Origin of the sequence: Pseudomonas sp. CVAP#3 (genome assembly GCF_018986375.1) — a bacterium.
Lineage (GTDB): Bacteria > Pseudomonadota > Gammaproteobacteria > Pseudomonadales > Pseudomonadaceae > Aquipseudomonas > Aquipseudomonas helvetica.
Genome location: NZ_JAHMSC010000015.1, coordinates 1 through 55,323 on the forward strand (window position 1 = coordinate 1; position 55,323 = coordinate 55,323).

Genomic DNA, 55,323 nt, shown 5'->3' on the forward strand with positions numbered 1-55,323 from the left:
CCGGAAAGGAATCGGGAGCACAGCATCGGGGATCAGATGGTGACTTTGAATGTGGGGTTTATGGAGCGCTTACACTAGATCAGGGCTGGAGTTTTAGAGACGGCTCCAGTCCAGTGGGTCTAAAAGGGGACGGATTTATTTTATATGCGTGAGCAAGGTGATAGTCCTGTCAGGCTCATCGAAAATAAATCCGTCCCCTTTTCGTGTATAAATGGTGGAGCAGTAGCTGCAGCCGTCGGCTGCTATTTTAATTGCGCCACCTTTCCAAGTAGACTTGACATGCCGATCCCGGAAAATTCCGGAGTTATGATGATTTATATACCCAAGCTTGAGCAGGTTGGGACGCAGTGGAGGCCACAAAAAGTGAGCGAGGAATTAGGATTTTTATCTGAGAAAGTGGCGAGATATGATCTTGTTTTTGTCAAGATTGTTGATGCGCCGCGCCCGCAAGTATTACGGGCGAAAATTGAAAAAATATATACGACAGGGAAAGGGATTGATAGCACCTTCCTTGGTTCAGAGGTTGAGTTCGTTCGATCTGGTGGGACATGGGGAGATATGGCTTTGATTGTGGGGGATCAGGCTATTTTATTTGTTAAATCAATTTCTGGGGAGTTGTATGAAAATGCTTGGCGCGGTCATATGGTCGTGGAGGAGATCGAAGGAACTTCATATGCTATATTTCAATATAAGGAGTTGTGGCTAAGGGAGGATATTCCATCTTCGATTAGGGCGTGTTCACGGCAAGACCCCAAACGCCCGTATGCGACGGCGATCCGCTTCGATGTCATGGAAGCTTATTTATCGAGTCTAATTGAAAAGGTGAGTGCTAATGCAAAAAAAATATGAGAGTCATCGAGGAACAGTTGTATGAGTGAAAAGAAGATTGATCTATCGGTTTTTTGTATGAGGGCGAGACTATTCCTGTCCCAGGGTCGGGCGGATGATGCACTTGGTTTATACGGGGATGTCATTCAAGTCGACCCAGACAATGCTTTGGCATATGCTGATCGTGGTACAGTGTATGCGATGCTGAAGAGGTCCGATATGGCGCTCAGTGATCTGGAGCGAGCTTTTGCTCTTGGGTATGCTGATGCGTCAGCTTATAGCACTGTGGCTACAATCTATTTAGAGTTGAAGCGGTTTTCAGATTCGCTCAGGTATTTTGCTAAAGCTATCGAATTGAATCCAAACTACCCGTGGACCTATTATAATCGGTCTGATGTTTTTCACGAGTTGGGTGATGATAGGGCTGCCGTTGCGGATCTTGAAAAATGTCTTGAATTTAATCCAGAGGAGAATTTAAAAAAATTGATTTTGAGTCGCCTTGGCTTACTGAGAAATCAGCAATGGACCTAAAAGGGGACGGATTTATTTTTTATGCGTGAGTAAGGTGATAGTCCTGTCAGGCGCATCGAAAATAAATCCGTCCCCTTTTCGGTCCAGGTTAAACCGATCCCACAATCAGTTCTCGACGCTGCTAACCGTGCAGGGGTATTAATTCGAGACATTAATGGACATGTGTATTAAAAATGAAGCGACCAATTTTTTACTGTAAGTCATGGTTTAGAGCAAAAAAACGACCAACGGATGTTTGGACGGAAGAGCAAGCTAGATCTGCTCATATGAACAAGAGGCGCTATACGGTTCTTGTAGACTCTGCTGACCGGCCTTATTGCTTTCTTGATGTTACGGAACAGGTGGTTGGTGTTGGATTTCTTGATGAAAGCTTACGTGAGTCGTTGACATATGCTTTTCAGAAAGTTGAAGATGGAAGGCTGTTTTTAACGATGGCGACTCACCGTGAGTTTGAAGGTGAGACGGACAAGATTGCTAGTGGCATTTCTTATGTTTTTAAACAAGACGGCACGGTTCAGATGAGACGCGAATTCTTCAGTCCTTATCGTCTTGAGGTTTCGACAACGTCGTCTGATGTTAGCGCGAATTACTCTTTAATGCCGGAGTTTGGTGAGTATGATGATTTCATTAAAATAGAAAGAGGTTAGATTGACTGGTAAGGAGCGTTTTTGAATGACGCTTATTTAATTGATGTACCGTCGAAGATTATGCATTGTCAGCGTGCATGCAATCTTCTAAAAGGACTAAAAAGGGATGCCCATTAGCCGGTCCTACGTCAAGAGATTCAAAGCCGACCAGCCCTGCTTGTTTAACGGCAGGGTGTCCCTTAGAGACCTAAAGGGGACGGATTTATTTTTTATGCATGTGTAAGGTGATAGTCCTGTCAGGCGCATCGAAAATAAATCCGTCCCCTTTTCGATTAAAATAAAATTGATGTGCTTATTCATAATTGATTGATGAGGGCTGGATGGATAATTTTGAAGGGTCAGACGAGCAATTGCTGGCGCGTCGCAAGGCTGGTTTTGCAGCATTCAAGTCCGAGCGCCTACCGGTGCTCCATGAGTTCTGCACCAGCCTGGGGTTTGAACAACCTCACGAGGTCCTGAACACTCCCGGGAAATTTTTGGCCCAATTGGACAGCGGTTTTCGAAGTGCAGTGATCAGCGAGGCCAACCGGGTCTGGTTCATTACCCGTATCGGTTACTACATCGGCGAGTACCTGGCGACACGGTATGACGGGTATTGGCAGGTCGACGAAGACCCGGCGTCGCCGACCTTCACACGTTATGTGGTCGGCGGTTTTTCATTCGACGGGGTGACCACGCCAATGGTCGACCCAATGGAGATGGCTCAGGTGTATGCCGATACGCCCGCACCAAGGTCCCTGATTCAGGAAATCGATAAAGTGTTGGTCAAGTAAACGTGATGACTGATGATTAGATCCTGAAAGACGCAGCCGACGCACGTGCGCCAGCACCAGGAACTTCGGTTCACTGGATCGAGTAGCGCACTGCTCAACTGATCCGCGCCGCCTCATTGCAATAGGCCAGTTGCGGATCCTGGTGCTCGATTAGGTAGATGCTGATCGGCAGATGAATGCGCGGGCTCAGCCGGTCGAGCAACCGTTCGCAGTCATGGCGAACGGGGGGGGGCTTCGCCCGTCAGGCGGCAGATCAACCGCGAGACCCAGCGCTGTGAGGCCAGTACCAGCAGCACATGCCGTTCCGATCCGCCTTCGCTCAGTAACCACACGCCGTTGGCCACACGCAGCAGCGGGGCAAGGGTTTGCGCCAGTTTTTGCTGTTCTGCCGGTGCCAATTGGAGGGGGCTGTATTGAAGCGGGCTTCCGGTCGCCGGACTGGCTACTCAAACATCGAAGTGGATGCTATAGAATTTATGTATTTTCGATTTTAAGAAAAGGATTGTCGGAGGGCACAGGTGTTGCCGCTGACCCATCTAAAAGCATCTAAAAGAGGACGGGTTTATTTTATATGCGTGAGTAAGGTGATAGTCCTGTCAGGCGCATCGAAAATAAATCCGTCCCCTTTTCGCTAACTTTAGAAATATAGGGGTTCCACCTAGTCAGTTGGAATTATTTAATTCAATTATTAAAAGTATTGGGCCGACTGGGAAGTGATTGTGGATATTTTAGAAGCATACAAAATAAGGGATGACTTGATTCGTTATCTCTCTAAGGGTCAAATCGAAAGCGGAGTAGAATTTTTTGAAAAAAAATCCGGCGAGGTTCCCGAAATCATTCAGCTTGAGTGTTTAGGTAATATTAGTTTTTATCGAAGAGATATTGCTGAGGCGGTAAGATTTTATGAGGCGGCGAATTCGCTTTCTCCTGACTATGTTATTCCTCGATATTTTTACCTCGCGGGTGTTAGAGGTGAAAGAGAAGGGGAGTTTGTGAGAGCTTTCAAATATTATCAGGCCGCAATTGAAGCGGAGCCTTCGTTTGTTGATCCTTATGTAGAGCTTGGAGCCCTGCTTGTGAAAGTTGGTGATTTCGAAGGGGCTCTGAAGTGTTATGAAGATGCGGTAAATTTGGCGCCTGAAGAGCTATTGATTCATGAAAATCTAAAATCTGTTTTGGTTAAGTTGAATGGTGATAACGCTGGTGTTTATGAGGAGAAGCTTCAGGCGGCTAAATTGGCTTACGAAGAGGTTGTTCGTGGTGGCAAGTTTAAACCTGTCCCTCAACAGAGTCACTGGTGATACTCTGAGCTATATTCTCTTTCCTGCGGGAGTTGACTGTAGGCGGTAACCAATTCGCCGTCTTGGATTAGTTTGTGGATTGAGTGAGCCAAGGGCGTTACATCGGTAATGCGTTGTATCCATTGGTTTACATATAGTTGCACGGCTTCTTTGCTGAGGCCGATTTGAATGGCTCTATATTCCAGCGGGCGTAAGAGCAGATCTCTTTCCGGATCCCACTGAACGCGTACAGGTGATGCCTTCTTTTTGGCTTCCCATTCTGCCTTGTCGATAGAGTCATCGGCATGACTCAAGCAGCCATGCGCCAACGCCCATTCAAAGCCTTCCCTCGTAATGTCGATTGCCAGGATGCGCTTCTGTCCCGCATCTTTAAAACCCCATCCAGCGCGATACATCATCCACAAAAAGGAAGGTTTAATCCACGTCATTCGGTCCATCTTGAACGGCGGGGATGCGAATTTTCCCTGTGCCAGTGCTGCGTCCGTGATGGCATCGGAATAGGCTTGATAGACGCGAATGGTTGTCGCATCGTAGACCGCCCTGATTTGACGATGAGGTATTTCAGAAAATTGCTTGTTCATATTTTTATTTTGCACTCGTCGGAGAAAAACTGAAGGGATGGATTTGAATGACACTTACTTAAGCGATGTGTCGTCGAAGATCATGCGTTGTCAGCGGACATGATCTTCGACGGAGCGGGAAGCACAGAGGTTCCCGTTCAATGACTAAGTCCTGTCAGGCGCCAGTGTTGACGGTCTGCCCATCCAGCACCGAGTCCATTTTCAGCTGTGCCAGCTCAATCAGGTGCACCACACCCATCGCCACCTTGCGGTTCGAGCCGGTTTGGTTGTCGGCATGCTCATAGGCCGTGGCCGCGGCGGATTGCAGGATCGAGTAGACGTTGACCAGGGCGTCTTCCTGATGCCTGGGGTCCGGTAGATGATCACGTAGCACTGTGTTTGGGGCGGGTTTCGAACCAGCGTCCGGACCGAGGTTGTAGTGAGACAAAGCCCGGTCGGCGATACGTGGATCGATGGTTTCAACGTTGGGTGTTGCAGGTGGATTGGGGGTGATCTTGAACATAAAGTGGGTACTCCCGATCTGTTGAGGGAGCCGCCACATTCGCGACTAAACGAAGGGGTGGCTAAAAGGGAACGGATTTATTTTTATGCGTAAGTAAGGTGATAGTCCTGTCAGGCGCATCAAAAATAAATCTGCCTACTTTTTAGTTATTTATTACAATGATCTGGCAGTCAAGAGATAACATGGAGTTCAGAATGGATGGGCGCGCACAGCAACACTCTCCCGATTTGGCCAGTCTAATCCGTCGATTAGCTGCTCAGATCATTGACGCAGTCATCGTCCTCTTTCTGATGTCTGTCAACATCATGGTTTTGAGCTTTGTAGGCCTGTACAGTATTGCCTCTCTCTCGGGCATGGTATTCGGCGGCGGATATTTTTTGTTTTCTGACGCTATCTGGGATGGTCAAAGCATTGGCAAAAAAATGATGAAGATTTCAGCTGTTGATGAGTTTAGTCTTTTAGGGTGCAGTTACCTTCAATCATTTAATCGTAATTTCCTGAAGTTTTCTCTGTCCTTTATAGACTGGATGTTCATATTTTTTGGATCCCGGAAAAGATTGGGGGATATGCTCGCATCGACAGTGGTGATCAACGTGAAATAGACGTCATGTCTGTCGGCATCGTAGAATATTAAATGCGGTCCCTTCTTCTCACAGCTGCTGATGAAGTGCAAAAGGAACAGGCAACGTTGTCTGCTCCTGAGACACCCCAGTCGGGCGGCAAGTAATTTTTAATGATGTACATGGAGTGTTCATGAAAAAAACTTCACTGCTGATGTTGAGCCTGATTCTGACGTTACCAGGGTGTAAATCCAACGTCAGAGACTCTTCCCCCAGTTTGCTCAATAACGGCATCCAACTGCACCAAGACAAAGTGACCGTCGATACGCAACACGCCAAGGTCATCATGAAAGCGTCGGGTGCCACCTTCCCAGTTGAGTTTTCGATCAGGCGCGCAACGGATCCTGACCAGCGAATGGATGTGCAGGGAACTGTTGCGGATACCGGCCGGGGCAAGGTGTTTGGCTGGATTGCCACGCTCAACGAAACGGTCCATAGCGCAACGTTGAAGCACTTCCCGCAGTTGGAAGTACAAGCCGACGCCGATCAACCGTTCGTGGTATCAGGTTACGCCAGTGGCGAGAGCATTGGCAGTCGCTACCGATGTGGCCCGGTCAGAAGCACTTTCACACCGGAACGAAGCAAGGTTTATCTGGTGGAGTTTCAGTTTGTGGATGACCGCTGTGAACAGCATGTCTACGATGTCACTCAGTCAGAAACGCGTATTCCCGTCGCGAGCGTACCGGGCCTTTGAGGCCGATTTGAGTCAACGCTGAGCCATCGCAACACACAGAATCCATTTGAAGAAGGAAGCACTACGTGAAACGGAATTTCTCCCTGAGCCTTATCGTCCTGGCTGCAATGTTAGGTGGCTGCGCCGCTAACAAGCCGGCCAACGATCCATCCTTGATTGGTTCATGGAAAGGCCTGCGGGCAGAAAACGGCAAATGCCAGTTCCTCTCCTGGAACAATGACTTCAAGCCCGACGGCAGCTTCACTGTCACCTTTTTCCGGGATGCCCAGCAGACCCAGCCGATTCAAACCGAACATGGCCGCTGGTCGGCCGCCAATGGCAAGAACGAATTGAGAACTGATGGAGTGCGTTTGCCAGATGTCTACACCTACAAGTTGATCGATGCCGACACGGTGCATTACGTGAATGTGGCGTCAGACCCTTCCGGCGACTGCCAGGAAGATTATGAGTTCACTGAGCGCCGCATTCGCGGTTAAGCCAATCAGGTGTTCGGCCGCGCATTGCATGTACGAGCAGCCATAGAGCTGCGCAGGTGACGTAAATGGGGTCATCGCAGTAACAGCGTAACCGCTCCATGGTCGGTCGGGCTACGTGAAGACGCGCGACCGTGGTCTGACGAAGAACACGGCGCAACGGGTGACACCGTTTGTGCTGTCGAACTTGTGGATGGCGCGTAGACATTTATTGACGAGTGCGAGAGAGGTGCGCCTGTAATGTGGGGAATGGTTGCCGCGAGGTGCTCGCAGTGGCTAAAAGCACAAAAATGAGCGAGTGACCTGATCGTCTTTGATTGATTCGCCGCGTTCAAGGTCGGCAGAGGCTGGAGTCAGTCAGAAATACATGACTACTTCAGACCCTCCCTGGCTGCTGCGGCTCTTTCATTGGTTCGTGACGGCGTGATCAGACTTGACGACACTGTGTACCCGAGGGCCAATTCACTCTGCGTCAACTACTGAGCCATCAGGCTTATGCCTGGACAAGGCGTTCGGTAAAAATACATCCGTCGGGATAGACGTTGACAGTGAAATAAACGAGGCCCGGTTGATGGGGGGCGATTGTCGAATGACAGGTTTTATTCGTTAATCAGGGCCTTTGTTCGCATGATTCATCATGTTGCTGGTAATTGATTTCAAGTTATTGCCGCGGCGCCACTTTTTTGTTAGATTGCGCGCCTCAAAAATTAACCAGGGACGTGTTATGTTTTTTATTATTTGGCAAGGCTGGGGCGTTCTTTCGATTCTTATCCCACTGCTCTGCATTGTGCCTTTCGCTGGGCTCTTCAATGGGCTCGGGCTGGGTGTCGGTCTATTGGTTGGTGCGGCCGCCAACGCCTATATTGGCCACAAGCTGAATAACCAGCCGGGCAAAACCTACATAGATAAAAACACGGGTGGCGAAGTGATCTTTCGCAAGAAACACACGTTGTTTTATGTGCCCATGCAGTATGTGTCAGTGCTGTGGGCCGTGGTGGGTGTATTTGCGTTGTTTAGTGCGCACTAAGGAAGGACTGAAGTACCTACCGATTTTTCATGCCCTCGCTACTTGAGGTTCAAAAAATCATGAGTTGGTCGAAAAACAGATCTTTCCTGTCCTTAACTCATGGATCTTTCCTCTAGTCGTACTGTTTCAGGGGGATTGGTCCACGCTACGGGCGCTTACCCACTTCGGTGTCTCCCGTATCGCCGCAGACGTAAGTTTCTTCGCCATGAAGCGACTAATCGAGCTGTGTCACGTTCGCCATATTGTTTGCGCATAGCGAAAGCCATCAGGTACATGCCATCCGATCTACTGATTGACGCCGGGCGTTGAACATGGAGCTCGGGGGCATGTTTTACTCTGGTCACGTAAACGTCTAGCCAGTAGGTATCAGCGTGCTTATTCCACAATCGTATGTACATCCTCCTTGCTCAAACAGACCGACAACTGCTGACCTTCCTTGCTGAAGGCGCAATAGGGCAATGCCTGCTGCGTGAGGAAGGCCAGTGGCACGGCTATAAAAAATGCGCTCAACGCTGCTGCAGCCACGGTTTTCCCGAATATTTTCAGCCCGGAGAGTGACGCGTTTCTGGACGCCGTTTTTGCCCTGGAACGGGCATACAAACCGCTGGCCAGGATCGCTGCGCCGATCAGCATGGCAATCGTGATATCGGCCTGTACGGGGCTGTAAAGCAGATTGCCGTTGGCATCGTCCGGGTAGTTCAATTGCCACCAGCCACCGATGCACAGCGGCACAAGCCCGGCGGTGACCCAGGCGAGGATCGACCCCGGCAGCCGTAGCAGGATGGTCACTATCAGGCCGAGGGTGGCAACGGCCCAGCCGCTGAGAAACAATTGGGTGGACATGGCACCGCCGAACAGGGTGCCGCCGACATCCTTGGGTGTCAGAAGGGTCCAGTCGTAGAAAACGATGTGCAGAAGCACAACCCCTACGGCAATCCAGCTCATCGGGAAGTAAAGCCATAACCATCGGGTGTTGGAGCGAAGCATTGTCTTACTCATGCTGGGGGACGAGAACGTGTCAGAGATGTGCATGAATGAGAGAGGGTGCCAGGCATCAGCACTATCACTGAACGTGTGGCGTTCAGATTCGGAATAACACACATCTTCCTTTTTGTGTTTTGGGCACCAGTTTGAAATGTGCTCTTGCGCATTGTATATGCTTGTTGATCCGGTGAGGGTTGAACGCTTGAGCGTACTTTCAGGCGAGAGGACATGCGGCCTTCACAGCCCTTTGTCGAACTGAAGTGCCATCGCGCATTGTCATGCTCACAGAGCCCTACACGCCTGTTTCCCGTCCTCTGCCGAGTTCATCGTCCAAGGTCCTGGTCGGTGCCAAATCCGCTGCTGACTCACAGTGAAGTCCTTTCCCGCTTAATGCGAGGTCAGCACGACCGAAAAGCCCTGCAGGTTTACGCGTGCAGGGCTTTTCTCGTTTTCGGCCCCAGGGGGCATGATTCATTGACCTTGGGATTGATCTACGCTTAATGCTCTACAGAGAGGGTTGCGTGTCATGAGCGAAGATCGAGTGGTTGCGCTTGAGATAGCGCTTAAAACGGTAATGGCCGTCGCTGGGCGACAAGGCGTGGCAGCCGACGAGCTGTGCAGGAAGTCAATTCGCGCAATAATTAGCGACCCCGAGTTTAATTGGGTCAAGCCCGACCATGCCGAAGACGCCATCGCCGAGATTGAAATGGCTCAAGCTGCCATTGCGCACCTGTCTCTACCCTCGGCGAAATAAGCGGGTGCGGATCACGGCCGGCGATGCGGCGCAAACGGATGGGGGACTACGAGGTGGCTTCCCGGTTTTACTTGGGAGCCAAATCGCCGTACCAATAAGCAGCCGTGACGCCGCCATCCATCAGAAAGTCGCTGCCTGTAATGAATGTGCCCTCAGGCCCCATGAGCAGTGCTCCCAAGGCGCCCACTTCATCTGGCGTTCCTCCGCGTCCTGCTGCGCTCAGGTCAATCATGCGCCGGTAGCCTTCGCCACGAGGGCCGCTTAGTTCGTCCCGCGCCAGTGGTGTAAAGATGATGCCAGGGCTGATCGTATTGACTCGCGCGCCGCGTTTGCCCCAGCGCACAGCTTCTGCCATGACTCGCAACGAGTTCCCGCGCTTGGAGATCTGGTAAGCGTTTAAAGGGTCGGTGACTTGATCGGCTTGGAGCATCGGGAGCGCGAGCAGATCGTCCGCTGGAGTTGTCGCCAACGCCTTGTTTTGTTCGGCACTCAATGCGGGCAAGCGGTGGCCGGATTGTGAAGCGATGACGATCGCGGAGCCGCCTTCGGCGATGACATTGCCGAACTCTTCAAGAACGACTGCGGTTCCATACAAATCAACCCGCAAAATGGTTGCTGCTGGCGCTTGAGACGGTGAAACACCGGCAGCGTGGATGACCCCGGTGATCTCTCCAATGGCCGTTGCGGTTTGCACCAGCGCCTGAACCGACTCGCGAGAAGAGACATCCACGATGGCCGTGGAGACCTCGAATCCTGCGTCAAGCAAGACCTTTGCCGCGGCATCGGCGTTTTCCTGCCGCAGATCTGCCAGCACGACGTGCTTACCGGCGCTGACTCTGCGGGCAATGGCTTGGCCGATCGAACCGGCGCCAATAACGACAATCACTTTTGAAAGATTTCTCATGAGCATATCCCTCGTCAAGCTTGAGTTGACTCATCCGGTTGATCGATTTTGCATGCAATCGTAGGCCATGATTTTCAGCCCGGAGTGGGCAGCTTGCCTGCACGCATCGCGGCTATGACTCCGCCATCGATCAGCAGATCACTTCCCGTCACAAAGCCTGCATCAGGCCCAAGAAGATAGGCAGCGGCAATCGCGATTTCCTCAGGCGGCGCCATACGCTTGGCTGGGGAGGCCGCAATCATTGCTCTATAGCCGTCACCAATGGGGGAGTTGAGTTCGTGTTGCGCCAGTGGCGTTGCAATGATCCCAGGGCTCATTGAATTGACCCGTGCTCCACGCTCGCCCCAACTCACCGCTGCCGCCTGTACGCGAAGGTTGTTGGCACGTTTGGCCATCATGTAAGCCACCATGGAGTTAGGAACCGCATCCGCAGAAAGGAACGGGAGCTCGAGCAGTTCGTCCGCGGGAGTGAAAGCCAGCGCATGATCTTGTTCGGGAGTGAGGGCTGGCATCATATGGGCCGCCATGCTCGAGATAATGAGGCCAGCGCCGCCCGGCGCAATGACGCGCTCGAACTCTTCGAAGACGACGGCAGAGCCATACAGATCGACTGCCAAAACACGGTCTGCAGGCGCCATGTTTGGCGATACACCCGCCGTATTGACCATCTGGACAACGCTGCCCAAAGCTGCCGCTGCGTCAGCCAGTCCCTTGACTGACGCTCTGGACGATACATCCACGAGACGCGTCTCTACGGTGTAACTTGCACCCCGTAGAGTGTCGGCCGCGGCCTGCAAAGCCTGTTCATTGAAATCGGCGAGCAATAAAGTTTTGCCAAAACTCTGCCTGCGAGCAATGGCGAGGCCAATTCCACCGGCACCGATTACGACAACAATCTCATTCTTCATAATGATTTCCTTCGGCTCTAGCCATTTAATGAACGGCGTCTATCCAGCGGCATCACCTTGGATAGTTGCGCGGCATGCGAGGCGCGCTCATCGCAGCCACTGTTCAAATGCGGTTCTTTAGAAAGTGGTGTAGCGGGCACTCGCGATCATCCATACACCTTCATGCTTCTCGAGTTCTAAAACGAACCTCAATCTCCAGGGTGCAGTCATGCCATTAATGCTGGCGTTGAAAATGCCGCGACCTTGCACTGTGGAGCATTTTCCCTTGACGCTGACTTCAAGCGAATTCTGTTCCAGTTCTATTCGGTGATAGTTGAAGTCTCCCGACCAAACAAGATCAAGCCATTCGTGCTTGGGCTGAACGTAGCCGGTGATATGCACCAGTGAGAAACCCGATTCGAGCAAGAGATCAAGATCAGACGAACGAGCCTCTACCATGGCCGTGTGATAGGCGTTCAGGATTTCAATAATCTCTGAGCTTTCGTCAGCGTGCTCCATGGAACTCAACATGTATTTATCCTGTGAGCATTTAATAAAACGTGCGTGTGATCTGCGTGTGATGCTGGATCGCTATGCCCGACAGCACGCCCTCAATGGTGCCGGACTCACCCGTTGCGGGAAGTACGGCTGCCCAATATAGAACGAGAGCATCCACATGATTAGATGCTAGGATCTGTATGAACTTATACTTTGAGATAATAAATGGATCGATCTGAACTCGGCGATCTGGCGGTTTTTCTGGTCGTGGCGCAGGAGCTGAACTTCACTCGCGCAGCCGCGCGACTCGCTACGTCACAGTCTTCGGTCAGTCAGACCATCCGCCGGCTCGAAGCACGCCTGGGCGTCAGATTGCTCGCTCGCACCACCCGGAGTATGGCCACGACGGAGGCGGGAGAGCGGTTACTGGAAACCGTACGGCCCGCATTTGGCAACATTGAAGCCAAACTGAGCGAGCTGAGTGAAATGCGCCAGAAACCGGCCGGCAGCGTTCGCATCACCGCGAGCAAGCACGCGGCTGAAGGCATCCTCTGGCCCACGGTTTCACGTCTGTTACTCGAGTATCCGGACATCAAGGTAGAGATATCTACCGATGCGGCATTAACAGACATCGTCACTGATCGCTTCGATGCTGGAGTGCGACTGGGTGAACAGATTGATCGGGACATGATTGCCGTACGGATCGGTCCTGACCTGCGAATGATTGTCGTGGGATCGCCGTCGTACCTGGCGCGCAGTCCAGCGATCAAGATGCCCCATGACCTGACCCGTCATGCGTGCATCAACGTGCGTTTGCCTTCATCGGGAGCTCTCTACGTTTGGGAGTTCCATAAGGAAGGACGTGACTTGAATGTACGGGTTGATGGCCCGCTGACGTTCAACAACATGCGCCTGGCGCAACAAGCGGCGGTAGAAGGTTTCGGCCTGGCATTTATATTTGAGGACGTTGCGCAGGAACAACTGCGATCCGGTCAGCTTGTTCAGGTGCTTGATGAGTGGTGCCCATTTTTTGCGGGATACCATCTTTATTTCCCCAGCCGACGTCAGCAGTCTCCTGCGTTTACGCTATTGGTTGAGGCATTGCGCAAGAACGTCGATGCATCATTTTCGGGTACAAAATGGCGTCCGGCCTGAGCAACCTGGCCATGCGATGCTGCGGCATGAGAAGTTCGTTTTTCTACAGGACACCGCTGGTATCGGTTTGACGTCGCACACTCTTCAGGCCAGTTGGTGCGACTCGAAGCTGATCGACAGGCTTTCAGCGCGGTCAGGATGCGGTGCAAACGGATGGGGGACTGCGAGGTGGCTTCCCGGTTTTACCTGGGGGCCAAATCGCCGTACCAGTAAGCAGCCGCGACTCCGCCATCCATCAGAAAGTCGTTGCCTGTAATGAATGTGCCCTCAGGACCCATGAGTAGTGCTCCCTGGCGTTCCCCTTGCGTCCTGCCGCGCTTAGTCACTCCATGCGTAATCTGGAGGCGCGGTTGGAGATGCGCTTGTTCAACCGTACAACACGATCGGTTTCGTTGACTGAGGCAGGGCAGCAATTACTGTAGGGTTGATGTTCAATCCGCATAGCCGACCACCGATATCCCCACTTATAGCCAAGCCATCACACCACCATGGCGGGAGCAGGTGCCACGGCGGTGTTGGCTAAAACTGTAGGTGTTGTCGCGACACTTGGCGGTTGCACCCTCGGGTGCGCGATTTGATTTTGTATGGGCGGGGCTGTGTACGGTTTTTCCGTCGCTATTGATGTACGAACCATGCTCGACCAGTTGCGACTCGTCAGGGTTTACGACTTGAGGATCAGTACCAGATCTTGCGAACGCGGGCTGAAAGATCAAACACGCAGTGAGTGCCAGGTAGACTGGTTTCATTGGGAGATCCATCCGTGGTGTGTAGGCAGAGTCTAGTCTAGTGTAGGACTTTGTCGTTTCTGGGAGTTGCTGTACGCCTCGAAATTACAGGGCAAGCATGACGTCTTTCCTGACGTGACAAAGCCCAGCCTGGTGCTGGGCTCTGTTGGTTTTTAGGTTCGTGCGCGTAACACAGGGCTACCCTTTACCCTGGCGACAGGGTGAGTGCTGGTGTGCGAGTTTCTGGCTAACTGGCGGCTTGAAAGGTCTCCTCAGGCTTCTAGGGAGCGCTTGACCGGGAACGACACGAACGGCTTGATCTCCTTGAGCACGAACATGCTCTGCATCTCCTTGATGCCGGGCAACTGTCGGATGACCGACATCGCGAAGTCGGCATACGAGTCGAGATCGCGTGCCACTACCTGCAACAGGAAATCAGCGTCGCCACCGATGCTGTAGCACGCCACCACATCCTCCAGCTGCATCACTTCCTGCTCGAACTTCCGGGCCTCGGCTGCGCTGTGATGGTCGATGCTGACCCGGATGAACACCATCACTCCCAGCCCGATCCTGCGTCGGTCGAGCACCGCCCTGTAGCCTTGAATATAGCGGTGTTCTTCCAGCTGCCGGACCCTGCGCCAGCAGGGCGAGGCAGACATGCCGATATGATCGGCCAAGGTCTGGTTGGTGATCCTGCCGTCCTGTTGCAAGGCTGTAAGGATTTTGACATCTGTCAGATTTAGCGTCTGATCGGTCATAAATTCCGCGTCCCTGTGATAAAGAGGTAGATCCTACCAGAACGCATCGGCCGGGCAATTAAAATAGAAATTTTTTCCCCGGCTAAAGGGGATAAGATTTTTTCAACTTCTAACGTTGAAGTTGCCACGCTTTAGCCGCTATGCACAAACCGATGCCAGACGCGTCGTTGAATACATAAACCACAGTTGATCGCTTCCTTTTTCGGAGGGCGCGATTGCAGGGTGATAAATGATTCTTCATCTTGGCAGGTAGTGGCTATTGATAGTGGCAGTGACACTACGAAGTTTGTCGGGTTGCTCGATGGTTGGGCTGACTTCGGTGTGACAAAACTTGAAGAACTGAAGGTTTATTGACCGTCGTGGAGGATTCAATGAATTTTGATGCTGCCGTTCACAAATGCGTGATTGTCGTCGACAAAGCACTGGGGCTGGGACATGCGGCCAATGCCGTCAGCGTTATCGGCGTCAGCCTCGGGCGCTCGGTAGAAGGTCTGGTCGGACCTGACATGCAAAGCCGTGACAATGTTAATTACCCCGGCGTCATCTACGCACCGTTGCCGATTCTGCTGTCCACCAATGAGTATTTGCAGGAACTTCAAGAGAAAGCGCTGGCGGATGAGGAAATTCACATCATGCCATTCAGCGCCTTGGCACAATCCTGCAAGACGTATCAAGAGTATGAGTCGCGTATCTGCGAGGCCGACAGTTCAGCCATAGAGTTGGTTGCCATCGGCTTGATCGGGCCGAAGAAAAAAATCAGCAAGTTGACCGGTAATCTTTCGCTGTTCAAATGACAAGGCGGTTGTAGTGTACGTTTTGTTCAGCCTGAGATTCTGGAGTTGGCACATACAGTTCATCAATAACATGCAGTGTTTGAGAAGGATGGTATCTGCAGCGGGGAGTTGAATGATATTCAGCGTGTGGCGTATTAAAAACATACTCCGTTATGTCAAGGCGTATTCGAATTTTTTACTTGGGTAGATAGTCTGTTTTATCCGGCAGTGCCATAGATAACCTTGCTTGCCGGAAGCGGAAAGCGTCGAGCAAGACAATAATAAATTACCTGAGGAGCACGACATGCTCGATTTGACGCAAGTACTTACCTATTCGGCAGCGCTGGGTATCGCGGCCGCCATTCCCGGCCCTGGCATGGCGGCGCTGGTGGCGCGGAGCGTCAGCGGTGGCGCGTTATCGGGTTTTTGTCTGCTGTTTGGGTTGATCCTCGGCGATCTGACCTACCTGTCATTTGCCGTCTTCGGCCTGGCGATGATCGCCGAGCACTTCAATGCGTTATTCCAGCTGGTACGCTGGGCGGCGGCGCTGTACCTGTGCTACCTGGCCTGGCAGTTCTGGTTCGCCAACCATCAGGCGATTGAAGTCGGCAAGCCGGTGAAGAAGAAGGAGCTGCTGTCGGCGGCGATATCCGGTCTGACCATTACCCTGGGCAACCCGAAAACCATCGCCTTCTATCTGGCGTTGCTGCCGCTGGTGATCAATCTTGAGACGGTCACGTTGCAGACCTGGGGGCTGATGCTGGTGCCACTGACCATTCTGGTTCTGCTGGGTGTTGGCGCGCTGTTCATTGTTGGCGCGGTGCGTATCCGGCACCTGCTGTCGAGCCTGCGAGCGCAACAGCGGCTGTTCCGCGGTGCGGCGGCGATCATGGTGGCGGCTGCCGCAGCGATGCTGATTCGTTGAGGCGCTGAGTGACTGTGGCTGCACCCTGCATGGAAGTGTTTCGCTTGCAGTGCGGTCACGGCGCCACTCATTGTCGGCGCTTCAGCTCAGAGCTTGTAGCCGATCTGTCGCAACAGGTTTTTGCGCCACAGGATATCTTCGTCGCCTTCAATGTCCTTGGCGCAAAAACCATCCACTACACCGAGGATCGCTCGGCCTTGTTCGGTTTCAGCGAGAATGACTTCCGTTGGGTTGGCTGTCGCACAAAAGATATGGCACACCTCAGGAACCATTTTGAGGGTGCTCAACACGTTGAGCGGATAGAAACCGTCGCCGAGGAAAATGATGAAGCTATGGCCTGCGGCGATGGCTTTCGCGTTTTTTTGCGCCAGTTCGATCATGGCGCTGTCGGTGCCGGACCAGCGCACCAGGCATTTGCCGGAGGCTTCACAAAAGGCCAGGCCAAACGTGATACCCGGCACGCAACTGACTAATGCTTCATGAATGTCCTCGACGGACTTGATGAAGTGCGTCTGCCCAAAAATGAAGTTCGTCGCTTCCGGCTTATCGATTTTCAACGTGATGAGTTGCATCTCAAACGCCTCCTTCCGCGATGTATTATCAGGGCCCGACAACACAACCAAGCATAGTTACTGATTTGCAGTGGCGCCGTCTGCTGTCGATCGCAGCGTCTCATTCAGGTCGGCGAACCACTCTTACCTTGCCGCTGTTTCCGCCTCCGCAGAAGAACTGATTGGCGCCATCCGACTCGAGCCCCGATACGCCGACGCCAGAAGGCATTTTGAGGCTCTCCAGAACCTCACCCGTTCGCGGGTCGACGTGCCTCAATTCGCTTTCATCACCTTCCCAGGTGCCGTGCCAGAGTTCTCCATCGACCCAGGTGACGCCAGTGACGAAGCGGTTGGACTCGATGGTGCGCAGAATCGCCCCGGTCAGGGGATCGATCTGATGAATTTTCCGGTCTCGATACTCGCCCACCCAGAGCGTCCCTTCGGCCCATGTGAGCCCTGAGTCGCTGCCACCAGGCGCGGGAATCGTGGCGAGCACGCGACCGGTTTTCGGGTCGATCTTCTGGATGCGATCCTCGGCGATCTGAAACAGATGCTGACCGTCGAAGGCCGTGCCTGCATGCGCGGCGACATCGATCGAGCGCAGGGTATTCCCGCTCGCCGGATCGAGGGCGTTCAGTTTGTCTCCGCAAGCAAACCAGACCTGCTGGCCGTCATAGGTGACCCCATGCACATGGTCGACACCCGGAAAGGGTCCATATTCGCGGATAATTTCGGCTGCTGAGTGTTTCATGTCTTCCACCCTGGTGGTTTGGTCGTGGAGTGATCCTAGTCACTTGGAAGTGGAGCGGGGAGTAACAATGACGTCGCGAAACCCGGCACCGACGGGGTCATCCAGCGACGCGCTCGCCCGCGACCAAACCACTGGACCTTGCCGGCCGCCGCCAGCGAGTCGAGTGCCCGCTGTACGGTGCGCTGGCTGGCGCCAAGCGCCAGCGCCAGGGCGGAACTCGACCACGACTCACCGTCGGCGAGAAAGGCGAGCACTGCCGCCTGCTTCTCTTCGACGGGGCGCGCCAGCACGACGACTTCCGGTGCGCTGCGCGGCACCAGCGCAAAACCGCGCTTTGTTGCGGTCACGCCAGCCACTGTCCGCAGCGCCGCGCGAAGTCGCCCGATCTCGACGCGCAATCGCGCGCGATGCGACTCATCGTCAAGCTTCAATCGGAAGGCTCGGGCGATAAGCGTTTCCCTCGGCACGTCGGCGGGCCACGCTTCGCCCAGCGCCCGGGCGAGCGCGAACAACACCGGACGCCTTGCGAGCGAGACTTGCGCGCGTGCGTCACGCACGAGATGACGGCAGGCGTCCACGACCAGCGCCTTTGACGCCAGTAGTGTTTCAACGTCCTCAAGCAGCAGGAGCCGTTCTTTACCACCGGTAATCAGGCGCGCCGCGGGTGTATCGAGGACGAGGCGTGCGCTGTCGACCTCGGCTGTCAGCGCAGGAATTGCGGCGTGGCCTGCGGCATGCTCGGCCCGAGTGAGCGCCGCCCGTGCCGTCTTCGCCTGGAGGTGGCGCATCGCGATCCCCGCCACGACCAATTCGTGAACAGCCCTCGACGCAGGTGGTAAAGGCGTGGGATCGAGTTCAGCGAGCCTGTGCTCGGCTGCGTCGAGGTGACCGATCAGCAGCAAGCGCCGGATCTCGAGATACCGGGCGTGTGCGGCGTTCACCCGGTCACCGTGTTCTTCGAGTGTCGTCCGTGCTGCATCGAGTGCTTTCGCAGGCCAGCCAAGGTCGCGCGAAGCGAGCGCAATCTCGGCCTCGGCGACCACGCACCGCGCACGGGCCAAGGTCTCTTTCGGACCGAAGGCACGTGCCGCACTGCGCAACAGAGCCTTCGCGCGAACCAGCTCGCCGAGCTGCGCCATGGCGATGCCGCGTAACGCGAGTGCCGGCGCATCGTCGCGCAAGGCCACCCGGTTCAGTGCGCCGAGGGGATCACCCGCAGCGAGCGCACGCGCCGCGGCCGTTATCAGCGAATCCATCAGAGTCGCGCCACAGCTGTCACTCCTACCCTCCGATACCCGCTGCTTAGTCTATCTCACGACTTCCAAACAGCCTGGAGGGTAACAAGCGCTGAGTCAGGTTCTGCCTTCGCAGGAAGACATTCAGAGCTTGCTGATTCCTGCCAGAGGCTGGCTTGCGCTACAGCCATTTCGGGGAAGGTGATTACGCCGAACAAGAGCAGGTGATTCAGGGGCTGCTGGAAGAGGCGAAAATCGCCAAGGTTGCTGTACACAGTGCAATACAGACGGTCGGTCGATAACGAAGCGGTGGCTTTGTTCTATCCTGAAATTGAACGCAAACCTCAGGAGGAGGGGCTTATGGCAACCGAAAAGCAACGTGAACAGTACGAAGATTCTGAAGAGGAAAAGCCAGAAGAAGCGACCCCGGAAGAGAATCCACCCGATCCGACGTGGAAGCATCCGGACGACGGCAAAAGCCTTTCGGATCTTGACCAGGAATGGCCGCTTAAACCCTGAGCCATCTGCCTTTTGCACAATGCCCGTGGCCAGTCCCGGGCATTGTGCTGTCATCGTTGTGCTAATCCAATGCCGTCGTGGCCGCTGCGGGTCGTGTGCGTACCAGCACGTTATAGCAAACCCGTGGAATGCCCGGCAGGCGGTTGTCGAGCAACTTGCTCAAGGACTCACCCTGATACAGATAGGCGTCGCCAAAGTCGCTGCCGAGCATCGTCGGATGGGCAACGATTTCCAGTAGTCCGTCTGCCGGTGGCCTGGCGTTGCGCAAGTCCACCGGGGTACAGACGTAGTCCGCCGTGGCACCGGCGAGGCGGTGTAAACGCCGGTTGAGCAAGCTCTTGAATACTCGCTTGGCCAGGCTGAGGTTGTGCCCCAGATTGCGCGCCAGGCGAACGGGGACTCCTTGGCGGGCAGCAAAACGCGCGACGATCTCACCGATCGGCCAGATAGTGTGAACATGCTGGTGGGAATCGAGATGGCTGGGCTGCAGGCCATTGTCCAGGCAGTGCTGCCATTGCGCTTCGAGCTCCTTCAGCACTGCATCGTGTTGCTGGCGGCTGAGCCACAGGCGGTGGCGGGGCAGGTTCAGGTCGAACTCGCCAGCCGTGTCGCAAAAGTTTGGTAACTCGAGAATCGTCCGGCTCAGGGGCCGGCCGTACGTGAGGTTGAAGTGCAGGCCGACGCGGCCCTTGAGCAGTGGCTGTTGCGCCAGCTCACAGGCCGCTGCGAAGGCCGGCATGTTGGCCATAACGGTAGCGGAGCTGATCACCCCGGCCTGGAAGGCCCGCAGGATGACTGCGTTTTCATTCAGGCTGAGACCGAAATCGTCAGCGTTGACTATGACTTGGCGAGGCATGTTCGTCCTCCATGGGATGTGCAGTGGGCGCGATTTTTTTATCGACGCCGGTCACGACGGGGGAGCGGGTCAAACGTGCGACAGCTGCCGCACGTTTGGCTTGCCACTGTTGCAGTCTCGGTTTGATGTGCTGCCAGCCCTCGTCCAGACCCCAGCGAATCCACTCATCAAGCAGCACTCGGCCGTTGCCCAGACCGGCATATTGCGGCAGGAACGCCAAGTTGTAGTCGTTAGAGCCGACCCTGTTCCAGCAAGCCTAGACGATAGCTGATGCAACGCCCGTCAAGTTCCAGCACGACCACGCGTACTCGCCCTTGGGCGGCGAGGGTGGTAAATCTGGTTCTCGATCCTTAGCGTGGCGCCGTTCACGCAATTGCTGCCTCATGTGGACCTGTTCTGGACCAGCGTGCTGAGCGTGGTGATCGGCTTCATCCTGGCTTCGGCGTTCTCGGCCATCGTGGTCTACGCTCAAGAACGAGTACCGGGCAACGTCGGGATGATTGCCGGGATGTTCTTCGGTCTGATGTTTGGTTTCGGCGGAAATTGGCCGTCAGGAAGCTCGAGGCGATTGCTGTTTGATCGTTGCTTTGGCGTCAAAGGAGAGGGCGTGTTTTCGCCACGTTTTTATGTGAATCTCTGTGCATGCTACTTGGTCGGAGGGATCCTTATGTTGCGTTTGTTATTGCCTGTGCTCTGCGCGCTGGTGGTCTGGCCCAGCATTACCAGTGCCGACGAAAAAGCCGCGGCTTATCTGCTAAGTCCGGGTGACGTCATTTCGATTTCCGTTTGGGGCGAAGAGAAGCTGAAACAGGAGGTGCACGTACTTCCTGATGGCAGCATTACCTTCCCGCTGGCAGGACAAGTCGATGTTGCGGGGCTTGATGCCACTGCAGTCGCAAAGAAAATCGCTGCCAGGCTCAAGGAGTTCATACCCGATCCGAACGTGAGCGTTGTCATCACGAGCACCGCAGGCAATTCCGTCTATGTGCAGGGTAAGGTGCTGAAGCCCGGCACCGTACAGATGCCAGGTCCAACTTTTGTGCTGCAAGTATTGAGCATGGCGGGCGGGCTCGACAAATTCGCCGACAAGGAGGGCATCAAGGTCGTGCGCCTCAATGGGGCTAAACAAGAGATCCTGCGCGTCCAATACAGCGATTTGATGTCCGGGCGTGACATGTCCACCAATTTTCAACTCCGGGCCGGCGATACGCTGGTCGTGCCTTAGCCTTGCGCTATGCACTAAGGATTATCTTGCCTGTGCTGCGAACGGCGGGAGTTGCGACGGCCATCCTGATCTTGCCGTGCGCCGGTGTGGCCTATGCTGCCACTTGGCAATCAGCAATCGTTGTGCCTTCGACTGTCGAGTACGACAGCAACCCGCTGCTTGTTACGGAAAACAAGAAGGGTGTGACTCGTACGATCATCGCCCCCGATTACACGCTTGTCGGTACTTCAGACCGGGATCAGTGGCGGTTCGGTCTTGGTATGAATCTGGTGCGTTCGTCTGATACGTCCATCGTTTCGGACCGCGAAGACCCCAACGTGCAGTTAGGGTGGCAGCGCGAGACCGAGACGGGTGGTTTTGGACTCACGGCGAAGTATATTGAGAGTTCAACGCTTTCCACTGCGGTTCAAGCGACTGGCGTGATTGCCACCACCGATGGTACGCAAAAGCTAACCTCGTTCGGCGGCAACTGGAGTACCGCTCTCAGTGAGCGAACTACCTTGGTTAACGAAACCGACTACACACATGTCACTTACGACATTAATACACTCACCAACTATGACGAGCTTTCGAACCGCCTGAGCTTTAACTACGCATGGAGCGAGCGTGTGGAGCTATTCACGCGTTTTGGAGTGAAGCGTTATGAGCCGCAGCAGGGATCTGCGCTGTCTTCCTCAAACAGTTACACCCCCACTGCCGGCTTGAACTTTGAGATCTCCGAGCGGCTCAAGGGGTCGCTTTACGCAGGTGTCAATCAAGTCTCTGGCTCGAACAGCCGCCCCCGTGGCCAAGGCGGTTTTTCGTTGCACTATATCGGTGAGCGTGTTGATACAAGTATCGGCGCCAGTCGTAGCACCGTCGCCAGCGGCGACGGCGGTTTTGTCGAGGTTGATAACCTGAACGGTACATGGAGTTATGCCCTCGACGACACCAGCCGTACCGGTTTTGATGCCTCATGGCAAAAAACCAAAGGGCTAACGCCTAATACCCTGCGCAATGTCGGTGTCTGGTTTAGCCGGGAACTCTCGCCTTTTTGGGTGGCGCGCCTATTCTTCACGTACAACGAACGCCAGCAAAATGGCTTGCCGGATGCCACCGCAAACGTCGTCGGGTTGACCTTGACCTATAGTCACCCCAACTTCTGAAATTCAGCTGGGTGATAAATATGACCTCTGAATACGAAATGTCGGTCAATGACTACATTGCTGTCATCAAGCACCATGCCTTGCTGTTGATCCTGAGTTTCGCGGTAATACTCGGCCTGAGCGTAGTGGTCGCGATCTCTATCCCGCCCATCTACGAGTCATCTGGCACTATTCTGGTCGAGTCTCAGCAGATTTCGCCAGACCTGGTGGCGGCGAACAACAATACCTTTGCCGATGAGCGCATCGAAGTCATTCGCCAGCGCGTGATGACCCGTGAGCATCTGGAAGCGATCATCGACAAGTACAATCTTTTTGCTTCGCAAAGCAGGCAGTTGAGCATTTCCGAGAAAATCGATGAAATGCGCAATGCGATTACAGTCTCCTTGGTCAGTGCTGTCGTTAAGGGGCGCGGAGAAGTGACGATTGCTTTCCGTCTTTCCTTTGAGCACCGGCAGCCAGAGATTGCCAACAAAGTGGCCAACGAGCTGGTGACGCTGTTTCTGGATGAAAACATCAAGCAGCGCACCGAGCGCGCCAGTGAAACAACAGTGTTTCTGACGCAGGAGGCGGACAAGCTCAGGGTCGAACTGGAAGCCCTGGAAAACCGCTTGGCAGACTTCAAACAAGCGCACAGCAATGCGCTTCCCGAGCATCAGGAGTTGCGCATGAATATGTTGTCACGCGCCGAAACCGAGCTCAAAGAGGTCGACCGTGACTACAAAACTGCCCGTGAGGAGTTGCGCTTCAATGAGTTGGAGCTTTCCGCAGCAGCGACCAAGCATGGATTGCCCGGCGCGGGGGTTGATAAACAGCAAGATCTGGGAAGCCTGAAGGCGGAGTACACCCGGTTACTGTCGCTGTATACCGAAGCCCACCCCGATGTGCGTGCCGTCAAACGCAAAATTGCTGCACTTGAGGCTACCAAAGGTGCTGGTGGTGCAGCGGCTTCAGTCAATCTGGACCTTGCCAAGGCTCAGGCCCGGATCGCTGCCGCAGAAACACGTATCAAGTCGCTGGCCGATCAAAAGCAGGAAATACTCAAAAAAATAGCCGACTACGAGGCGCAAATTCTTGAGACGCCGCAAGTCGAGCGCGGCTTGGTCACACTGATGCGTGACTATGAAAACGCTAAAAAGAAATACGAGGAAATACGCACCAAGGAAATGAGTGCGAAAATTTCCGAAAGCCTGGAGCAGGAAAACAAAGCCGAGCGTTTTGTTCTTCTGGAATCGCCATTGATGCCTGAAAAGCCGATACGGCCGAACCGTAAAAAAGTGGTCGCCATGGGCTTTGTTCTCGCTCCGGTGGGCGCAGGCGCATTGGTGATGCTCCTTGAGATGCTGAACCAGCGCGTGCGCGGAGCTGAAGCCTTGGCCAGTGTGCTGGGTAGACGCATATTGGTTGCGATTCCCTACATATACACCAGAGCTGAATTGGCACGCCGTAAGCAGTGGCGAACGCGATTGATCCTCAGTGGAGTGGTGATGATCGTGCTCTTTTTGGTGCTCCTGCATTTCTTCTACATGCCTCTGGACCTTCTGATGTTTAAAGCTCTGGGCCGGTTTGCATAAGGAATATAGCCATGGAAATAATCAAGCCCGATACCGAGAATTCCGAGCAACAGCCTTCGTCAAGTCTCGTGACAATACCAAAAGCCATGACAGTGACCGGGCAGTCTGCAAGTCTGAATGCGCTGAGTTATGTGCAAACCAAAGTTGTACCGCTGCGGCCAGATCATCTCGAGCGCAATCGCATTGTGGCGTACAACAAGAATTCGAATATGGGGGGGGCTTTCGATCTGCTGCGTACGCAAGTCCTGAAAGTCATGGAAGAAAATGGCTGGCGCACGCTTGCTATCACCTCGCCAACTCCGGAGGCAGGCAAGACTGTATTGGCTATCAACCTGGCAATGAGCATCGCCCATCACACCACCAAGACGGCGCTACTGGTGGATTTCGACTTGCGTCGTCCGATGGTGGGTGCCTGCCTGGGTCTGCCGATGGAGAAATCGCTCAATGAATTGCTGGCCAATGAAGCGGAACTGCAAGAGGTTCTGGTCAACCCGACCTTGCCGCGCTTTGTAGTCCTGCCGACGCGAGAGCCGATCCCTCTCTCCACCGAGGTGCTGTCATCGCCTACAGTGAGCCATTTGATTGCTGATCTGCGCGAGCGCTACGACTCGCGTATCGTGATTTTCGATTTGCCGCCGTTGTTGAGTTCGGACGATGTTATTACCGTCTTGCCTAAATTCGACTGCGTCCTGCTGGTGGTCGCCAACGGCATGAACAGCAAGAAAGAGATCGAGGAAAGCCTCTATCATCTTGGGACAGCCAATCTGATTGGCACGGTACTAAACAAAGCCGAGCGCCCAAGCCGCTCTTACTACTAGAGCGTCACCCTTAGGTGTTCGGCGTTATGCGCCAGCGCCGACTTTCAGTGCCAAGGGTACTTCTGCTCCCAGCTCCAGGCGTGCGCCACTATCTGTTCAAGTGAGGCAAATTGCGGTTGCCAGCCAAGTAATGTGTTGGCCATGCGGGGATCGGCCACAAGGCGTGGCGGATCGCCGACGCGGCGTGGCGCTTCGCTCACGGAGATATCCTGGCCGGTCACGGCGCGTGCAGTGTCTATTACTTGTTGTACTGAGAAACCTTGACCGTTTCCGAGGTTGAAAGCCGTGCTTGCACCACCTGCCAGTAAATAATTCACGGCAAGCGCATGAGCTGCAACGAGGTCGACAACGTGGATGTAGTCGCGAATGCAAGTGCCGTCAGGTGTGTCGTAGTCACGGCCATAGACGGTGATGGTTGTGCGCCGACCGGAGGCAGCTTGCAGTATCAGTGGCAGCAGGTGGGTTTCCGGTTCACGGCGTTCACCTAACTGTCCTTCAGGGTCTGCTCCGGCGGCGTTGAAGTAGCGCAGGCAGACCGATTTGAGCCCGTATGCACGGTCGAAATCTTCAAGCATCTGCTCCACCATCCACTTGCTGCGACCATAAGGGTTGATCGCGGCCTTGGGATGCTCTTCGTCGATAGGTACATACACCGGATCGCCATAGACGGCTGCGCTCGAGGAAAAAATGAAGTTTTTAACCCCGGCACGAACCAAGGCTTGTAGCAGCGTAAGGGTTCCAGCCAGGTTGTTTTGGTAATACTTGGCAGGTTCAGTGACGGATTCGCCCACCTGTGTAAATGAGGCGAAGTGGAACACGGCATCAAAGTGCTGTCCCGCAAACAAGACGTCCAGGGCTTGTGCGTCGGCGATGTCCAGTTCGACCAATCTCCCGCCCATCAACGCGCCGCGATGGCCTGTTGAAAAGTTGTCTGCCACCACCAGTTCGTGACCTGCACGCAGTAGTTGCTTAACCATATGCGAGCCGATATAGCCTGCGCCACCAACAACCAAAAATTTCATCCTGATCTCCTGGAAACTGTTGCTGTGCAAGCACAGATTGGTACGCCAGTTCGATCCACCTGATCATTACGTTAAAAGACAGGTTAGCTATTGATTCGCCAGCGCGCTGGATGATGCTGTATTGACAGGGCCTGGCTGTGCGTTGCCTGAGGTTGTAGCTGGCGTGACGGCTTTTTTCAAAAACAACCAGTTCGACGCCTGCAAGCCGTCGAACTTGATCGTATAGCGTCCATCAAGGTAGGTGGCGGGCAGCTTCTTCATTTGTCCAGGGATGTCGTGGGTGAACAGTGTCAAGCCTTGCGGCGCCTGGATTGTCAGGGTGCCTTCGAGGGGCTCGACATAAAAAGGTGTTTTGTTGTCGTCTTTGGGGATGGCACGGGTACCCAGCGAAATCAGTAAATCCTGCGATCGGCCGATAGGCGCGTCGTCCAGGCTTTGCACCACCACACTGGCATTAGCGGTCTTCACTTGAACCTGGATGTTGCCAAGGCTGATCGACTCGCCGCCAATCCAGCCGGTTGCTGCTTGGGTGCGTGGCGTATTGATGGTGTAGATGCCTAGTTTCCAGTTGCGCTTTAACTCGCCAGTGTCTGTCGTGGACTCGCTGGCATTGGCGTCCAGCAGCGACTGGTTGGGGTCATGAAACACCTGTGCATTGCTCGGGATAGCACTCTGTTGCAACCAGGGCAATTGCGGCGTCTGTGGCATGGCGATTTCCAGCTTGCCTTTCTCCATGGCTGTGCGCAGTAGAGCCGCGTTGGCTGGTGTGATGCGTTGGTTAAATAGGGTGCTTGGCGTCGGCGCGAAGACATAGGTCGTTGTTGCTTCGCGAACGTCTGCACGGCGATAAAGCAAGGCGGCGGCGGGCAGGGTGGCCAGCATTGCGGGGTCGTTATAGGCGTGCCAGTTGTCGGCAGTTATCCATTCGCCGGTTAGCGGCTCCTGGCTGTAGGCATATTGCATCAGCGCATCCCAGCCTTGGTGGCTGGCGGTGCCGGCCATATAGAGTGGCAGCGAGTGGCGGTCAGGTGCCGGGAATGGTTCAGTGTTCCACTCGGTGACGGTCAGGGGTTTGCCTATCACTTGGCCGGCGGCAATCCAGTTCAGTAAACCGTCGCTGGTGAGCGGGTTTTTCTCTAGCTGCCCAGAGCCACCGTAGCTATGGACGTCGATCAGGTCGCCGGCGGTAAGGGCCGGTAGGGAGCTTAGGCTGTCGCCGCCCCAGCTACTGGTCGTGGCGATGGGTACCTTCACTCCTGATTCACGTAGGTGCTGAATCATGTCTACGTTGAAACGTCGCTCCAAATCGTTGAGGAACAGCTTGGCGGGGCCTGGCTCCCAGGAGCGCCAGGTCTGGCTTGCAGATAGATTGTGCTGGTTCGCAAAGGCCTCGGCCTCGGCCATGTAGATATGGTTGTGCTTTGGCACTCGTTTGTCTGGTAACAGGGCGTTGCCAAAGTGCTGGGTGACATCGTTTTCGTTGGTAATCAGTACGGCGGCGATCGCCGGATCGTCTTTGTAGGCGAGTCCGGTGTAGGTGTTTACATGGGTCAAATAGGCTTGGGCAAAGCGCTTCATTGCCTGCTGAATGGTGATGTTTACATAGGCATAGCCCTTCAGATCGGCGTTGTTCTGGCCATTCTTTGGCATTTCATCGAAGCCATAGATGTTGTCGTTTGCAGTCAAGGCTCGCTCGACGTGCATATCGAGCCATACATAAATGCCCTCGTCTTTGAGGCACTTGATCCACCAGTCGATTTTTTTCAGTGAGTCGGGGCTTAGTTGCTGAGTGTCCTGCGTGAGGTTGCTGTCGCGAAAGATGTTTGGGCTGACCCATGGGGAATCATGGTGGTGCAGTCGTACGAGATTGAAACCCAGTGCCGACAGACGTTTGGCCTGCAGCTTGATTGCATCGTCTGGCGTACGAAACAGCGCATAGGCCGTCAGGTTAGTGCCCCAGAAGCGCGCTGGGGTGTTGTCTGCGAATAACAGTTGCTCGCCGGATACTTTGACGAAGCCGCGCTTGCCTGCAGGTTTTTCGTGAGCGTTAAGAAAGGACAGATCGACCGGCGAGGTTTTCCAGTCGAGCGTGTCACTCGGCCAGCTCCTTGTGTCCGCCAGCCCGAAGCGCTCGGTTGTGGTCGGACCGAGTACCACATCGCCAGATATACTCAAGGTGGCTTTGAAATTTTGGCGGCCGGGTTTGATCGTGTTCTTGTAAAAAAAAGCACGCACCTGAGATTTATCACCCGGTTCAAAGTACACACTTGCCAGTGCAGGCTCAAAACGCATCTCGATGCGTCGGCTTTGTGTATTCCCCCAGGACCAGCCGCGGTTGTCGGGTAGCAAAGCCGGCTCACCCATTTTTCCATCGTAAAGGGCAGGATCGAACTTGAAGACGATGCCCCCGCCCATCACGTCCGGCATCATGCTGTGTGCATCCAGGGCAATGTTCCAGGTCAACTTCTGCTCGTCTTCCTTCTGAATCTGCGCAGTCACGTCGAAATCCAGGTTTTTGTTCTTGCCTGCAAGGGAGTAGCTGTAAGGGGTGTTCACCTTGAACGCGGTCGGCAAATCCGTCCATTCCCAGTTGCTCCCCCAGAAGGCGAATGAAGAAGAAACTACAGGGTTGCCACCGCGCGCCAGCATTGGCAGACCGCTGCGCTCATCCACGCTGGAGACCCAGTCCGACGCCCAGGTGCTAAACGGCCAAACAGCAAGGAGAACCACTAGCAGCATATGGGTGCGGTGAACAAAAGAGGTCATGAGCGTTACCAGGGTTGAAGGTTGGCGCTCGCAGTGCTTGCAGTCTCAGTGCGCTTGAGCCTGCGCACCATCTGAGCATAGGCCACACCCAGTCCGGCCACCGACCAATACACCACGGGGATCACCGTGATACTGCTAACGGTAAAGATGGTCACCAGTATCCCGGCCAGTACCGCCAACAGCGCTCGTCCGAGTCGGCGCGCCTCATCGTCTTTGTTGGGGACCGAACGCATTGCTCTGCGGATGCCGAGCAGCACAGTGGCGAAAAAAACCACGAATAGCGTCAATCCGATCAGGCCGATGTCCAGCGCCAGGGCGATATAGGTATTCACAATATCGATGATGCCCTCGCCCTGAATCATGGACTGCATCTCAGGAGTGTTGCGGTAATCGAAAGAGCCCAGCCAAGGGTTGCGCTGGATGACGATCACTGAGTTATCAATCAAGCGCTGCCGGTACGTGATGTTCTCTGCGTCTACCGTACCGATGAACGGTAGTAGATCCAGGATTTTTTGCCCGTCAGGCACGATGGCCAGCAGGGGAAGGGCGAGTACTCCGGCAATTGCCAGAAGCATCAGGCGTTTGACAGCAGCACGGCCGGTGGCGATGAACACGGTGATCATGACGGCTGCACCGATCCAGGGGCCTCGCGACAGCGGTGCAAACAGACCGCCAGCCAGCAAGAGCGCGCCGAGGAATTGCTGCAATCGGCTGCGTACGCTCTCGCGCAAGAACAGGTAAAAGCCGATGGCCACGCTAATGACGTAACCCAGTGCGATTGCCTGGCCGGTGGTGGCGCTGGCGCGTAATGAATCACCACGATTCAAGTAGCCGGACATTTCCCAGTGCATGCCCAGGGCGACAATCAGCGCGTTGTACAGAAGCCAATGGCGGGCAAATTCGACGAGACCAATAAGCGCCAGCACCATGGCGGCGAGTACAAATCCCAACAGAGCATCCTTGAAGTCGCTGAGTTCCTTCAGTGCCCTGCTGGCAACGTAGTAAGGCAAAAAAACGTCTGTGAACAGGTAGAGCGTCTGGCGCAAGGTGTCGGTCAGCGTGGTGTTACGCAGGTAAAGCAGGCTCGTCAGCAAGAGGTAGGCCGCTAGCAGTTTGTCAGGCCAGGTGCGTCCGAAGCTCGGTGTGCTTGCTTGCCTGCGTAGCATGAAAAAAGCCGGCAACAACAGACACAATGCGAGCAGACGAATATGGTTAAGTGCAAAAAAATAGTTGATCAGGCCGAAGCCGGGAATCTGTGCCGGGGCCGGCGGGATGAGAAACAGCAGAAGGAAAAACAGTGCCAGAGGATTGCGTTCGCGTTGTCGTGCGACGGTCAAAATGATAGCGGCAATGCCCGCGTACACCCAGAAACTGTGCGAGACAAAGGCCAGTAGCGTCAATGCAAACCACAGATTGCGGCGACGAGTGAAGTCGTGGTATGGGATCAGGTCTACTGCTGGTCGACGCGCCAGGGCAAAAACGACGCCAGCTAAAACTAGAATGACGATTAGCGCGCGAAAGTGCTCAGGCATGGATTATTGAACTCATGGATTGGTGAGCGACGGCTAGTGAGATGACCAATTGTAGCTATAGTAACGTGCGTACCATTTGAGTTCGGGGTTGATGTCATGCCTCCAATTGATTTATCGCAATCGTTGAGCCTTCGCAGGCGAGCGATATCTGCTGGGGCATGGAATCTGGGTGCGCTTGTTGCCTCTCAAGCAATTCGCTTGGGCGGCAACCTGGTAATGGCCCGTTTGCTGATGCCGGAAATTTTCGGCGTAATGATCATCGCCACCACCGTTTCGGTGGTTCTGCACTTGCTTTCCGATGTCGGTTTGCGCCAGAACATTATCCAGAGCCCGCGTGGCGACGATCCAGTGTTTCTCAATACCGCCTGGACAGTGCAGATCCTGCGTGGCGTTGTCCTTTTTGCTTCGACACTTCTAATCGCGGGCTTCACCTGGTTTGCGCAAGTCATCAATCTGTGGTCGGCCAATTCCACCTATGCCGCACCGGAGTTGCCGCTGGTGTTGGCCTTTACCGGTTTTACCGCGATCATCTTTGGGTTCCAGTCGACGAAACTCGACTTGGCCGTTCGCGATTTCCAGCAAAAGAAAGTGGTGCTCCTCGACTTTGCATCCCAGCTTGCGGGCCTGCTGGTGATGCTGGGCATCGGTTACTTCACCAGGTCTGTCTGGTCGCTGGTGATTGCAGGTCTGGTCTCGGCCATGGTCGGCACTGTTATTGGTCATCTATGGTTTCAGGGCCCGCCTAACCGTCTACAGTGGGACCGCTCTGCGCTTAATGAGTTAGTCGTCTTCGGCCGTTGGATACTGTTGTCTTCGGCAGTGGGAGTATTGGCCATGTTTGGTGATCGCATCTGGTTCGGCGGCAGCATGTCGGCCACTGAACTGGGCGTCTACTCCATTGCGGTGCTGATTTTGGGCACTCTTCAAACCGCAGTGCTTAGGTTGGTCGGGGCCGTGGCTCTGCCGGCCTTCAGTGAAGCCTCAAGAAGTAATGACACCGCGCGGCTCCGCGTTTTGTATTACCGCTTCAGATTGATTTTCGATCTTGCTTTGCTGTTTGTCTGTGGACTGTTCTTGACCGTCAGTCCGCTCATCGTTGGTGGGTTATACGATGAGCGTTATGCCGCTGCCGGCACCATGATGGCCATTCTTTCACTTTCTTTTTTCACATTGCGCTACACGGTGGCGCATCAAGTTTGGCTTGCCTTGGGACTCACAAAGTACCAAGCCATGGATAACATTATTCGCATTGTCTCGTTATGGGTGCTACTGCCGTTGCTGCTGGCGATTGGCGGGGTAAAGTATGCGATTTGGGGCGTTGCCCTGCATACGTTCCCTACGCTTATCCTGATTGTTTATGTCAATCGTCAGGTGGGGCTGTTCGATCTCAAGCGTGAACTGGTGGTGCTGCCAATGCTGGCGGTGGGGGCTTTGTGTGGAGAGTTAGTGTTGGGCGTTGCTAAATGGCTTTGATTCGATCTATGTCTCTTGCTGTTTCCAATGCTGTGACAGACCGTCACGATGTGTTGATTGATGGAAGTTGCTTGGCTGGAAGTACATTGAATTTGAGTAGGCTTTCAGCGGTTTTGGAGGTGATCGAATGAAAGTGACTTTTGTGTTGCCGGTGGTGAACATGTCGGGTGGAATTCGCGTCGTTGCAATTTACGCTAAGGCATTGTTTGAAATGGGGCATGATGTAACGCTCGTTTCCCCGCCTGCACCTCCTGTTCCGCTGGATAAGAAGATGAAGAGTTTCATCACGGGTGAGGGGTGGCCGATAAGCGAAAGAAGTCCATCTCACTTAGACGGTCTTGGTCTTGATCACCGGGTGATAGAAAAATACAGGCCTATTGTGGATTCGGATGTTCCAGATGCGGATGTTGTAATTGCAACGTGGTGGGAAACGGCTGAGTGGGTGAGCTCTCTAGGTCAGGCCAAGGGTGTAAAAGTGTATTTTGTGCAGGCGCATGAGGTGTTTCCTTATTGCCCGGTGGATAGGGTTGTGGCGACATATAAGATGCCTTTGCATAAGATAACCATTTCGAAGTGGTTGGCTGATGTCATGAGCATGGAGTATGGCGACTCTGATGTTGGCTTGGTTGGGAATAGTGTCGACCATCAGCAGTTTTTTTCCGCGCCGAGGGGAAAACAGCGTTGCCCAACAATCGGGTTTTTGTATCATGAAGCGCCATTTAAGGGGGTTGATGTTGCGCTTCAGGTAGTTTCTTTGCTTGAGAAAAAATTTTCAAAACTTCGAGTTATAGCCTTTGGAAGTGCTCCTCCTAGTGGTCTTTTTAAGCTTCCAGAGAGTCTTGAGTTTTATCTTTCTCCCGATCAACATCGTATTCGTGATTTATATGCACAATGTGATGTCTGGCTCGCAGCAAGCCGGAGTGAGGAAGGCTTTAATCTGACGGCGATGGAAGCGATGGCATGTAGGGCGCCGGTAGTTTCAACGCGTACTGGCTGGCCGTTAGAGGCAATATCTTGTTTCAAAAACGGCGTACTGGCCGATATTGATGATACTGTTGCCTTGGCTCGTGGTGTTGAATGGCTATTGAATTTAGACGAGCAGGGGTGGTGTGCGGTTTCAGAAATGGCATGTCAAACTGTGGCTTCAAGTTCTTGGGAGAACTCTGCAAAATTATTTGAAGCTGCGCTTATTAATGCGTGTATGAGGCGTTCGCCTGAGTAGCAGTTGTTTTAAGCGGAGCTTGAATGATGTCGATTTATAAAGAGTTTTGTAATCCGACGATGAGAGTTCAGCAGTTTCTTGGGGGGCGATCTAATGATTAGTGCCCCTCTTGATGTGTTAGTAGTGAACTACAATACAGCGGCTCTGCTGCAGCCCATGTTTAATGCGTTGCGCGAGTCAAATAGTGCTGATCGAACGCGCTATTTAGTGGTGGACAATGCCTCTGCCGATAATTCACTGGAGTGCCTGGCAGCTATTTGTCCAGAGGCATTTCTGCTGGCCAATGAAAATAATGTTGGCTTTGGTCGTGCCAACAATCAATTGGTTGAGCACCTGCAGGGCAAGTACGCGTTGCTCCTCAATACCGATGCCTTTGTTGCTACCGATACCCTGAGCAAGACCCTCGATTACATGGAGGCTCACCCTGATTGCGGAGTCCTCGGCGTTCGGTTGGTTGGGCGAGAGGGTGATTTGCAGCCCTCCTGTCGCTATTTTCCGACACCGTTGAATGTCTTCCTCTCGCGTACAGGGCTGGAACGCTTTTTCCCTGTGGTGAAGAGGGTCGACGACATGGACTGGGATCATGCCTCGGTCCGTGAGTGCGACTGGGTGCCCGGCTGCTATTACTTGATCCGCCGTGAAGTCATCGATCAGATTGGCTTGTTCGACCCGCGCTACTTTCTTTACTACGAGGAGGTCGATCACTGCAAACGCGTTAAACAGGCTGGCTGGAAGGTGGTTTATTACCCGCATACCACGGTGGTGCATATCGGCGGTGAAAGTGCCAAATCGGTTGTCAAACTCAATGTGGTCAGTCGACAGATACCCAGGTTACAAATCGAAAGCGAGCTTTTGTACTTTCGCAAGCACCACGGTCTACCGGGTTTGGCCTCACATATGTTGCTGGTGAGCCTGGGGGATCTGATTCTGGCGCTCAAGGCTCTATTGAAAGGCCGCGGCCGGGCCGCCATAGGGGCGTGTTGGCAGCATGCTCGTGATACTTGGGCGTTGCTGCGCGATACCCAATTTGCTAGCCAACCAACACGGTAGATCAACTTATGTTCGAAAATATACGCGCGGACTTGCGTGCACACGCTGGTGATTGGGCTGCTCAGGGGTTCTGGGTGATGCTGGTTTATCGCTTTGGGCGCTGGCGCTACGGTGTGCGCCCTGCATTGTTGCGTAAGTTGCTCTCCTTTATATACAAAGTGCTCTTCAAATTGGTGCAGATCGTGACGGGTGTCGAGCTGCCGTGTGAGGTGGTGATCGGGCGCAACTTCGTCATCGATCATTTCGGCGGAATCGTGATCAGTGGTTATGCTCAGTTCGGCGATGATTGCCGCATCCGCAATGGCGTGGTCGTGGGGCTCAAGAATGTGGATGAGCCGATTGCCCCGGTGATGGGTAACAACGTTGATATCGGTGCCGGGGCCAAGGTGCTGGGCAATATCCGCATTGGTAACAACGTCGTGATTGGTGCCAATGCCGTGGTGCTGACAGATGTACCGGACGACTCGGTGGCAGTGGGCGTGCCTGCGACTATCAAGAAAAGGCAGCGCGCAGAAGCAAGGGAATGCTTATGAACCCTCCGGTGGACGATATCGAGCAGTTTTACATCGCTGAGTGAACTCAATGGCTACTGGTATCGGTGTCGTTGTTATCGGTCGCAATGAAGGCCTGCGGCTTGAGCGTTGCCTGGCTTCGCTGGGCGGTGCGGCGCAGAAGGTTATTTATGTCGACTCTGGATCAACGGATGGTTCAGTCCAGATGGCACGACGGCTTGGGGTCGAGGTGGTTGAGTTGGATATGTCGATTCCCTTTACGGCTGCGCGCGCGCGCAATGAAGGATTTGCCTGCGTGCAACGTTTATTGCCAGCGATGCGTTATGTGCAGTTTGTCGATGGTGATTGCGAGGTTGTCGGTGGCTGGCTGCCCCGGGCGCAGGCCTTTCTTGATGCTCAGCCTGAGGTTGCGGTGGTCTGTGGACGGCGCCGCGAACGTTTTCCACAGCGTTCGATTTACAACTTATTGTGTGATCTTGAATGGGATACCCCGATAGGTGAGGCCAAGGCGTGTGGTGGAGATGCGCTGATACGGGCTGATGCCTTCGCCGCAGTGTCTGGTTTTCGAGCGGATCTTATTGCCGGGGAAGAGCCTGAGTTGTGTGTGCGTCTGCGTGCGAATGGATGGAAAGTCTGGCGCCTGGCTGACGAAATGACCTTGCACGATGCGGCCATGACCCGCTTCGGCCAATGGTGGCGGCGTACCCTGCGTGGTGGCTATGCCTTTGCCGAGGGCGCATTTTTGCATGGGGCCGCACCGGAGCAACATTGGCAGCGTGAGTCGCGCCGGGCCTGGCTCTGGGGCTTGGGTGTCCCGCTGGCGACTATGATCGCGAGTTTGATGCTGGGATGGTTTGGGCTGCTTCTGCTGCTGGTCTATCCACTGCAGGTGGTGCGCTTGGCTCGCCGGTGCGATAGATCAGCGCGCGAAAACTGGCTGCAGGCCTTCTTTCTGGTGCTGAGCAAATTTCCCGAGATGCTCGGGCAAGTCAAGTTTCTGTTGAACAGATTTGGCGCCGGCAAGACAGCGTTGATCGAATACAAGTGAGACGTCTATGAATGATTGGCTGATACTAAAAAGCGTGTTTTCTTTACATGCAGGGTATTCCTTTAGAGCATTGAAAAATAAGCTTGTATTACTGATTTTAGTTGGAAAAAACTGGTCCGAGCTAAAGTTGTTTTTGTGGCGTATGTCGAATGCCCTGGGCAAGACCGGTTTTGAGAAGTTGGGAGGTGATTGTGTGGGTGTTGTTCATTGGCCGTACATCAGTAGATGCTGGAGAACTCAGGATAGACTTGGTGTGTTGGCCTCGCATTACGAAGTCGTCACAAAAAGCTGTCCGCAGCTATTACTTCTGGGACGAAATGACAGCTTGATGTTGAGTGACTTGTCGGAGTGCTCTGTTGGTTGTTCCTTGGTTCTAGATCGTCCGGTATGGTTTATGCGTGAAGGGGAGCTGGTGCTGAATTTGTTTCAGGGTGATTTGCGTATTGCATCAATAGCGTTCACCTTGTGTCGCACGGAAGTTGAGTTATGTATTTTTATCGGTGCCGTTCAAGGGATACACAAAGGCGTAGAGAGTGATAGGTCTTTGGATATTTATAGAGCACTGACAAAAGATTTTGAAGGCCTTCGCCCAAGAAGTCTTCTGATTGAAGCCATTAAGTATATTGCAAGAAGTGTTGGTGTTGAAAAGATTTATGCGATAGGGGATGGATATCGTCATCATCGTCATCCGTATTTTGGGGCTGAAAAAGCTCAAGACCTAGCGGCTAATTATGATGTCATATGGTTGGAACATGGAGCGATTCCGTCCGGGCGCGAAGACTTTTTTGAAATTCCCATGGTGTTGTCCAAAAAAGCGCTTGATTGTATTCCTTCTAAAAAACGTGCCATGTACCGCAGGCGTTATGAGCTTCTAGATGATATTTCTACAAGGATAGATAGTGTGTTAATAGGCAGCTGTGCAACTAACACAAGCGCTCATCAGGTCGATATTTGACTGTCGGGCCTGGCGGCATGAAACTACAGTAGTCACTCTTGGTTGGTTGGCAGGCGGCACTGTTTCAACTATTGGTTCCGAAGTGTATATAAGGTGCCGGAGCGAAAATTCCAGGTGGGGTATTGCTCGGAGAAAATGCAAGGATCGGAATAAACGCCGTGATGCTTGTTGACGTTCTTGATAATTGTACTATTGTAAAATTACCTGTAGTAATAATTCACTGCGACGACATCTAAGCTGGTTCCTATGCGTATCGCTTATTTGATTAATCAATACCCCAAGGTCAGCCATAGCTTCATTCGTCGCGAGATTTTGGCGTTAGAGCGCCAGGGCTTTGTGGTGCAGCGCATTGCTCTGCGTGGTTGGGATGCCGAGTTGGTGGATGCCGAGGACGTGTCCGAGCGCAGTAAAACTTCCTATGTGCTGCAGGGCGGAGTCAAAGAGCTGTTAGTGCCTGTGCTGCAGGTACTGCGCGCCCAGCCGCGACGCTTTTTTTCGGCGTTGTGGCTGGCGCTACGTATGGGCCGGCATGCCGATCGGCCCTGGCCGTACCATTTGGTCTATTTGTCCGAGGCATGCCGCCTGCTGTTTTGGTTGCAGGCGTTCGGCGCCGAGCATGTGCATGCGCATTTCGGCACTAACTCAACCGAGGTGGTGATGCTGGCCAATGCACTCGGCGGGCCAGCGTACAGTTTTACGGTGCACGGCCCGGAAGAGTTCGACAAACCGCAGTTTATTCATTTGGGCGAGAAAGTCCGGCGCGCGGCTTTTGTCGCGGCTATCAGCTCTTATGGGCGCAGCCAGCTGTTTCGCTGGGTAGCTCATGCGCACTGGGCAAGGGTAAAGGTGGTGCATTGTGGTCTGGAGCGGGCGTTTCACGATGTACCTGCAGTTGCCGTGCCGTCCGTACCGCGATTGGTCTGCGTGGGTCGCTTGTGTGAGCAGAAGGGCCAACTGTTGTTGCTTGAGGCTGCCCGTATCCTGGCAGCGCAAGCCGTGGTGTTCGAGATAGTACTGGCCGGCGATGGGGAAATACGTGCGCAAATCGAAGCCCTGATTGCACTGCATGGCTTGCAGGCGCAGGTGCGAATCACTGGCTGGATTAGCAGTGAGCAGGTGCGGGCGGAAATTCTTGCGGCGCGGGCCTTGGTGTTGCCGAGCTTCGCCGAGGGCTTGCCGGTGGTAATTATGGAGGCCATGGCCTTGCGCCGGCCAGTACTGACGACCTATGTGGCGGGCATTCCCGAGTTAGTGCGTCAGGGTGAGAACGGTTGGTTGTTTCCCGCTGGAGCTGTGGATGAGTTGGTGGCGGTGCTGGCGGACTGCCTCGCGCAACCCGTCGAGGTGTTGCAGCGGATGGGCGAGGCGGCTTATCAGAGAGTGCTGGAGCGACACGATATCGATACCGAAGCGGCCAAGTTGGCTACTTTGTTTAGGGCGCAAGCATGATCACCTTACTTGATTGGCTGTTCAGCACACTGCTGGTGCTCATGGTCCTGCCGGTGTTGGTGCTGTTTTTGCAGGTGCTGCTGGCCTGCCTGCCTGTGCGGTTGCGCTCGTCGGCGCAAAGATCGCGGCTGCGGGTGGCGGTGTTGGTACCGGCATACAACGAATCCTCGATGATCGTCGCGACGTTAAATACCATTCGGCCGCAGTTGCTAGAGGGCGATCGCTTATTGGTGGTGGCGGACAACTGTTCTGACGACACGGCCGCGCTGGCCCGCACGGCGGGCGCCGAGGTGGTGGAGCGCAGCAATGATCAGCAGTGTGGCAAGGGTTATGCGCTGGACTTTGGGGTGCGTCACTTAGCGAGCGTTGCGCCGGATGTCGTGATCGTTGTCGATGCTGATTGCCAGGTGGGTGAAGGCTTCATTGAGCGTTTGGCAATGTGTTGCATCGACTCAGGACGGCCAACGCAGGCACTTAATTTAATGCTTGCACCAGCAGGTTCCGGGCTAAAAGTGCGGTTTGCCGAGTTTGCCTGGCGTGTGAAGAATCTGGTGCGGCCGCAAGGTTGGGCTTGGCTTGGTTTGCCCTGCCAGTTAATGGGGACGGGAATGGCTTTCGTCTGGCGGGATCTGGCTTTAATCGATTTAGCCAGTGGCCACATCGTCGAAGATTTGAAGATGGGCTTCGATTTCTGCCGCAACGGCAAGCCGCCTCTGTTTTGCCCCGATGCCCTGGTGACCAGTTATTTTCCGCGCAGTGATGAAGGCTTAAGTATCCAGCGTACGCGCTGGGAGCATGGTCATCTCGGGGTAATCCTTGGTGATGCGCCAAAGTTGTTTGTAGAGTCGATCAGCCGGCGTAACTGGAATCTCCTGGCTATGACGCTGGATTTATTGGTCCCTCCGTTGGCCTTATTGACTTTAGCGTTGGGGGCTGTTTTTAGTCTGTCATGGTTAGTGTTTATGCTGTGTGGAGCTTTGGCTCCAGCATTAATCGCTTCTGCCGGGGTGGCACTATTGAATGTGACTATCTTGCTGGCATGGAGCCAATTTGGTCGCGAGATTATATCTTTTTCAGCCTTGTTGTATGCGCCGTTCTACGCGGTGAAAAAAATACCCCTGTATCTAGGCTTTTTACTTAAGCGCCAAGTTGAGTGGGTGCGTTCGAAGCGAGATGACAATTAATGCGCGCTTTTGCTTGGCAGCACAACTGGCAAGCGATTATCCAGAAACTCAGGGTGGTCAGTGATCTCGTTGATGAGCAGGGATTGATTGATGCTTTATCCAAGCCTGAGGCGACGACAGTACTTGGATTCGTCAATGCCTTTGCCATGAACTTGGTGGCGGGCAACACCGATTACTATAACGCGCTGTCCGCTGCTGACGTGTTACTACGGGATGGCTCCGGCATGGCTGTCCTGTTTCGCCGACTCGGCTTGGTGCCGGGGCTAAATATGAATGGCACGGATTTTATCCCCAAATTACTGGTCGCGTTCAAGGGCCGGCGCGTGGCTTTTTGGGGCACTACAGAGCCCTTTCTAGCGAATGCGGTGCAGCGTAGCGAAGCGGTATTTGCGGTAAATGTAGTTTCTGCTCACCATGGTTTTGCTGAGGTGGATGCCTACATCAACCTTGCCCAGCAACTGCAGCCAGAATTGATTGTGCTGGGCATGGGCATGCCCAGGCAAGAAGCCGTTGCTGCCAGGCTAGCTGCCAGCGGCGTGCCATGCCTGATAGTGTGCGGCGGGGCGATCCTGGATTTTCTCGGTGGCAAGGTTGTTCGGGCTCCGCAATGGGTGCGTTGTCTCGGTTGTGAGTGGGTATTCAGGCTGATGTGTGAGCCAAAGCGGTTATTCAGTCGCTATGTGCTTGGTAACCCAATGTTCTTGTTGCGCACGCTGATCTGCAGAGATGCGCCTACATTAAGGAAGCCCTGAAATACATTGCCCGAAGGGTGAGGGCGGTTCGTCCGGCCTCTGCGTTGATGGCGATGCTGCGCGTGCATCTGTTGCAGAACTGGTTCGGTTACAGCGATCCGACCATGGGCAGGCATTGTACGAAAGCACTACCTACACCTTCCGTCGATTGGCAAACACGATAAATCCAAACAACGCGGAAGAAAATAACCATGCTGCCGCAGGAAGCGGTACTGCACTCCGTTGATTGATATAAGAATTAGCTGTCCCAGCCAGACCTATACCCTGGACATGCCGACCAACCCTGAACTGGCCATTGGCAAGCGCCGCAATTAAACTGTTAAATGAAGAAGCATTGGCGCACGGCCCAAGGAAGCTGACCCACTCGCCGAGAGCGTTGACCCCATTATTAAGCACGCCCTTGGTAGCAATACTCTGCGTGTGAGAATCACCGGAGAAGTCGGTGTGAAAACCAATGGCGTTGCCACCCGCGCGCTCTTCGATCAGCATGCCTGGTTGAGGCCCTAAATCCTTGCCAGAGTTGCTCATGCAACTAGGTTTATAGACCAAACTGGCCGCCTGAGCACTAGAAACAGTCGCACCATTCAGGAGCATCAATAACAAAACGGAATTAATAAAAAGTGTCGGGTGCATAACATCACCTCCCTGAACAGAGGAGTATTCTTTTGTCGGACGAAGGAATCTTTATCAAGTTAAATTGAGCATAGTAGGCACATAGCTGCCGCGTCAATAGTGCGTCGTCACGATAAATATAAATAGAAAATCAGTGTGGCTTCGTCAAAATAACGTCACAACAAACACGTCAGTCATCAATCAAGCGGACTCTATCCGCATGAAATAGCTTCAGGCTTGAGCATCGCCCGCAACAGGGCGGTCTCAAAGACCAAATGCAACACACGCCCCGCACCGCCTTTGGCCTTTCCGCTCAACGTGAAACGGGGCGGCCGCGGATGCTGGAGCGCTTACGGAAAACTGACTCTCCCTGTCGATTGAAATTTGATCCAAGGTGCGCTGCTGATACCCAAATTAGCGCTTGATCACTCGGAATGGGGGCTCGACCTTGACACGAGGAGCGTGGTTCAGATCAAGTCTTCATGAAGGGAATAGGTCTAGAGTGCGCTCAACCTCATCGGGGTCGATTGTAAAGCCATCGCCCTCTGGCGTTCCCACCACAAAGCCAAAATTCTGGTGATCGCGATCCGTTAGGTACTTGTAATAACAGATGAAACGATTCGGGGGCTGCAGAGCCAGCAGTGAGCCACCAGGCTGAAGTACATTGACACCATGTACGAGATGACTCCCCTCGACCCCCACCACGGTTTTTGCTCCAGCGCAGGTCGCTACGATGGTCGGAACATCGGTTTTCGAAGGATCGAGAATGCGAAAACCTCTGCGGTTATGCAGACGTTCAGCGAGTTCCATTTCATTGTGTAACAGTCGCAATTCACCGTTGCCGCCTCGCAGAATGAATACTCCGGGGTGAGAGCTGTACCTTACGTGTGACAGTAATTTTTCACCCATCGCGCGAAAGCGTAAATGCCTATTTCGATTTTGACTTAGATCATCGAATATCACGAGCTCACGAAAAAACGCATTGCGCAAACGAACCGGTGTTATGCCAAGCCAGTCCTCATATTCGGGAGCCTGGGGAAATAGAGGAGACCCGGTGGATGGCGCAGTCGTCACCGGAACTCCTTCGTCGCATGCTAATGGGTAAGTGACACAGTCTTCCATCAGCCAGGAGCCAAACCATTGGTTTCCACCTGCGGTACAGTAAATCGCCCCGCGCTCCATCTCGGTTTCCACAGAGATTTTTGGAAGCCAGCCAGATCTAGGAGATAAGCAGGATTTTGCGTTGCCCTTGTAGAGTGTTCCATCTATCAGCCAGACATCTTTAAGCAGGTGGCCCCGTGTTGGACCATGATCAACGCTGCCGATTCCTTCCATTGTACGACGGGGGTGTTCGTAAGGAAAAAAGCGTTCTTCCTCCCATCCTGTCACACGTTCGAGTTGATTGGGCAGGAAAAAAGCCGGTGGAGAAATTGATGTTTCGCCAGGCGCAATAGTCCAGCTTTTCACCGCTGCACTTTGCGGGGTTTCCGCCGGCTTTCGCATAACCCGCGCTCTTACAATATGCCGGTATGCAGCAAGGCTCCATGTTGTCCGGTGGCTGCTCGTTAATGCGCGTAATTCCGACATATCATCTTCACTCTCATCCGCCTCTACAAAAAACAGTAAATGGCGCAAGCGCCTACACTGCATTTTTTAACATCAGAAAGCTGCTCAGGTAGATATAATCCTCTCCACAATGGGCGGGGACTTCAAATGAGCATAACGGCTACGTAACCTGTCGAGAAGAAGTTCGCTTGGGCTCTTGGCACAGTAGAGATAAATTTTGTATAGCCCGCCAAACCCCATGTTAATATAGCGAGTCGCCACTTCCTCATCGTTTTGCCCGTCCGGCAAGCCAAGATGAAGTGTCAGTTTTTTTCCCTCGACAGCAAATAACGGTGTATTCCAAAGGAGTTGGGCTGCACCCACCTTGGGTAGTCGGACAAACATATAAGCGTGGTTACCCAGCGTATCAACATCACCGCCACGTCTTCTTTTCCATTCGAGAAGTCCGTCGTCTGGACGGGCCAGGCAAGTACCGATGTCATAATAGTCAAAACCATTGTTTATTGCCCACTCAAGCTCCATAAATGTAGTGATCGAGTTGACTTCATTCAGCCTTTTGGCATCTGAAAAAACCGCCTCAGGATAGCCGGCGCGTATCATGCTCCAGTAGCGCTTTCCGGCCCGAGTAATTACGCACGCAAGTTGGCATGCAACAATTTCGTCTTCCAACAGTATTAGATCGAGCCGGCCGAAAGTCTTTGCTATCCTTAAAACTTCATGTGGGGCAATTTGCGAGGCGGCAGTGCCATGCCTTGCGATGGCATAGGGTTGAAGCATTTCCCTGTCGGCTCTTTCAATTTCGTCGTCCGTCAGCGCCTGCTTCATTCGGTAGCGCGATTGGTTCTTGCGTATGTTTCGACGTAACTTACTATCGTATCCCGCCGTGATATCGTCAATGGAGCGACCCAGCGGCACGATAGCACTCAGAAAGTGAGGCACATACAACGCGCCGAAGGTTGGCATTTCACTGACCAGAACCGTACGGTTCGATTTATCCGATTCCGATTTGCTGTCGACCACAGGAGACTCCACCCCCATGAGAACCTTGGCCATCTCCCGCTGTGCTCTTCTTCCCACATAGAGGATGTCGTAAGGACTGTCTTTGCGCAGCTTGAATCTGACAATCTCCCAGCGCCAGAAACAGGCTCGCCCAAGTATGTCTCGCAGCCAGGCTGCAGTTTTTCTTAGCTCAAATCGTATTGAGGGAGATATGAGTTTTCGGATCGGCACTGCTAAATACGCTTTCATTTCCGGCACTCTTTTTAACTTGCCTTTTGGTTAAGCCAGAAAACATATCAATTGGTAAATTCGAGCAATACTTGCAAATTTGATGTGGAAAGCTCATTCAGCGGGGAAATATTCAGTAATATCCTCGACTCTAGAACTATTAAAGATGCGGGGTAGACGTTTTGCAAGGGAGCCGCTGCAAAAATAGCCAACTGCTTCAGTTCTTGGCCCACTGAAGCTCCTCTCGATCGTCACCGCGCCATGAGCCCCACATTCAAAACCGGCAATTGATCCCCGATGCTGTGCTCCCATCTCTCTCTGGAGCCAGCCCGTCATGATGCGTCTCGACGCTAACGTCGAAAAAGTCTGTCTCAAGGCTGGCTAATAGGCTCGCTTGCCGGTGAAGGCAAACAGAGTTCGCAGAAGAATGACGAAATCGAGCCAGAGCGACCAGTTGTTGATGTACTCAATGTCAGACTCAACACGCTGAATCATCTGCTCTATATCTCTCGTTTCACCGCGAAAGCCACGCACCTGAGCCAGGCCTGTGATGCCTGGCTTGATATTGTGACGTGCAAAGTAGTCTGCGATACCAGGCGAGTACTGCGCATCATGCTGAATAGCATGCGGGCGGGGCCCCACCAGGGACATTTCCCCCATCAAAACGTTGAACAACTGTGGTAGCTCATCCAGGCTAGTTCGTCGAATAAAGGCTCCAACCCTGGTCATGCGCGGATCATTCTTTTCTGCCTGCTTGACGATGCCGTCTGCCAGTTGATGGACGACCATGCTTCTGAACTTCCAGATACGAAAAACTCCACTCCACCCCATGCGCTCCTGTCGAAAGAACACCGGTCCAGGGCTATCGACCTTGATGGCAATCGCTATAGCCACCAGCAATGGAGCCGCAAGAAACAAGATGAGGAAAGCTAAGACTTTGTCCTCGAAATTCTTCAGAAACAGGCGCATCCCCATCAGCGGAGTTTCAGACAAGGTCAGCACGGGAATACCGGCAATTTCACGAACGCTGTGATTGATCAAGCGCAGTGAAAAAATGTCAGGCACCCAATTAATAGCAATGTGCTTATCAAGCAGCTTTAAGTAAACATCCTTAATGACCTCCGAGCCATCCAGAGGTGTAACGAAATATACGGTACGAATGGAATGTCGCACGATTAACCCATCAAGGTCGGAGATATTACCCAGTATCGACAAACGTTGCGTGCTTTCTGAGCCCTGCTTCCCCCGATCATCGCCCGCCTCAATCAACACACAACCGACCACCCGTTCACCCAGCCAGGGATTATTGCTTATTTTTTGGTGAAGGAAGCTAGCCAGCTCTCCCGAGCCAATAATAAGAGCGGCTTCCAATTGATTCGGGTGGGTCAAGAGTTTCTTCTGCACTTCGAGTGTCGCCAAGTGCAAAAGCAACTGAGCGAAATATCCAACAATAAATAACTGCGCAACCAATAGGCGCGAGTACTGTTCACTTTGTTTGGTAAGAAAGGCCATGACAACGAGAAAGCCAAAAGCGGCAAGCCACGCCTTTAAAAGCTTAAATGCTTTGACGGTAAATCCAACATTGCTTCGGTAAATAGCATAATGGTCGTACACGACGGCCAGCGCCCCAATCAGCAACAGGAGCATGATGACATAAGCCTGCGTTATAACGCCGATATGATAATCGATCAAATACCATGCGACACCGATCACAGCAACAAAATCGAGACCGGCCTGAATAGCGTTACTGGTACTGCTTCGTCGCTGGAGTATGGAACGGCTACTGCTGGGTTCGAATATCATCATTAGACCTCATTAAACTGAGAATCCAAAACGCTTATCTATCAAACAATAAAAAGGCAATGAAAATATAATTATTAATTAACTTGTCAGCGTTGAATGATCCATCTGCGGTGCACCGCAGCTTCGATGATTCGCACCACATTGGCAGCTCTCCTGGTGCCAGAGCCTTGAGCAAGTCGCCCTGAACCATCAGCGCCAGACCCTTCTCGTAATACTTGCTGGCCTTCTCAGCCGGCGAGGAGCAGGTCGCCAAGCCAGCAGAACAGACTGCAAGGAGCGCGACCCAAGCGTCTTTGCCAACTTTGCTCAAATACATCTTCATCGAATTCACCCCCTTGGAGGTCAATGCGGAATATGAGCCACCAGCCGTGGCACAATCAATCTCATAAAATCTTGTAAGCGCTTATCTGCAGCAGTAGGCGCTTCGCAGGCTCTCCACATCCGTCTTGCCACGACGGTAATCCGCGATCACATAATCATCCAGCCCTAGACTCACTTCGGCCTGGACGTCCAATCGACTCTCACTAGCACGCCACTCATCCAGGAGATCCTCTCTGATCGATCAGTCATTATCTGTTCCCGTTTCAGCGCTGAAAGAAGCTTTCTGCTATGTCGGGGTATAGCCCAGCGTGGACAAACCATGTCAGCAAACTGACATGTTCCTCATGTTGAAAAATGGTCAGGAGTTAGGCGATCTGCCATCAAGTGCCGTCAGACAGCGGCTCTGCCTGTGGTTGAGGCGTTTCAGACGCTGTAAAGAAAGCGATAAACGGTCGTAAGGCTTGAGTTACAAGGGTTGACAGGATGTAGGTGTGTCATTTTTGAGTCATCTGTTTTTTGACGCTTTTGCACGTTAGATGGCATTTCCTGCGCTTTAAGTGCGTTCTGCTAGTGCCAAAAAATGGCCAGTCACTAACTCGCCATATCGATCAGGAGCGAGAGAGGACTCATGACGAGATACCGGAAGGAACTGCTGCTGTTGTTCGGAATTGGCCTCAAGCCGCGTCGGCGTCTGGCATTGCCAGGCTATGCGTTGATAGCGGCGCCGCTGGCCGGCGTGATGCTGCTGAGCGCAGTGCTGTTCGTGCGGGCCGGTCAGCTTGACGCGGATGAATGTGCCAACCAGTCACGACATCGTCTTGATCATCGATGAAAGCGTGTCCGGCAACTACCTGGACATCAACACCGGGTTTGGCATGCACAGCAACCTCAAGGAATCCCAGCGTGGGCTGTAGTGAAAAATGTGAACAGAAACACTATCATTAATCTATCTTTTTGTGGTGTTTCAAGATGAGTCTTGCTGCCAGTGTGTGTTTTTCCAGAACCGTACGGTTAATTCTGTGCTCTATTTTTCTTGTACCCTCTTTCGCTCTAGCTGAAGAAGCTGATACAAAAAAATGGAAGGAGTTAACAAATAATGACCTTTCTGCTATGCATCAACTGATCGTCAGTGCTCATCCAGGCGCTTTAGACAGTAACAATAAGGCTTTTGCGAGCTGGGTTGAACAGGGGTATTTAGAAGCTCGGCAACTGTCGGCGCAGGTCAAGTCGAAGAAAGATTCTTTAGCCGTTCTCAATTTTTACATTGCTGGTTTTCAGGATGGTCACGTAGGGCTGAGTCAATCAAATCAGGAGAAGTCTTCTTGGGCAGGTTTTGTTTTGGGGATGAAGGGGCAGAGCTTTATAGTAAAGCATGTCTCTAAAGACTGGCCCGTGCCTTTACCTCCGATCGGGTCCGAGGTTGTGGCGTGTGATAATAAGTCGGTCCGCGAGATACTGGAAAGTGACCTGTCGCCCTATATTGATCGTAGACTTGAATTACAGTCGACATGGTTGCATTTGGCTACGCAGTTGACGGTTGATGACGTCAACTATCCCGTGCTGGGCAGAGTCTTGCCAAACAGCTGTCTGGTTACTCTCCCAAATGGAGATCGACAGCACTTTACTTTGTTATGGCAGCAAGAGCGCGGGGAGCTGGATCCTTTAATGTCGCAGCCTCAACCGCCACAGGCTCTAAAAGACCTGGGAGGTGGGCGCTATTGGATACACGTATCAAATTTCACACCTTCAGCAGCTGAAAATACCTCCCTCGATAAAATGCTAAGCGGCATCAAAAATATCAATGATGCCAAGCTGGTTGTGCTTGATACACGTGGTAATCGCGGTGGTAATAGTTTAGTGGGTGTTGAAATACTTTCTGCTCTGTTAGGCTCGGCAGTTGTGAATGGTGTGGGTGAACAATCTCGTGCGTATGCGATGTGGCGTGTTTCTCCTTTTGCATTGTCAACGCTCAGTCATGTTCTAAAGTCCATGGAGGGTGATTATGGACAAAACAGTGAAGCCTATAAGTTTGTTTCTGGTTTAACTGAGTCGATGGGGATCGCGCTTCGTGAGAAAAAAGATTGGTTGCGGCAACCGAGCACTTCGTCAATAGATCAAGGGAAGTTGAAAGGGTTTAATGCCCAAGGCTTCAAAGGTAAGCTTGCGCTGGTGACTGACTCATTTTGCGCTAGCGCTTGTCTAGACTTTGTGGACGTTGTTCTTGCTGTTCCGGGGACTGTCCATCTGGGATTACCAACGAGCGCCGACACGCTGTATATTGATATAGGCTCTCAATCACTGCCCAGTGGTGCCCAGTTCTGGTTACCGCTAAAGGTATGGAGAGACCGAGCGCGAGGAAATAACCAAAGTTATGATCCATACTTTATTTTTGATGGGGATATCAATGATACTTCGGCAGTGCAAAAATGGGTTCTTGATACGATTTAACAGTTATTAAACGATACTGCACTGCGTGCTTAAGCTGGGAAGGCTGCTGAGTAATTCACCGATCTTCTTATCATTATGGCTAGACCCGCTTTGAGCTCAGATTGCACTCCAGGCGCCTCGACAATCGTTAACCAACAAAAACCATGGCCTGTCCGCTATCCTTGGCCTGACGTCCAGTCAAACGAGCGTTCCCATGCTTCAAGTGCACGGCGTGTTCAAAAGCTACGCCACTCCGCAAGGTCCATTGGCGGTGTTGCAAGGTGTCGACTTGCACCTGACGCAAGGCAGCAGTCTGGCGCTGATGGGCGAATCCGGCAGTGGCAAGAGCACCTTGCTGCACTTGATTGCCGGGCTCGACAAGGTCGATCGCGGCAGCATCCGTATGGGCGATCAGCGCCTCGAACAGATGAGCGAAGGGCAACTGGCAAATTGGCGGCGCACTGAAATCGGCCTGGTGTTCCAGCAGTACAACCTGATTGGCAGCCTGCGGGTCGAGGACAATCTGGCATTCCAGGCGCGCTTGGCCGGGCGCCATGACCTGCGTTGGCAGGCGCACCTGGTAGCGCGGCTGGGGCTGGGGGATTTACTCCAACGTTATCCAGAGCAATTGTCCGGTGGTCAGCAGCAACGGGTTGCTCTCGGTCGGGCACTGGCGTCGCGTCCGCGTCTGCTGTTGGCCGATGAACCGACCGGCAGTCTCGATGAGCACACCAGCGACGAGGTGCTCGATTTGCTGCTGGAGCTGCTCGATGACAGTCCCAGCAGTTTGTTGATGGTCACTCACAGCCCACGGGTCGCCGCACGGCTGGCAGAAAAAGTGCTGTTGCACGGTGGACGCCTGGTCGACGCAGGCCAACGCTGATATGGACGTTTTGCGTGAAACTTTGCGAGCGTTGCTCAGCCATTGGCGTCAGCACCCGGTGCAGTTTTTCAGTGTGCTGACCGGGCTCTGGCTGGCCACCGGCCTGTTGACCGGGGTGCAGGCGCTGAACAGTCAGGCGCGAGAAAGTTACGCCCGCGCCAGTCAACTGATTGGCGGTGAACCCCAGGCCAGCCTCAGTGCGCCGAATGGCGCGACCTTCTCTCAGGCGTTGTTCGTCGACCTGCGCCGGGCGGGTTGGCCGGTGTCACCGGTGTTGCAGGCGCGACTGCAACTCAAGGGGCATGAAGACCTGCGCTTACAGTTGATGGGTATCGAACCGTTGTCGTTGCCCAGCGGTTCGGCGCTGGCCGGACAACACCTCGACATGGCGCAGATGGTCGATTTTGTCGGCCCGCCAGGCCGTACCTGGATTGCCCCGTCAACCTTGCAGGCGCTCGGTTTACGTGACGGCGACCAACCGCAAAACCTCAACGGGCAGACCTTGCCGCCGTTGCGCAGCCAGGTCGACATGGCCCCCGGCGTGTTGCTGGTGGACATCGGTGTTGCCCAGCAGGTGCTGGGTTTGCCGGTACAGCTGTCGCGCCTGTTGTTGCCCAGGGATTTCGCCGCCACCGAGCCTCAGTTACCCGCCGAGTTAGCCGGTCAGTTGCAACTCAAGCGCAGCGGCGAGGAGAACAATCTGGCGCGGCTTACCGAGAGCTTTCACCTGAATCTTGATGCGCTGGGGTTTCTGTCGTTCGTGGTCGGCTTGTTCATCGTCCATGCGGCCATCGGCCTGGCGCTGGAGCAACGCCGTGGACTGTTCAGAACCTTGCGTGCCTGTGGGGTCAGCGTGCGGAGGCTGATCTTCTGCCTGAGCCTTGAGTTGGGTGGGCTGGCACTGCTCGGCGGGATGGCCGGAGTGGTCAGCGGTTACCTGTTGGCCAGCCTGCTGTTGCCGGACGTTGCCGCCAGCTTGCGTGGTTTGTATGGCGCCGAAGTGGCGGGGCAGTTGAGCCTCAGCCCGCTGTGGTGGTTCAGCGGGCTCGGAGTCAGCCTGCTCGGCGCACTGCTGGCCGGGGCGAACAGTTTGCTGCGGGCGGCGCAGCTGCCGTTGCTGGCGCTGGCCAACCCGCAAGCCTGGCATCAGGCTCACGCGCGCTGGTTGCGGCGTCAGGGTTGGGTGGCGGCGGTCGCTGCGACGATCGGCCTGATTGCGTTGCTGTGGAGTGACAGCCTGGCCAGCGGTTTTGTGTTGATGGCCGCGTTGTTGATCGGTGCCGCATTGAGTTTGCCGGTGCTGCTCGACGCTGTATTGAATCGGCTCGTGCGGCGCAGCCGGTCGGTGCTGGGGCAATGGTTTCTCGCCGATTGCCGTCAGCAGTTGCCGGCCCTGAGTCTGTCCTTGATGGCGCTGCTGTTGGCGTTGGCGGCCAACATCGGTGCCGGCAGCATGACCGCCGGTTTTCGCCAGACGTTCAGTGACTGGCTGGAGCAACGGCTGACTGCCGAGCTTTACGTCAACCCGCAGAACCCGGCGCAAGCCACAGAACTGCAGCAGTGGCTGCCGGAACAAAAGCTCAGCGCGGTGTTGCCGAGCTGGCAGGTTGCGGTGTCATTGGAGGGCTGGCCGGCGGACCTTTACGGGGTGATCGACCATCCGACCTATCGCGAGCATTGGCCGTTACTTGAAGCGTTGGGTGAACGCCCCTGGGATCAGTTGGTGGCGCATGACACGGTGATGCTCAGCGAACAACTGGCCCGCCGACTCAAGCTGCGGCTCGGTGACCGTCTAAGCATTCCGGCACCACAAGGCACATGGTCACCGCAACTGATCGGAATCTATGCCGACTACGGCAACCCCAAGGGGCACTTGCTGGTCAACGCCGAACACCTGTTGCGTTACTGGCCGCAACTGACGCCGAGTCGCTTCAACCTGCGTATCGATCCGGTGCAAATCCCGGCATTGCTGACGGCGCTGCAATCGCGTTTTGCCCTGGACGACAGCCGCATCGTCGATCAGGCCCGACTCAAGGGTTGGTCGACGCAGGTGTTCGAACGGACCTTCGCGGCGACTGCGGCGCTCAACAGCCTGACCCTCGGCGTGGCTGGTGTGGCGCTGTTCGTCAGCTTGCTGACCCAAAGTCAGAGCCGCCTCGGGCAACTGGCGCCGTTATGGGCGCTGGGCGTGACGCGCCGACAATTGATGCTGCTCAACCTCGGGCAGACCTGGTTGCTGGCACTGCTCACGCTGGTGGTGGCGTTACCCTTGGGACTGGCATTGGCCTGGTGCCTGGACACGGTGATCAACGTTCAGGCGTTTGGCTGGCGCCTGCCGTTGCGGGTGTTCCCGTTGCAACTCGTGGAATTGATGGGGCTGGCGATGTTGGCCACGTTACTGGCCTCGGCCTGGCCATTGTTCAAGCTCTATCGCACGCAACCGGCGGACCTGCTGAGGAACTTTGCCCATGAGGATTAACTGGGCCGTTGGCGTGTTGTTGCTGGCATTGACGGGTTGCGATGACTCATCGACGCACAACGAAAGTTTCGCCGGACTGGGCAGCGAAGCGGATGCGTTCCAGCAAGTGACGCCGGGCCGGGTATTCAGCTTCCCGGCCGATCACGGCGCCCATGACGGTTACCGCGTCGAGTGGTGGTACATCACCGCCAACCTCAAGGACCCGCAGGGCCAGGAATTTGGCGTGCAGTGGACGCTGTTTCGCAATGCCCTGAAGGCTGGGCCCGAGCAGCCCGGCTGGGCCAGCCAGATCATCTGGCTCGGTCACGCGGCGGTGACTTCGGCGACCGTTCACCACGCCGCCGAGCGTTATGCCCGCGGTGGCGTCGGCCAGGCCGGGGTTCAGAACGTGCCGTTTACGGCGTGGATCGATGACTGGCGCCTGAGCACTCAAACCGACACCGTGAACCCCTTGGCCGAGATGCAGATGCAGGCCAGCGGCAAGGGCTTCAACTATCGGCTGCGACTCACCTCAAATCGGCCGTTGGTGCTGCAAGGCGAGCAAGGCTTCAGTCAAAAATCCGAACAGGGCCAGGCGTCGTACTACTACAGCCAGCCGTTCTTCCAGGCCAGCGGTAGCCTGGAAATTGATGGCAAAACCTATCAGGTCAGTGGGCCGGCGTGGCTCGACCGTGAGTGGAGCAGCCAGCCGCTGACGGCGAACCAGACCGGTTGGGACTGGTTTTCCCTGCACCTGGACGGTGGCGCGCAGTTGATGCTGTATCGGATGCGGCAAAAGGAAGGAGTGGCATACCTGACTGGCACCTGGATCAACCCGGACGGCAGCGCGGTGCGACTGTCGCGAGACGAGATCAGCCTCATACCGTTGGCGTCTTCCGAGGTGGCCGGACGGCGTTTACCGACACGCTGGTCGATCAAGGTTCCGCGCAAAGGCCTGGACATCACCAGCAGCGCCTTGAACCCCCGGGCCTGGATGGATTTGCGCATTCCCTACTGGGAGGGACCGGTACAGGTGAGCGGCAGCCATGCCGGCAACGGGTATCTGGAAATGACCGGGTACTGATCCAGAGCGCCGCCCGGTATCTTTGCGCTTTTGTTCAGGGAATCAAGGGTGGTCGAACTGGTTCGCTTTTTTTCGTTACAAACAATTTGGCGGAAATACGGTGTCCAGATTAATTCAGAATTTTTCAACGGACAGAACGTTTACGTTGCTTTAAAATCCCCCCGTTCGCTCAGTGTCGGGGCTCTTTACCGGTGCATGGATTGCCAGGCCATAACACTGGGCGAACACCTTCCTCCAGGCGCGATAAACAACATTTCATGCTGCGCCTCATCGCACCGACAACCTTCAAGTAACACCTCTCGTTAAAAAGCACCCTGTTCAAGCAACTGGCTGAAGGCTTCCAGTTCGGTTTTTTCCAGATCGGATATCACGATAAAACGCATGTGATTGTGTTGCCACGCGACCACGTTGTAACCGCGGATGAACTGGTTTTTCCGGGGCTGATCGGTTTCTGTCGTCGGCACCATGAACACGTTGATGATGTGCTTCGCCCGCCCGTAAGACAGCGCAGCGGTCGTCTGGTGTTGCAGGTAATCCAGGCGCCCGCCGAGTAAAGGAAAACCCTGTGCCGAGAAGTCGAACACCGGTGGCGAAAAGTCCAGCTTGCCGGTAAACCAGGGCTTGACCGTGTGCCGGTCGGACGACACGACATCGTTCAGGTGCTCAGCCATCAGCGAGCGCACATGGCTGGACACCGCTTCCTCCAGCCAGGGTTGCTCAGGCGAAGGCGTGGCCACATATAACACCAGGGCCATGGCCAGTGCGATCGCGGAAAAAGCCGGTGCCAGCCACTTTCGCGTGGCATCTGTCAACGCTTGCCAGGGAGAGGTTGGTGACGGGAGATTGACGAAGACCTGTTGAATCAGCGCATCGGGCGCCGCGTAATACGGCGCATAGGTCTTGACGCTGGTGATCAGCCGTTGCATTTCGTCATGCACGCGTTGGCAGTCGGCACAGTGCGACAGGTGCCCGGCAACGTTCGCGGTGGTCGTGGCGTCCAGTTCATGGTCCAGGTAGCCATGAATCAATTCGTGGCAGACCGTGCAGTTGATCTCATTCATGGGCTTGCAACTTCAGTAGTTCCAGCTTGAGCATGGCGCGAGCCCGGGCCAGTCTCGACATGACGGTTCCCAGAGGTATGTCCACTACCTTCGCGATGTCCTTGTAAGGCATGTCCTCCAATTCCTTGAGGACGATCATTTCGCGAAAGGCCGGGGGCAGGGCGCGCAGTGCCTGCTGAACCCGTGCGGCGTCTTCGGCCTGCATGGCGAGCAGTTCCGGTGTCTGGCTGTGGCTCAGGGCAAAGTTGTCTTGCGAGATTTCATCACCGATTGCGACCCAACGATGGCTGGCCGAGCCCTTCAGCCAGTTGTAACTCTCGTTGCGGACGATCGTCAGGAACCAGGCCTTGGCATTGCCATCGGCAAAGCGATGCAGAAATCTAAACGCCTTGAGTGCACTTTCCTGCACCACATCATGTGCCGCGCTGTCACTGCCGGTGAGCCAGCGCGCGAGGTTGTAAGCGGCATCCATATGCGGTGCAAGCAGCTCCTCAAATCGCTTCATAGTGCCCCAGCCTTTGCCCCCTATAACCCGGATTCGCTGTGTTTTATTCCCGGAATGAAAAATATTTTCTCCCGGGAATAAAACCCCGACCGGCGCGGTTTTACATCCTGTCAGTTCATCAATGTAGACCGCTACGAGGGCGTTCCCATGAACATTCGTCCGGCATCACATGAAAAACGTACAGATGGCCCCCTGGACCCCGACCGCAGACACCTGCTCAAGTGCTCGGCGTGGGCTGGCGCCGGTGTCATCTGGGCATTGAGCGGTGGGATTCCGCGAGCGTTCGCCCTGGGCGAAGATGGCCAGGTGAAGGACCCGAAAGCGCTGGACAGCACCTTCCACTTCGTGCAAATCAGCGACTCGCACATCGGTTTCAACAAGGAAGCCAATCCTGAACCGCTGAAGACCTTGCAGGTCGCCATCGACAAAGTCATCGCGCTGCCGAAAAGGCCTTCGCTGATCCTGCACACAGGGGACATCACCCACCTCTCCAAACCGGAGGAGTTCGATACTGCCGCGTCTGTGCTCAAAGGTCTGCCTTCAACCGTGCACTACATTCCGGGCGAGCACGACACCCTCGATGAGGGCGGCGGCAAGCTCTATCTCGAGCGCTATGGCAAAGGCACCAAAGGCAATGGCTGGTACAGCTTCAACGACCATGGCGTGCACTTCATCGCGCTGGTCAACGTCTTTAACTTCCAGGCCGGCCACGAGGCCACGCTCGGTGCCGAGCAACTGGCCTGGCTGCAGGATGATTTAAAGGCGGTGAGCACCAGCACACCGATTGTGGTGTTCACCCACATTCCATTGTGGACGATCTATCAGCCGTGGGGCTGGGGCACCGAAGACGGCGATCAGGCCATCGCCATGCTGCGCAAATACGGTTCGGTGACGGTCCTCAATGGCCACATCCATCAGGTCATCCAGAAAGTCGAGGGCAACATCACCTTCCACACCGCACGCGGCACGGCTTACCCGCAACCCGCACCCGGTGTCGGGCCAGCACCGGGACCGATGACCGTGGCTGCCGATCAACTGCGCAACTACCTGGGGATTACCGAGGTCAAGGCGACGCAGGGCGATCATCCGTTGGCATTGATCGATTCGACACTCGTATAGGGGCGACGCGGACATGAAACATTTACTGCGTGTAGTGGTTCTGGGTTGGCTGATGGTGTCGATACCGGCATGGGCAGAAGGGACCAAAATCGATATCAAGGAATTCATGTTTGCTCCCAAGGACGTGACGGTAGCGGTGGGCACCACCGTGACCTGGGTCAACGACGATCAAACGGTCCATACGGTGATGGAAACCCACAAGGTGTTCCATTCACCGGCGCTCGACACCAACGACAAGTTTTCCTATCAGTTCAATACGCCGGGGACGTTTGAATACTACT

At 54.2% G+C, this 55,323-nt stretch carries 58 protein-coding genes and 6 pseudogenes (1 of these 64 only partly in view); 39 read left to right on the plus strand and 25 right to left on the minus strand.

The features are described 5' to 3' along the window. Positions 1-144: 144 nt before the first annotated feature. The 4 genes from KRR23_RS21685 (at position 145) to KRR23_RS21700 (ending at position 2,779) form a co-directional block, all read left to right on the plus strand. On the plus strand, positions 145-849 hold the full coding sequence (locus tag KRR23_RS21685) for a hypothetical protein (RefSeq protein WP_216744183.1): 705 nt from the start codon (positions 145-147) through the stop codon (positions 847-849). Between the two features lie 21 nt (positions 850-870). Beyond that, positions 871-1,359 (plus strand): M48 family metallopeptidase, encoded by a 489-nt coding sequence (locus tag KRR23_RS21690; protein WP_216744184.1) that lies wholly within the window; start codon positions 871-873, stop codon positions 1,357-1,359. Between the two features lie 173 nt (positions 1,360-1,532). Beyond that, entirely contained in the window at positions 1,533-2,006 is a 474-nt protein-coding gene (locus KRR23_RS21695) for a lytic transglycosylase (protein ID WP_216744185.1), read from the plus strand. 320 nt (positions 2,007-2,326) lie between these two features. Next, positions 2,327-2,779 carry a hypothetical protein gene (locus KRR23_RS21700; RefSeq protein ID WP_216744186.1) on the plus strand — a complete coding sequence of 151 codons (453 nt, stop codon included), beginning with the start codon at positions 2,327-2,329 and terminating at the stop codon, positions 2,777-2,779. A 212-nt stretch (positions 2,780-2,991) separates the two neighbouring features. On the opposite strand, the gene KRR23_RS21705 is transcribed toward KRR23_RS21700, so the two are convergent. Then, a complete protein-coding gene (locus tag KRR23_RS21705; protein ID WP_216744187.1) occupies positions 2,992-3,177 on the minus strand; it encodes a hypothetical protein in 186 nt (61 codons plus the stop codon). Positions 3,178-3,498: 321 nt separating this feature from the next. Here KRR23_RS21705 and KRR23_RS21710 point away from each other — a divergent pair, with 321 nt between their 5' ends. Further along, the gene (locus KRR23_RS21710; RefSeq protein ID WP_216744188.1) at positions 3,499-4,080 is read left to right on the plus strand and encodes a tetratricopeptide repeat protein; all 582 of its coding nucleotides are present in this window, start codon (positions 3,499-3,501) and stop codon (positions 4,078-4,080) included. On the opposite strand, the gene KRR23_RS21715 is transcribed toward KRR23_RS21710, so the two are convergent. Beyond that, positions 4,071-4,661 (minus strand): DUF4291 domain-containing protein, encoded by a 591-nt coding sequence (locus KRR23_RS21715; protein ID WP_216744189.1) that lies wholly within the window; start codon positions 4,659-4,661, stop codon positions 4,071-4,073. The two genes, KRR23_RS21710 and KRR23_RS21715, sit on opposite strands and share 10 nt — an antisense overlap. Before the next feature lie 154 nt (positions 4,662-4,815). Beyond that, a complete protein-coding gene (locus KRR23_RS21720) occupies positions 4,816-5,163 on the minus strand; it encodes a hypothetical protein (RefSeq protein ID WP_216744190.1) in 348 nt (115 codons plus the stop codon). Positions 5,164-5,357: 194 nt separating this feature from the next. Between KRR23_RS21720 and KRR23_RS21725 the strand changes: the two genes are divergently transcribed. The 5 genes and pseudogenes from KRR23_RS21725 (at position 5,358) to KRR23_RS21745 (ending at position 7,977) form a co-directional block, all read left to right on the plus strand. After that, the gene (locus tag KRR23_RS21725; protein WP_253912208.1) at positions 5,358-5,765 is read left to right on the plus strand and encodes an RDD family protein; all 408 of its coding nucleotides are present in this window, start codon (positions 5,358-5,360) and stop codon (positions 5,763-5,765) included. A gap of 151 nt (positions 5,766-5,916) precedes the next feature. After that, positions 5,917-6,477 carry a hypothetical protein gene (locus KRR23_RS21730; RefSeq protein ID WP_103315123.1) on the plus strand — a complete coding sequence of 187 codons (561 nt, stop codon included), beginning with the start codon at positions 5,917-5,919 and terminating at the stop codon, positions 6,475-6,477. Positions 6,478-6,542: 65 nt separating this feature from the next. Next, positions 6,543-6,953 carry a hypothetical protein gene (locus KRR23_RS21735; RefSeq protein ID WP_216744192.1) on the plus strand — a complete coding sequence of 137 codons (411 nt, stop codon included), beginning with the start codon at positions 6,543-6,545 and terminating at the stop codon, positions 6,951-6,953. Positions 6,954-7,056: 103 nt separating this feature from the next. Then, positions 7,057-7,191: pseudogene (locus KRR23_RS21740) on the plus strand (IS5/IS1182 family transposase); the annotation flags it as partial. A 396-nt stretch (positions 7,192-7,587) separates the two neighbouring features. Then, on the plus strand, positions 7,588-7,977 hold the full coding sequence (locus tag KRR23_RS21745; RefSeq protein WP_216744193.1) for a hypothetical protein: 390 nt from the start codon (positions 7,588-7,590) through the stop codon (positions 7,975-7,977). A 375-nt stretch (positions 7,978-8,352) separates the two neighbouring features. Here KRR23_RS21745 and KRR23_RS21750 read toward each other — a convergent pair whose 3' ends face one another. Further along, positions 8,353-8,964 carry a hypothetical protein gene (locus tag KRR23_RS21750; RefSeq protein WP_216744194.1) on the minus strand — a complete coding sequence of 204 codons (612 nt, stop codon included), beginning with the start codon at positions 8,962-8,964 and terminating at the stop codon, positions 8,353-8,355. Positions 8,965-9,487: 523 nt separating this feature from the next. Between KRR23_RS21750 and KRR23_RS21755 the strand changes: the two genes are divergently transcribed. Beyond that, positions 9,488-9,715 carry a hypothetical protein gene (locus KRR23_RS21755; RefSeq protein ID WP_103315127.1) on the plus strand — a complete coding sequence of 76 codons (228 nt, stop codon included), beginning with the start codon at positions 9,488-9,490 and terminating at the stop codon, positions 9,713-9,715. A 67-nt stretch (positions 9,716-9,782) separates the two neighbouring features. Here KRR23_RS21755 and KRR23_RS21760 read toward each other — a convergent pair whose 3' ends face one another. The 3 genes from KRR23_RS21760 to KRR23_RS21770 form a co-directional block, all read right to left on the minus strand. Continuing rightward, positions 9,783-10,619 carry an SDR family oxidoreductase gene (locus KRR23_RS21760; RefSeq protein ID WP_216744195.1) on the minus strand — a complete coding sequence of 279 codons (837 nt, stop codon included), beginning with the start codon at positions 10,617-10,619 and terminating at the stop codon, positions 9,783-9,785. A 74-nt stretch (positions 10,620-10,693) separates the two neighbouring features. Next, positions 10,694-11,527, minus strand: a complete 834-nt coding sequence (locus tag KRR23_RS21765) for an SDR family oxidoreductase (protein WP_216744196.1) — start codon at positions 11,525-11,527, stop codon at positions 10,694-10,696. Positions 11,528-11,644: 117 nt separating this feature from the next. After that, a complete protein-coding gene (locus KRR23_RS21770) occupies positions 11,645-12,037 on the minus strand; it encodes a nuclear transport factor 2 family protein (protein WP_216744197.1) in 393 nt (130 codons plus the stop codon). Between the two features lie 192 nt (positions 12,038-12,229). Between KRR23_RS21770 and KRR23_RS21775 the strand changes: the two genes are divergently transcribed. Beyond that, positions 12,230-13,159 carry a LysR family transcriptional regulator gene (locus KRR23_RS21775; RefSeq protein ID WP_216744198.1) on the plus strand — a complete coding sequence of 310 codons (930 nt, stop codon included), beginning with the start codon at positions 12,230-12,232 and terminating at the stop codon, positions 13,157-13,159. A gap of 182 nt (positions 13,160-13,341) precedes the next feature. Here KRR23_RS21775 and KRR23_RS21780 read toward each other — a convergent pair. Then, a pseudogene (locus KRR23_RS21780) lies at positions 13,342-13,446 on the minus strand (short-chain dehydrogenase); the annotation flags it as partial. A 15-nt stretch (positions 13,447-13,461) separates the two neighbouring features. Here KRR23_RS21780 and KRR23_RS21785 point away from each other — a divergent pair. Beyond that, positions 13,462-13,575 (plus strand): annotated as a pseudogene (locus KRR23_RS21785) (LysR family transcriptional regulator); the annotation flags it as partial. A 48-nt stretch (positions 13,576-13,623) separates the two neighbouring features. Here the strand turns inward: KRR23_RS21785 and KRR23_RS21790 are convergent. Then, positions 13,624-13,917, minus strand: a complete 294-nt coding sequence (locus tag KRR23_RS21790) for a DUF3761 domain-containing protein (protein ID WP_311196264.1) — start codon at positions 13,915-13,917, stop codon at positions 13,624-13,626. Positions 13,918-14,156: 239 nt separating this feature from the next. Beyond that, complete coding sequence (locus tag KRR23_RS21795) at positions 14,157-14,642, minus strand: Lrp/AsnC family transcriptional regulator (protein WP_216744199.1); 486 nt, start codon at positions 14,640-14,642, stop codon at positions 14,157-14,159. A 359-nt stretch (positions 14,643-15,001) separates the two neighbouring features. Here KRR23_RS21795 and KRR23_RS21800 point away from each other — a divergent pair, with 359 nt between their 5' ends. Both KRR23_RS21800 and KRR23_RS21805 read left to right on the plus strand, forming a co-directional pair. After that, the gene (locus tag KRR23_RS21800; RefSeq protein ID WP_367880665.1) at positions 15,002-15,436 is read left to right on the plus strand and encodes a DUF2000 domain-containing protein; all 435 of its coding nucleotides are present in this window, start codon (positions 15,002-15,004) and stop codon (positions 15,434-15,436) included. Between the two features lie 283 nt (positions 15,437-15,719). Continuing rightward, on the plus strand, positions 15,720-16,340 hold the full coding sequence (locus KRR23_RS21805; protein ID WP_123583303.1) for a LysE family translocator: 621 nt from the start codon (positions 15,720-15,722) through the stop codon (positions 16,338-16,340). 86 nt (positions 16,341-16,426) lie between these two features. On the opposite strand, the gene KRR23_RS21810 is transcribed toward KRR23_RS21805, so the two are convergent. The 3 genes from KRR23_RS21810 to KRR23_RS21820 all read right to left on the minus strand — a co-directional run bounded on the left by KRR23_RS21810 (position 16,427) and on the right by KRR23_RS21820 (position 18,898). Continuing rightward, positions 16,427-16,912, minus strand: a complete 486-nt coding sequence (locus KRR23_RS21810; RefSeq protein ID WP_216744200.1) for an adenosine-specific kinase — start codon at positions 16,910-16,912, stop codon at positions 16,427-16,429. 100 nt (positions 16,913-17,012) lie between these two features. Continuing rightward, on the minus strand, positions 17,013-17,642 hold the full coding sequence (locus KRR23_RS21815; protein ID WP_216744201.1) for a PQQ-binding-like beta-propeller repeat protein: 630 nt from the start codon (positions 17,640-17,642) through the stop codon (positions 17,013-17,015). 35 nt (positions 17,643-17,677) lie between these two features. Then, complete coding sequence (locus tag KRR23_RS21820; RefSeq protein ID WP_216744202.1) at positions 17,678-18,898, minus strand: helix-turn-helix domain-containing protein; 1,221 nt, start codon at positions 18,896-18,898, stop codon at positions 17,678-17,680. Positions 18,899-19,053: 155 nt separating this feature from the next. Between KRR23_RS21820 and KRR23_RS29325 the strand changes: the two genes are divergently transcribed. Together KRR23_RS29325 and KRR23_RS21825 are read left to right on the plus strand one after the other, a co-directional pair. Next, the gene (locus tag KRR23_RS29325) at positions 19,054-19,179 is read left to right on the plus strand and encodes a hypothetical protein (protein ID WP_259740097.1); all 126 of its coding nucleotides are present in this window, start codon (positions 19,054-19,056) and stop codon (positions 19,177-19,179) included. Between the two features lie 58 nt (positions 19,180-19,237). Continuing rightward, positions 19,238-19,396 carry a hypothetical protein gene (locus tag KRR23_RS21825; RefSeq protein WP_216744203.1) on the plus strand — a complete coding sequence of 53 codons (159 nt, stop codon included), beginning with the start codon at positions 19,238-19,240 and terminating at the stop codon, positions 19,394-19,396. Between the two features lie 61 nt (positions 19,397-19,457). On the opposite strand, the gene KRR23_RS21830 is transcribed toward KRR23_RS21825, so the two are convergent. Together KRR23_RS21830 and KRR23_RS21835 are read right to left on the minus strand one after the other, a co-directional pair. Next, positions 19,458-20,252, minus strand: coding sequence for a carbohydrate deacetylase (locus tag KRR23_RS21830; RefSeq protein ID WP_216744204.1), 795 nt, complete (start codon positions 20,250-20,252; stop codon positions 19,458-19,460). Beyond that, a complete protein-coding gene (locus KRR23_RS21835) occupies positions 20,224-20,472 on the minus strand; it encodes a hypothetical protein (RefSeq protein ID WP_216744205.1) in 249 nt (82 codons plus the stop codon). Before KRR23_RS21835 ends, KRR23_RS21830 begins: the two co-directional genes overlap by 29 nt. A 93-nt stretch (positions 20,473-20,565) precedes the next feature. Here KRR23_RS21835 and KRR23_RS21840 point away from each other — a divergent pair. From KRR23_RS21840 to KRR23_RS21860, 5 genes and pseudogenes are all read left to right on the plus strand, one after another. Then, a pseudogene (locus KRR23_RS21840) lies at positions 20,566-20,793 on the plus strand (MFS transporter); the annotation flags it as partial. 126 nt (positions 20,794-20,919) lie between these two features. Further along, positions 20,920-21,477 carry a polysaccharide biosynthesis/export family protein gene (locus KRR23_RS21845; protein WP_216744292.1) on the plus strand — a complete coding sequence of 186 codons (558 nt, stop codon included), beginning with the start codon at positions 20,920-20,922 and terminating at the stop codon, positions 21,475-21,477. A gap of 26 nt (positions 21,478-21,503) precedes the next feature. After that, complete coding sequence (locus KRR23_RS21850; RefSeq protein WP_216744206.1) at positions 21,504-22,622, plus strand: hypothetical protein; 1,119 nt, start codon at positions 21,504-21,506, stop codon at positions 22,620-22,622. A gap of 20 nt (positions 22,623-22,642) precedes the next feature. Beyond that, entirely contained in the window at positions 22,643-24,193 is a 1,551-nt protein-coding gene (locus KRR23_RS21855) for a Wzz/FepE/Etk N-terminal domain-containing protein (protein WP_216744207.1), read from the plus strand. 86 nt (positions 24,194-24,279) lie between these two features. Next, positions 24,280-25,011, plus strand: a complete 732-nt coding sequence (locus KRR23_RS21860) for a CpsD/CapB family tyrosine-protein kinase (protein WP_253912216.1) — start codon at positions 24,280-24,282, stop codon at positions 25,009-25,011. 44 nt (positions 25,012-25,055) lie between these two features. Here the strand turns inward: KRR23_RS21860 and galE are convergent, their stop codons facing one another. From galE to KRR23_RS21875, 3 genes are all read right to left on the minus strand, one after another. Further along, positions 25,056-26,033, minus strand: a complete 978-nt coding sequence (gene galE / locus KRR23_RS21865) for a UDP-glucose 4-epimerase GalE (RefSeq protein ID WP_216744209.1) — start codon at positions 26,031-26,033, stop codon at positions 25,056-25,058. A gap of 87 nt (positions 26,034-26,120) precedes the next feature. Further along, the gene (locus KRR23_RS21870) at positions 26,121-28,799 is read right to left on the minus strand and encodes a cellulase family glycosylhydrolase (RefSeq protein ID WP_216744210.1); all 2,679 of its coding nucleotides are present in this window, start codon (positions 28,797-28,799) and stop codon (positions 26,121-26,123) included. A 5-nt stretch (positions 28,800-28,804) separates the two neighbouring features. Further along, entirely contained in the window at positions 28,805-30,331 is a 1,527-nt protein-coding gene (locus KRR23_RS21875; protein ID WP_216744211.1) for an O-antigen ligase, read from the minus strand. Between the two features lie 96 nt (positions 30,332-30,427). On the opposite strand from KRR23_RS21875, the gene KRR23_RS21880 reads away from it, so the two are divergent. From KRR23_RS21880 to KRR23_RS21925, 10 genes and pseudogenes are all read left to right on the plus strand, one after another. Next, the gene (locus KRR23_RS21880; RefSeq protein WP_216744212.1) at positions 30,428-31,804 is read left to right on the plus strand and encodes an oligosaccharide flippase family protein; all 1,377 of its coding nucleotides are present in this window, start codon (positions 30,428-30,430) and stop codon (positions 31,802-31,804) included. A 127-nt stretch (positions 31,805-31,931) separates the two neighbouring features. Next, positions 31,932-33,026, plus strand: coding sequence for a glycosyltransferase family 4 protein (locus tag KRR23_RS21885; RefSeq protein ID WP_216744213.1), 1,095 nt, complete (start codon positions 31,932-31,934; stop codon positions 33,024-33,026). Positions 33,027-33,119: 93 nt separating this feature from the next. After that, a complete protein-coding gene (locus tag KRR23_RS21890) occupies positions 33,120-34,076 on the plus strand; it encodes a glycosyltransferase family 2 protein (RefSeq protein WP_216744214.1) in 957 nt (318 codons plus the stop codon). A gap of 8 nt (positions 34,077-34,084) precedes the next feature. Continuing rightward, entirely contained in the window at positions 34,085-34,609 is a 525-nt protein-coding gene (locus KRR23_RS21895) for a serine O-acetyltransferase (protein ID WP_216744215.1), read from the plus strand. Between the two features lie 49 nt (positions 34,610-34,658). Next, entirely contained in the window at positions 34,659-35,636 is a 978-nt protein-coding gene (locus tag KRR23_RS21900) for a glycosyltransferase family 2 protein (RefSeq protein WP_216744216.1), read from the plus strand. Positions 35,637-35,643: 7 nt separating this feature from the next. Further along, the gene (locus KRR23_RS21905; RefSeq protein ID WP_216744217.1) at positions 35,644-36,591 is read left to right on the plus strand and encodes a DUF535 family protein; all 948 of its coding nucleotides are present in this window, start codon (positions 35,644-35,646) and stop codon (positions 36,589-36,591) included. 246 nt (positions 36,592-36,837) lie between these two features. Beyond that, entirely contained in the window at positions 36,838-38,040 is a 1,203-nt protein-coding gene (locus tag KRR23_RS21910; protein ID WP_216744218.1) for a glycosyltransferase family 4 protein, read from the plus strand. Further along, complete coding sequence (locus tag KRR23_RS21915) at positions 38,037-39,224, plus strand: glycosyltransferase family 2 protein (RefSeq protein ID WP_216744219.1); 1,188 nt, start codon at positions 38,037-38,039, stop codon at positions 39,222-39,224. Before KRR23_RS21910 ends, KRR23_RS21915 begins: the two co-directional genes overlap by 4 nt. Then, positions 39,224-39,976, plus strand: a complete 753-nt coding sequence (locus tag KRR23_RS21920) for a WecB/TagA/CpsF family glycosyltransferase (RefSeq protein ID WP_216744220.1) — start codon at positions 39,224-39,226, stop codon at positions 39,974-39,976. Before KRR23_RS21915 ends, KRR23_RS21920 begins: the two co-directional genes overlap by 1 nt. Continuing rightward, positions 39,975-40,106 (plus strand): annotated as a pseudogene (locus KRR23_RS21925) (transposase); the annotation flags it as partial. The gene KRR23_RS21920 and the pseudogene KRR23_RS21925, both read left to right, overlap by 2 nt. A 2-nt stretch (positions 40,107-40,108) precedes the next feature. Here the strand turns inward: KRR23_RS21925 and KRR23_RS21930 are convergent. The 5 genes from KRR23_RS21930 to KRR23_RS21950 form a co-directional block, all read right to left on the minus strand. After that, positions 40,109-40,609: a hypothetical protein gene (locus KRR23_RS21930; RefSeq protein WP_216744221.1), complete on the minus strand. Its 501-nt coding sequence runs from the start codon at positions 40,607-40,609 to the stop codon at positions 40,109-40,111. A 459-nt stretch (positions 40,610-41,068) separates the two neighbouring features. Beyond that, entirely contained in the window at positions 41,069-42,175 is a 1,107-nt protein-coding gene (locus KRR23_RS21935; protein ID WP_216744293.1) for a glycosyltransferase 61 family protein, read from the minus strand. An 84-nt stretch (positions 42,176-42,259) separates the two neighbouring features. Continuing rightward, on the minus strand, positions 42,260-43,402 hold the full coding sequence (locus KRR23_RS21940) for a hypothetical protein (RefSeq protein ID WP_216744222.1): 1,143 nt from the start codon (positions 43,400-43,402) through the stop codon (positions 42,260-42,262). Positions 43,403-43,762: 360 nt separating this feature from the next. Continuing rightward, a complete protein-coding gene (locus KRR23_RS21945) occupies positions 43,763-45,184 on the minus strand; it encodes an undecaprenyl-phosphate glucose phosphotransferase (RefSeq protein WP_216744294.1) in 1,422 nt (473 codons plus the stop codon). Positions 45,185-45,218: 34 nt separating this feature from the next. Next, on the minus strand, positions 45,219-45,506 hold the full coding sequence (locus KRR23_RS21950; RefSeq protein ID WP_216744223.1) for a hypothetical protein: 288 nt from the start codon (positions 45,504-45,506) through the stop codon (positions 45,219-45,221). A 648-nt stretch (positions 45,507-46,154) separates the two neighbouring features. On the opposite strand from KRR23_RS21950, the pseudogene KRR23_RS21955 reads away from it, so the two are divergent. From KRR23_RS21955 to KRR23_RS21975, 5 genes and pseudogenes are all read left to right on the plus strand, one after another. After that, positions 46,155-46,404: pseudogene (locus KRR23_RS21955) on the plus strand (sulfatase); the annotation flags it as partial. 70 nt (positions 46,405-46,474) lie between these two features. After that, complete coding sequence (locus KRR23_RS21960) at positions 46,475-47,953, plus strand: S41 family peptidase (protein WP_216744224.1); 1,479 nt, start codon at positions 46,475-46,477, stop codon at positions 47,951-47,953. Between the two features lie 193 nt (positions 47,954-48,146). Beyond that, positions 48,147-48,815, plus strand: a complete 669-nt coding sequence (locus KRR23_RS21965; protein WP_216744225.1) for an ABC transporter ATP-binding protein — start codon at positions 48,147-48,149, stop codon at positions 48,813-48,815. Position 48,816: 1 nt separating this feature from the next. After that, a complete protein-coding gene (locus KRR23_RS21970; protein WP_216744226.1) occupies positions 48,817-51,294 on the plus strand; it encodes an FtsX-like permease family protein in 2,478 nt (825 codons plus the stop codon). Continuing rightward, the gene (locus KRR23_RS21975; protein ID WP_216744227.1) at positions 51,284-52,357 is read left to right on the plus strand and encodes a lipocalin-like domain-containing protein; all 1,074 of its coding nucleotides are present in this window, start codon (positions 51,284-51,286) and stop codon (positions 52,355-52,357) included. Before KRR23_RS21970 ends, KRR23_RS21975 begins: the two co-directional genes overlap by 11 nt. 302 nt (positions 52,358-52,659) lie before the next feature. On the opposite strand, the gene KRR23_RS21980 is transcribed toward KRR23_RS21975, so the two are convergent. Both KRR23_RS21980 and KRR23_RS21985 read right to left on the minus strand, forming a co-directional pair. Then, positions 52,660-53,418 carry an anti-sigma factor gene (locus tag KRR23_RS21980; protein WP_216744228.1) on the minus strand — a complete coding sequence of 253 codons (759 nt, stop codon included), beginning with the start codon at positions 53,416-53,418 and terminating at the stop codon, positions 52,660-52,662. Beyond that, complete coding sequence (locus tag KRR23_RS21985) at positions 53,411-53,923, minus strand: sigma-70 family RNA polymerase sigma factor (protein WP_216744229.1); 513 nt, start codon at positions 53,921-53,923, stop codon at positions 53,411-53,413. The genes KRR23_RS21980 and KRR23_RS21985 overlap by 8 nt, the downstream gene beginning before the upstream one ends. Positions 53,924-54,070: 147 nt before the next feature. Here KRR23_RS21985 and KRR23_RS21990 point away from each other — a divergent pair, with 147 nt between their 5' ends. Together KRR23_RS21990 and KRR23_RS21995 are read left to right on the plus strand one after the other, a co-directional pair. Continuing rightward, positions 54,071-55,042: a metallophosphoesterase gene (locus tag KRR23_RS21990; protein WP_216744230.1), complete on the plus strand. Its 972-nt coding sequence runs from the start codon at positions 54,071-54,073 to the stop codon at positions 55,040-55,042. 13 nt (positions 55,043-55,055) lie between these two features. Further along, a protein-coding gene (locus KRR23_RS21995) for a plastocyanin/azurin family copper-binding protein (RefSeq protein ID WP_216744231.1) crosses the window boundary here: on the plus strand, positions 55,056-55,323 show its 5' portion. The gene runs 53 nt beyond the window's last position; 268 of the gene's 321 nt are visible here — the first part of the coding sequence; the start codon lies at positions 55,056-55,058; its stop codon lies beyond the right edge, outside the window.

Coding starts and splice junctions, on each gene's coding strand:
- KRR23_RS21685 (WP_216744183.1), top strand. CDS start 145: ATGCGTGAGCAAGGTGATAGTCCTGTCAGGCTCATCGAAAATAAATCC.
- KRR23_RS21690 (WP_216744184.1), top strand. CDS start 871: ATGAGTGAAAAGAAGATTGATCTATCGGTTTTTTGTATGAGGGCGAGA.
- KRR23_RS21695 (WP_216744185.1), top strand. CDS start 1,533: ATGAAGCGACCAATTTTTTACTGTAAGTCATGGTTTAGAGCAAAAAAA.
- KRR23_RS21700 (WP_216744186.1), top strand. CDS start 2,327: ATGGATAATTTTGAAGGGTCAGACGAGCAATTGCTGGCGCGTCGCAAG.
- KRR23_RS21715 (WP_216744189.1), bottom strand. CDS start 4,661: ATGAACAAGCAATTTTCTGAAATACCTCATCGTCAAATCAGGGCGGTC.
- KRR23_RS21720 (WP_216744190.1), bottom strand. CDS start 5,163: ATGTTCAAGATCACCCCCAATCCACCTGCAACACCCAACGTTGAAACC.
- KRR23_RS21725 (WP_253912208.1), top strand. CDS start 5,358: ATGGATGGGCGCGCACAGCAACACTCTCCCGATTTGGCCAGTCTAATC.
- KRR23_RS21730 (WP_103315123.1), top strand. CDS start 5,917: ATGAAAAAAACTTCACTGCTGATGTTGAGCCTGATTCTGACGTTACCA.
- KRR23_RS21745 (WP_216744193.1), top strand. CDS start 7,588: ATGTTGCTGGTAATTGATTTCAAGTTATTGCCGCGGCGCCACTTTTTT.
- KRR23_RS21750 (WP_216744194.1), bottom strand. CDS start 8,964: ATGCTTCGCTCCAACACCCGATGGTTATGGCTTTACTTCCCGATGAGC.
- KRR23_RS21755 (WP_103315127.1), top strand. CDS start 9,488: ATGAGCGAAGATCGAGTGGTTGCGCTTGAGATAGCGCTTAAAACGGTA.
- KRR23_RS21760 (WP_216744195.1), bottom strand. CDS start 10,619: ATGAGAAATCTTTCAAAAGTGATTGTCGTTATTGGCGCCGGTTCGATC.
- KRR23_RS21765 (WP_216744196.1), bottom strand. CDS start 11,527: ATGAAGAATGAGATTGTTGTCGTAATCGGTGCCGGTGGAATTGGCCTC.
- KRR23_RS21770 (WP_216744197.1), bottom strand. CDS start 12,037: ATGTTGAGTTCCATGGAGCACGCTGACGAAAGCTCAGAGATTATTGAA.
- KRR23_RS21775 (WP_216744198.1), top strand. CDS start 12,230: ATGGATCGATCTGAACTCGGCGATCTGGCGGTTTTTCTGGTCGTGGCG.
- KRR23_RS21790 (WP_311196264.1), bottom strand. CDS start 13,917: ATGGATCTCCCAATGAAACCAGTCTACCTGGCACTCACTGCGTGTTTG.
- KRR23_RS21795 (WP_216744199.1), bottom strand. CDS start 14,642: ATGACCGATCAGACGCTAAATCTGACAGATGTCAAAATCCTTACAGCC.
- KRR23_RS21805 (WP_123583303.1), top strand. CDS start 15,720: ATGCTCGATTTGACGCAAGTACTTACCTATTCGGCAGCGCTGGGTATC.
- KRR23_RS21810 (WP_216744200.1), bottom strand. CDS start 16,912: ATGCAACTCATCACGTTGAAAATCGATAAGCCGGAAGCGACGAACTTC.
- KRR23_RS21815 (WP_216744201.1), bottom strand. CDS start 17,642: ATGAAACACTCAGCAGCCGAAATTATCCGCGAATATGGACCCTTTCCG.
- KRR23_RS21820 (WP_216744202.1), bottom strand. CDS start 18,898: ATGGATTCGCTGATAACGGCCGCGGCGCGTGCGCTCGCTGCGGGTGAT.
- KRR23_RS21825 (WP_216744203.1), top strand. CDS start 19,238: ATGGCAACCGAAAAGCAACGTGAACAGTACGAAGATTCTGAAGAGGAA.
- KRR23_RS21830 (WP_216744204.1), bottom strand. CDS start 20,252: ATGCCTCGCCAAGTCATAGTCAACGCTGACGATTTCGGTCTCAGCCTG.
- KRR23_RS21845 (WP_216744292.1), top strand. CDS start 20,920: ATGTTGCGTTTGTTATTGCCTGTGCTCTGCGCGCTGGTGGTCTGGCCC.
- KRR23_RS21855 (WP_216744207.1), top strand. CDS start 22,643: ATGACCTCTGAATACGAAATGTCGGTCAATGACTACATTGCTGTCATC.
- KRR23_RS21860 (WP_253912216.1), top strand. CDS start 24,280: ATGACAGTGACCGGGCAGTCTGCAAGTCTGAATGCGCTGAGTTATGTG.
- galE (WP_216744209.1), bottom strand. CDS start 26,033: ATGAAATTTTTGGTTGTTGGTGGCGCAGGCTATATCGGCTCGCATATG.
- KRR23_RS21870 (WP_216744210.1), bottom strand. CDS start 28,799: ATGACCTCTTTTGTTCACCGCACCCATATGCTGCTAGTGGTTCTCCTT.
- KRR23_RS21875 (WP_216744211.1), bottom strand. CDS start 30,331: ATGCCTGAGCACTTTCGCGCGCTAATCGTCATTCTAGTTTTAGCTGGC.
- KRR23_RS21880 (WP_216744212.1), top strand. CDS start 30,428: ATGCCTCCAATTGATTTATCGCAATCGTTGAGCCTTCGCAGGCGAGCG.
- KRR23_RS21885 (WP_216744213.1), top strand. CDS start 31,932: ATGAAAGTGACTTTTGTGTTGCCGGTGGTGAACATGTCGGGTGGAATT.
- KRR23_RS21890 (WP_216744214.1), top strand. CDS start 33,120: ATGATTAGTGCCCCTCTTGATGTGTTAGTAGTGAACTACAATACAGCG.
- KRR23_RS21895 (WP_216744215.1), top strand. CDS start 34,085: ATGTTCGAAAATATACGCGCGGACTTGCGTGCACACGCTGGTGATTGG.
- KRR23_RS21900 (WP_216744216.1), top strand. CDS start 34,659: ATGGCTACTGGTATCGGTGTCGTTGTTATCGGTCGCAATGAAGGCCTG.
- KRR23_RS21905 (WP_216744217.1), top strand. CDS start 35,644: ATGAATGATTGGCTGATACTAAAAAGCGTGTTTTCTTTACATGCAGGG.
- KRR23_RS21910 (WP_216744218.1), top strand. CDS start 36,838: ATGCGTATCGCTTATTTGATTAATCAATACCCCAAGGTCAGCCATAGC.
- KRR23_RS21915 (WP_216744219.1), top strand. CDS start 38,037: ATGATCACCTTACTTGATTGGCTGTTCAGCACACTGCTGGTGCTCATG.
- KRR23_RS21920 (WP_216744220.1), top strand. CDS start 39,224: ATGCGCGCTTTTGCTTGGCAGCACAACTGGCAAGCGATTATCCAGAAA.
- KRR23_RS21930 (WP_216744221.1), bottom strand. CDS start 40,609: ATGCACCCGACACTTTTTATTAATTCCGTTTTGTTATTGATGCTCCTG.
- KRR23_RS21935 (WP_216744293.1), bottom strand. CDS start 42,175: ATGTCGGAATTACGCGCATTAACGAGCAGCCACCGGACAACATGGAGC.
- KRR23_RS21940 (WP_216744222.1), bottom strand. CDS start 43,402: ATGAAAGCGTATTTAGCAGTGCCGATCCGAAAACTCATATCTCCCTCA.
- KRR23_RS21945 (WP_216744294.1), bottom strand. CDS start 45,184: ATGATATTCGAACCCAGCAGTAGCCGTTCCATACTCCAGCGACGAAGC.
- KRR23_RS21950 (WP_216744223.1), bottom strand. CDS start 45,506: ATGAAGATGTATTTGAGCAAAGTTGGCAAAGACGCTTGGGTCGCGCTC.
- KRR23_RS21960 (WP_216744224.1), top strand. CDS start 46,475: ATGAGTCTTGCTGCCAGTGTGTGTTTTTCCAGAACCGTACGGTTAATT.
- KRR23_RS21965 (WP_216744225.1), top strand. CDS start 48,147: ATGCTTCAAGTGCACGGCGTGTTCAAAAGCTACGCCACTCCGCAAGGT.
- KRR23_RS21970 (WP_216744226.1), top strand. CDS start 48,817: ATGGACGTTTTGCGTGAAACTTTGCGAGCGTTGCTCAGCCATTGGCGT.
- KRR23_RS21975 (WP_216744227.1), top strand. CDS start 51,284: ATGAGGATTAACTGGGCCGTTGGCGTGTTGTTGCTGGCATTGACGGGT.
- KRR23_RS21980 (WP_216744228.1), bottom strand. CDS start 53,418: ATGAATGAGATCAACTGCACGGTCTGCCACGAATTGATTCATGGCTAC.
- KRR23_RS21985 (WP_216744229.1), bottom strand. CDS start 53,923: ATGAAGCGATTTGAGGAGCTGCTTGCACCGCATATGGATGCCGCTTAC.
- KRR23_RS21990 (WP_216744230.1), top strand. CDS start 54,071: ATGAACATTCGTCCGGCATCACATGAAAAACGTACAGATGGCCCCCTG.